We start from the raw sequence: 57,671 nt of genomic DNA, 5'->3' as shown, positions 1-57,671 counted from the left end.
CATACATTAGTAGTGGAAGAAGAACTACATAAGAATAGTTGGCATACAGATCTACACTATAAAATCATCGTAAATGGAGATCGGTATTCCGCACGGTTTATAAATAGCGATCGAACAATCAATCCAGCTTTTGGGCCGTTATCAAATGAACAATTGAATGAGCAAGTGCGGTTTACGTATTATTTACGAGAGCATGGAATTCCATTTATGCAGGTTAAGGAGAATAAGGCAGGGGATTCCTTTACATGTGTCACTTGGAATGAGGAACAGTACCGGTTTGTATTGTCTACTTGGATAGAAGGGGAACATGTTACTCATTGTACAGAAACGATGGCAGAAGTCTTTGGAAAGGAAGCAAGAAAGATACATGATATTTCTAGTACGTTTCAAAGCTCGACTTTTCAAAAGAAATCTCATTTAGATGGATATGGTGAGTTTATCAAGTTATTAGAAAATAAGGGGTGTACAAGTAAGGAATTGAGAGGTTATATAGATTTCGCTAAGTACCATATAGAATGCGCGCATAAGAGTAATTTAGAGTTTATTGTACAAACTGATTTAAATCCTTTAAATGTCTTATGGGATTCAAATCAGTCTGTAAAAGGAATTGTAGACTTTGAATCGATTGGATATATTGATCGTATTGAAGGGCTAGCTTTTTTAATAAAGTGGTATTCCCGGACAGAAGGAATAGAGTCACATGTAGTATGTTCGGAAGTTGCTAGAGCATTTTTAGAAGGGTATGGAGCTCATAATATTGTAACATCAAATGATTACAAAAGACTTTCTTCGTTACTATGGCTATCCGGTAGTTTGAATTGGAATTTTGTGAAGAAAGCGCTAAGTGTATTAAGTGATGAGAGGGAATTAGAAGAACATTTGGAAGTTTATAGAGTAAGAGGAGAAAGGCTATCTTCATTGTTAATTTGTACATAACATGCATTCTCCTAATTTGCGATTCACATAAGAAGCGATATGAGGTGTTCTAAAAATGAAAATACAAATTGTATTGTTTGATGGTTTTGGAGAGCTTGTCTCCTTTGCACCTTTTGAAGTACTGAAAAGAGCGATAGAAGATTACAGTTGAATTCGTTTCAAGTGAACCAAAACAAGAAGTTACTACTTCGTTTGGAGTGACGGTGAAACTACATGATTTTTTACGCATGGATAATCGTCCAGATTTGTTAATTGTACCTAGTGGTGGCTGGAATCATAAAGCTGAACATGGGGTACGAAAGCAAGCAGAGCTTGGTACTTTAACCAAAATGATTAGAGAGATGAACAATGAAGGAACGATTGTTGCTGGAGTTTGTACAGGAGGTATGCTACTAGCTGCATCCGGTATATTGAACGGTCAAAAGGCAACAATGCATCATTTGGCGCAGGGTGAAATGAGTGAATATGGAGCAGAACTTCTTCCTTATAGAATTGTAGATCAAGGGAATGTTATTACTGCAAGAGGAGTTACTTCAGGACTTGATTTAGCTCTTTGGATTACGGAAAAGTTCGCAAGTCCTAAAATTGCAGCTGCTGTTGAATATAGAATGGAATACGAGCGGCGAGGAGTTGTTTGGGGGTAATTTTGACCTTAATCATATTTTTTACTGTAGAGCGTATTAGATATTTGAAAAGCGAAAGAGCCAACTCATACGAGTAGGTTCTTTTTTTGTATTTGTTTTCTATGTTTAATGATTGTGTTGAATATAACCTAATTTTACTCCCTTCGTGATAGCTTCCAAAATCCCATTAGCCTGCAAAATAAGGGAACTTCAACATAATGGACATAAGCCGTGCTTATACATGTAAAGTAAGAGGGCATGAAAATGAATAAAGACTGCTAATTTTCGTGTGCTTTGATTATGTAGAAATAGGGGGAAATGACATGAAAGACAATACGCCTAAGAAAATTTTATTTATTCAATCAGGCATTCCCTTTTATTACCCAATGATCGAAGAAGCAATTTTGAATAGTTTACAAAAGGTAAACAGTAATACAATTATGGTAAACCCAGAACGAGCGATAGAAACCGCATTAAAAATAAAACCGGATTTTATTTTGGTACTCGGTGGTTTAAACGAGGGAATTATTAGTGTCATGCCAGTACTAAAGAGTGCGGGTTTTACTACTGGACTTTGGCTGACAGATGATCCGTATTATACGGATGTAACACAACATCTTGTGCCGTATTATGATTACATATTTACGCAAGATTTAAATTGTATCAAGTTTTATAGAGGGTTAGGATGTAAGAATGTGTTTCATCTTCCGTTAGCAGCAAATCAAGATGTGTTTAAACCTTCTCAGAAAGAAGATACATATAAGTATGATCTTAGTTTTATAGGTACAGCATTTGAAAATAGACTTACCTTTGTTGATTCTATTTCAGAGTATTTAGCAGAAAAAAACATAAAAATTGTAGGATTTGGTTGGGAGAATTTAAAGAATTATGAAAGGTTAAAGGATAAAATACAACTATTGCCACTTGCGAAGTATGAGGATGCATTGCAATTTTACGTATCGACTAAAATCAATATAAATTTACATCGCTCACCAAGTGATCAGGAATTGAATTGTAATGCTGCAAATATCCAAGCATATTCAGTAAATAATAGGACTTTTGAAATTAATGCTGTAGGTTCTTTTCAATTAACTGATATACGCCCAGATGTAGGAAAGCATTACATACCGGGTGTTGAAATAGAAACTTTTAATAGTGCATCGGAGTTTATAGAAAAAGCGGAGTATTATTTGGAACATGTACAAGAAAGAAAACAAATAGCAAAAAATGGACTGGATAGAACTTTGAAACATCACACATATGATAAACGTATAGTACAATTATTAAACTATATTCATTTCATAGGTGTGCAGATGTAGTCTAACCATTAACTGAAATGATAAGCGCTTAGTACTTTCTAACTTTCGTAGTATATAAAGACCATTTATGAAAAAGGGATTTGAGTAATTTTGTAGAATTTATTTATTCTGAAAAAACAATTTTGCATTGGAACTAATTTATATTTGATAATTAGAGGAGATTAAAAATGAATCACTTTTTTGTAAAATTTGGTGAATATGAAGCAAGTGTTTGTGAATGGGGAGATAAAAGTAATCCTCAAATCATTTGTTTTCATGGTTTAGGAAGTACAAAATTAAGTTTTATAGAAGTAGCGGAACTTTTAAAAGATAGCTATCATATTGTATCGTTTGATCTACCTGGACATGGGAAAACCAAAAATTTTGAGAAGGATGAAGATTACGGTGCATCTCATTTAACAAATTGGGTAGTAGCATTACTTGAGCACATAGGAAAAGAAACCTTTCATATAGTAGCACATTCATGGGGCGCAAGTGTTGCACTTCACTATGCAGCAGAATGTCCAGAAAAAGTGAATAAAATGGTATTGTTAGATGGTGGTTATCATCATGGCAAAATGAATGCGGATTATTTTGCGAATCTATATAAAGATGCGAAAGAAGGAGAGTGTCCACCGCGATCATTAGAAGAAGAAATTACCCATTACGAAAAAGATTTTGATGAATATATTTTTGATAGTAAAGAAGCATTCATCCAATCAGAAAAAATGGTTTACACTAGATGGTCGCCATTAATAGAACGTGCGGTTTATGATTTAATGAGGGAAGAAGATAATAAAGTGAAATGGCATGCTACTGGCGATACCGCTAGAGGTGTAATTAAGTTTCAATATACGGTGTATAAAACATTGAAACCGCATAAAATTAAAAGCGATATTTTATTGTTGTATTGCGATCTTCCCGATAATTATTTAGAAATAAGAGAATTGCAGATAGCAGAATTTAAGAAGCGTATTAATATTACGACTAAGCTTTACAAAGATACAGGGCATTTAATGCATTGGGATAGACCGGAAGAGATTGCCGAGGATGTTTTACATTGGTTCAAATAAAGAAGGTCCGTTGTTCGCATTTGAGCAACGGATTTTCTTTTGAAAAACTGAATTCAAGAGTGATAGAGGGATAAGCAAGAGCATTACAGTTCTATTACCAATTCATTTTTTGCTATAATAGATGCGTGGCAGGACATAGATAGAAAGATACTGCTAGTAATTTATACTTAAATGTAGGGAGATTGAACAGAGTTATGGGGACAGAAAAAGAAATTAGTTCCGCTAAATTAATATGGAAGATGACGCGCCCGCATACGTTAACGGCGACGTTTTCTCCTGTAATTTTAGGGACAGTGGCATCACTTTATGTTGCCAAAATTGATTGGCTTTTATTTATTGCGATGATGGTTGCATGTTTAGCATTGCAAATCGCAACGAATTTATTTAATGAGTACTATGATTTCAAACGTAGATTAGATACGGCTGATTCTGTTGGAATTGGTGGCGGAATTGTCCGTCATGGATTGAAACCAAAAAATGTTTTAACAGTCGCACTTTTATTGTACGTAGTAGCAGCACTTATTGGCATTTATATTTGTATGAATAGTAGCTGGTGGTTAGTCGTCATTGGTTTAATTGGGATGGCAGTTGGTTATTTATATACAGGTGGTCCATTACCAATTGCGTACACTCCGTTTGGAGAATTAGTTTCTGGATTATTGATGGGGACATGCTTTGTACTCATCGCTTTCTTTATTCAAACGAATACGATAACGACTGAAAGTGTATTAATTTCCATTCCAATTGGAATTTTAGTCGGTGCAATCAACATGTCAAATAACATCCGAGATATCGAAGAAGATATTAAAGGTGGAAGAAAGACATTAGTAATCCTCCTTGGGAGAGAAAAAGCAATAGTAACACTAGCGGTAGCCTTTTTCGTTGCTTATTTCTGGATTGCCGTAATTGTATTAATGGGTTATATAAGCCCTTGGGCATTAGTTATGTTCCTAGGTTTGAGAAAGCCAATTTCTGCCATTCAAAGTTTCCAAAAAGGGGCAAAGGATCCCGGATATATGCGCATCGCCATGAAATCAACAGCGATGACAAATACGATTTTCGGCTTCTTATTATCAGCAGGATTACTAATAAGTTACTTGTTTTAAATAAAAACCCTCAGTTTCTCAATTTTAATTTAGAGAGATTGGGGGTTTTATTTTGACTTTGCTTCATGTTAAAAACAGTTTCATTTGAAATGAAAATACCAATACATTGCAACTTCATCACTTGTCATATCCAAGCCTTTATAAACAAGAAAATCAAATCCACCAATTACAAATCCACATTTTTCATAAAATTTACATGCTGCGACATTATTATTTTGCGTTTCAAGCATGATACCCGGCATATTGTCTTTCTTTGCCCATTTCTTTGCTTGATCAACTAATCTTTTACCAACCCCGAGTGTACGATATTTTTTATCCACTGTTATATCTTCTATGTAAGCATAGTGATTCCAATTCTTTTTCAATACTATGAAACCAATGATTTGGTTATGTAACAGTGCTATGTAAATTACTTGATTAGGATTATTAATATATTCATTGTACGCGAGTTCTTCATTATCATTTTGATTTTGTAAATAACTTTTTTCATAACGCGGAACGTCTTCTACTGTATATTCTATGCGTTTATCTACCTTTGAAAGAGAAAGAATTAACCGAGCATTTACTATAAAACTATCATCAATCTCCGGGAAACTATCTAAATCATTTGTTTCTAACTCCCTAATTAAAAGGCTCATTGTGATACCTCAAAATAATAGTATTTTTTCTGGTTCTTTATGTGATTCAAATTAATTACAAACTCTTCCTGAAATTATTAAATTTTATCACGCTTTAATGGGCAGTAAGGCTCCCACCTCAAAATGCAGCGAAAGCAAAGAATTTAGGTGGGGGATGAACCAAACCTCCACTGATTAAAGTTTCACTTTATAAAGAAATCGAATCTTTCGTTTATGTATTATATCACAAGAACTCCCTTACTTTCTCCGGAATGTCCTTTTTAGAAACCTATGCCAAAGAGCCTTTGTAGTAAGAGTATCTTGTTGGTAATGATCAAAAAAATCTATATTGTAATATAAAAAAACACTATGATATGAAAGGATACCTTGCAACAATCCCAATAAATTTTTCTCAATAATTGAAAATAAAATCAATCCAGATTATTATATTGTTATTGTAAATTTATTTTATTGAAGGAGGATACATAAATGAAAAACTCAAAAGGCTCTATTGAGTCGGAGATAAGTAAAGCAATTACGCACTGGGAAAAGGACTACTTAGGACGCGGGTCTATATCCGTTAAGACAGATATATTACGAGATATGATTATCGTAAATTTACAAGGGATTTTAACGCCGGCTGAATATACTGTTTGCGAAACGAAAGACGGTATGCTAACGATAAAGAAAAATCGTTCGGAGCTAGTTGAATCTGGAATTGACGATTTGAAAGAGATTATACTAGAATTAACTGGAGAAGAAGTAAAAAGTTTTCATACGGATATAAGTTCTCGTACTGGTGAACGAGTAATGATTTTTAAATTGTTCCATAATCTTGAGGAGAAATTTTAAAAATTAAAATCACTGTAGGGGTAGTGGAAGATACACTAAAAATGCAGTGAGGTAATTAAGAAATCTACAAGTTGTGTACTTTATTTTATCTTATTAACAAGGTAATGATTAGAAAACAAGAAAACTTGAAATTATTTATGTATAATGAATTTTGATTCGCAAAACGGATAAATAAATTGACAAACTGCTTAATATGGTTTATCTTATAATTGTTTTAAAAATTAATAGATGCTTATTTCAACTGTTTGCTATAATTAAGGCTTTAGCATTTTTTTAATATGTAATATTGACTAAATGAAAAAGTTTCTTAATTGAAAGATAGCGCATAACATAAATTGATATATTGATTGCATAATCTAGGAGATCAGAAATATACTTTTCTTTTTAACAGGAGTAATACATACATTATCCTCTATAAAATGGGAGCTCTTCAAAAAACTTTATTGAAGTTAGTTGAAGGGAAACCGACAATCTCCATAATTCAATGATGATATAAAATCATTGAATTATGGAAGTTGTCGGTTTTTTTTATGGGAAAAAACGATGTACTAAAAAGAGTGAATGAAAATTGAAATTAAAAAAATTATCGTAATGAAAAGGAATTCTTACAGTTTATTTTCGTTTAGAAGGGAGTATTTACATGTTAATTTCGCTAAGTTCATCAACACTGTTAACATTATTTTTTATGGCGCTTAGCGCTTCTTGGCTAAGTGGATTATTGTTTTTACATGCAAGGATGCCTTTACGTTTTGTTCATATCCATATTGGTATCGCTGCATTGCCTTCATTGGTTTCTTTACTCGCACTTGTTAATCACAATGGAGATAGCGTTGTAGGGCCTTGGCATTTAGATACTTTAGCTTGGTTCATGGCTTTCTTTGTTCTTACAATTGGTTTAATCATTCAACGTTTTTCTATACGTTACTTACTGGGGGATCGCTCATATCGAAAATACTTTGCACTTTTTACATTTACTACAGGTGTATCTTCAGTCGCATGGTTAAGTAATGATCTTCGTTTCATGATTATTTGTTGGGGAGCAACTCTTATAGGGTTGGTTTTACTCATAGGTCTAAATAAAGGGTGGAAAGTAGTTAGTGAAGCAACAAAAATCTCTGGCTATTTATTTACAATAAGTTGGATCGCCTTGCTAGCAGCTATCATTTGGCTGTTTCAAGTAACTGGACAGTGGCAGTTAACATCAGTTGTAACGAATGAAAATGTAGCTCAATTCGGAACATTGGAAAAAACAGGAATTAACTTATTGATTATAGTAGCTGTGATGATTCCGGCAGCACAATGGCCTTTTCAAAGATGGTTAATTGAATCAGCTGTTGCGCCAACTCCTGTTTCTGCTATTATGCATGCGGGTTTAGTAAATGCTGGCGGTATCATGTTAACTAGATTTTCGCCACTTTTTCATGATGATATTGCACAAATCATTTTACTCATTTTCTCTAGTATTTCTGTCTTAATAGGTACAGGAATTAGTTTAGTCCAAGTTGATTATAAACGTCAGCTAGTAGGATCCACTATTGCACAAATGGGATTTATGCTGATTCAATGCGCATTAGGGGCCTATTTAGCAGCTGTTATTCATTTAATTTTACACGGTTTATTTAAAGCCACACTGTTTTTACAAGCTGGTTCTTCCGTACAACGTTTTGAGGGAGTGAAGCAATCTAATGAAAAGATGTCCAATTTATGGATGATAGTCGGACGTGTTTTCGGATTATTTATAGCACTTACTTTCTGGTTTATGACTTCTGGAGAAGGGTATCAATTCGTTAGTGCGTTCATCTTAGGTTGGTCATTATACGTTTCATGGAAACAGCTTGTTGTTTTTGGAGAGGGAAGAATGGGAAGAATTGCTGGCTTAATTGTTTTGAGTGGATTTTCTCTCATTTACTTTACCGTTCATAACTCTCTTTATAAATGGTTGCATACTGACATGTATCAAAATGTTCAACCTTCAGCTTCAGCCGTTATTTTTGTTATAAGTCTCTTATTATTTGGTAGTGTTATTAGTACTCTCGTTACTCGTAATCAATCTTCTACAATATTTGCTGTAATGTACCTTTGGTTCGTTCGAGTAGGTGAGGCGAGACGAAAGTCAGTAGAAAGTCATCCGAGCTATCTGAAACATTATGTATCAAAAGGAGGTAATCAGTGATGAGCGTATCGTCAATCGTAACGAAAGAAACTTTAAAAAAGAAAGAGACAAACATTGAAGTACAAGAAAATAATATGAATGATTTAGTTAAATCTGCTAGCCGAGTGATTGCACCACTTTGGCCGATTGCTACATTTGCAGCTCATCACCCTTGGATGGGGCTTGAAAAACAATCATTTGAACAAGTTGCAGATTGGTTAAAAGAAATTCGTAATGTGGATATATATCCGAGTGCTTCTATGATTCATTCGGCAAAGGCAAAAGGGGAGATTGAGGAATCATTTTTACAAAGTGGCTTGTCTCGTTGGCTTGATTCACAATCTTTTCATATTCCGCGAGAGAAAGCGGAGCGTTTTTGCCAAGAAGCTTTAAAGTTAGAAAGATTACCTTCTAGTTTGTTATCATCGCCAGAAGTAAATAAACTGGCAGAAGAAATGAGCTATATAAATACAAGAAGTATGAAAGACTCTTCTATGCAACCTGTAAGTACACTTATAGAGAATCAAAAGGGTGAAAATCTATCTGATATTCTTAATTATCACATCATTAAATGGTGTAAATTATATTTGGATGACTCCGGGGCAAGCTGGACGATGCCAAACCGAGAGAAAGGCTTGTATCGTGCATGGCACCACCTTATTACATTTGATCCAGCGCTCAGTAAAAATGAGCGTAAAGTTTTAAAAGATTGGCCACAAGATGCCCAGGGAGCTTTAACAAAAGCATTATCTGAACTAGGAATTTCTGAATCTAACAAGCAAGCTTACCTTGAAGGTCACTTGCTTGCTTTGCCTGGATGGGCAGGAATGATACGATGGCGTTCCCAACAATCAATTCAGGAACAGGAACTTATGATTGAATATTTAGCAGTCCGAATTTCTATGGAGCTAGCCATTGTAAAACCTTATTTACCTATAAAAAATCAAAAGATTGAGAAAAAAGTTGAGGTTGTCCCACTTATAGCTTCTTGGATCTATTGGGGGGATATTTCAATAGAGGAATGGTTACAAATGTCTGCCACTGAACAAAGTGAATTATTAGCATTTTCCTATCGTTTTGATGAAAATATTCGCAGGAAACTTTGGCTGGAAGCTTGGGAACAGACGCATGCTGAGCAATTAAGGGAGAAGATCGCTTCTAAACAACGTGCAACGAATGATAAAAAACATGTATTAGCTCAATTAGCGTTCTGTATTGATGTACGTTCAGAACCTTTTCGTCGCCACCTAGAAAAATTAGGTCCGTTCGAAACGTTTGGAATAGCCGGTTTCTTCGGGTTACCAATTGCGACTAGTGAATTAGGTAGTAATGACAGTCATCCTTCTTTGCCAGTTATATTAAAACCGAAACATCAAATAAAAGAACTCACGGATGAAAAGGAATTTAAAAATTATAAACAACGCAAGAAGATAGACAGCTCAGTAAGTTATACGTTTAAGACGATGAAACAAAATGTATTGACAAGTATGTTACTACCTGAGGTAAGTGGCCCTTTACTTGGTTTACAAATGGTGACAAGAAGTTTTGTGCCAAGAAGAGTAGGCAGTTTCATTCGTAACCTTCGTAAAACGATGTTACAAAAGCCGGATACAACATTCTCACTTAATCATGTTCATGATACAAAATGTGAGATACCGATCGGTTTTACGAAGGAAGAAAAAGTGAACTATGTGCGTCAAGCTTTAAAAATGGTGGGATTGACAGAAAAATTCGCGCCTTTAGTTGTAATGTGCGGACATAGTAGTCAAAGTACGAATAACCCTTATGCTGCAGCGCTTGAGTGTGGTGCTTGTGGCGGAGCAGCAGGAGGATTCAATGCAAGAGTTTTTGCTACTTTATGTAATCTTCCAGAAGTAAGAGAGGCGTTGTCTGCTGAAGGCATTAAAATTCCTGAGGACACCATTTTTGCAGCAGCTGAACATAAAACGACCGTGGATGAATTGGAATGGATTTACGTCCCAGAACTTTCGGAAGCTGCGCAAGAAGCATTTGATTGTATTGAGTCGATTATGCCAAATGTGAGCCAAGAGGCAAATAGAGAGCGTTTAACGCAATTACCTAATTTTAAAATGAAAATAAAAAATGCGAGTAAAGAGGCACACCGATTTGCAGAAGATTGGAGTGAAATACGTCCGGAATGGGGATTAGCTCGTAATGCATCTTTTATTATCGGGCAGCGTGAATTGACTCAAGATTGTGACTTAGAAGGTAGAGCTTTCCTTCATAATTATGATTGGAAACAGGATGAAAGTGGCGATATATTAGCTAACATCATAGCGGGACCAGGAACAGTAGCGCAGTGGATCAATCTACAATATTACGCTTCAACTGTAGCCCCTCATTATTATGGTAGTGGAAACAAAACAACACAAACCGTCACGGCAGGTCTCGGTGTTATGCAAGGAAATGCAAGTGATTTGTTGCCAGGTTTACCTTGGCAATCCGTTATGCAGTCAGATCGTGAGACGTATCATTCACCACTTCGTTTACTAATTGTAATTCAAGCGCCTACTAAATATATAGAACGTTTGCTAAATAATGATTTCACATTTCGAGAAAAAGTTCAAAATGGTTGGGTTAGACTTGCAAGTGTTGATCCAGAGGGACGCTGGAAAAACTGGTAACAATCATGTAATGAATCATTGTTACTAGTTTAAAAGTTTCATAAATATAATCATGAAGAAGGAGTGCTATATATGAATTCGAAGAATAAAAAGGTTTTATTGTTAACAGACATGGAACAAGGAATAGAGCCTATCATACAACAAGTAACTAACATTCAAAGAGAAAATATGTTGACTATACACAGCTGCGATTCTGTAATTGTACATCCTTTTGGAGATATAATGAGGTCTATTATTATTGCTATTTATGAAGAAAATGTGGAAGAAATTTTTGTTGTCGGAATAGAGGATAAAGAAACTAATGTAGTTAATCTACAAATTCAACGTGATTCCATAAAAAATAACAAGGAACTAGACTATCTCTTTGAAAATTGTATGCCTGAATTTTCAAGTGGCAGCCTTGAGGAATGGCTAAGTGGAAAAGAAAATGTTAGTGAAAATATTGAGAAGAGTATAGATATGATTTGTCATCATCCACTTGTACCGTCTGATGTTAAAGTTCATGGTTTCAAGATTGATAGAACAGGGGGAAAAGAAACGGTTGTTAAAGTTTCTACTAATAAAGTAGTGAAACGAATGCATTCTTACGTGTAAGTTATCGATAGATAAGCAACTTTTATTTAGTGGATATTGTAATATGTTAAATATTTGGACTTGTGTCTTTTACAAAGAGCAAAAGAAATCTTCTATAAATGAGGATCTTTTGCTTTTTTTGTTTGAATTTTTAATGTGTTTTATAGAAGGTACCTAATATGTACATAATAAAAATATATAACTTTTTGCATGAAATTTTAAATGCGGATTAGCAGGCGAAAATAAAGTTAATCGTAAAATAGAAAGGTATGTTGTGATTTATTTTAAGATTATTACTAAAAAGAATGGAGATTCTTTAATTATGAGAATAAAACAGTTAAAACCTAAAGTGATATGGAAAAAAAGAATGTTGCTAACTATTTGTATTGTTTTCGGATTGCTTATTGCGGGGGTTGTTTTTTGGAATGTTTCACCTATTCCGAAAGCGTTTCTCATAAAAAAAGCATTTGAAGGTGGAATGTTTGTTCAATCTAATAATTATAAAAACGCTCTAAAAGAGACACGGATTGTTAAAGATATCAATTATAATTCTAAATTTCCTGATGGTACATTAGACATTATTTATCCCAAAAATCTTACGGGAAAAACATCTGTTATTTTTTGGGTACATGGGGGTGGATTTGTAGGTGGAGATAAATCAGACATTACTGGTTATGCAGTAGAATTAGCTGCTCGTGGTTATACAGTGATAAATATAAATTATGCTCTTGCTCCTAAAAGAAAGTATCCTACACCAGTACTACAACTTGGTGAGGCTTACGAATATATAAAAGAAAATGCAAAGAAATATAATGTAAAACTAGATGACCTGTATTTTGCAGGAGATTCTGCTGGAGCGCAAATATCTGGACAATTCGTTACTATTCAAACATCTCCAGATTATGCGAAGTTAACCGGAATTGACGCTGTTGTTGCTCCTTCTACAATTAAAGGTATACTTCTATTTTGCGGTCCGTATAATATGCCTGCATTAGCTAAAATGGAAACATCCAAAGAAGTACAAGACTTTATGCGTACTACTGGTTGGGCTTACTTTGGGAAAAAGAAGTTTGAAACATTACCTGAAATAGAAATCGCCTCTATTTATAAACACGTTACAAAAGATTACCCACCAACGTTCATCACAGATGGAAATACTGCATCATTTGAAGATCAAGCTAAAGCATTAGCTTCTACTTTACAAAATAAAGGAGTACCTGTAGATACACTTTTCTTTGATAAAAATATCTCTGGCGAGTTAGCGCATGAATTTCAATTTAAAATGAACACGCCAGCAGGTCAAGAAGCTTTTAACCAAGTTCTTAAATTTCTAAATGAAAATAAATAATATATCTACTATTAACTTTTTATAAGCTTAGTTTAATACCAAATATGAGCGGACAAAAATATTGTACTAATAATCTAATGGTAGCAAGATAATTTTGATAAGAAGTATATAGTAAGAATGATTTGGAGATACAGATGGGGATATAACTATTTTATTTAGGATGGTGCACTTAAAATGGATTTACAGAAAGGGAAATTATATTGGAACACAACTTTTTCTAATACACCTTCTTACCCCCGTTTGGAAGAAGATATAAAATGTGACGTACTCATAATAGGAGCAGGAAGTTCGGGTGCTCAATCCGCATACTATTTGAGTGAATCAGATTTAAATATTGTTATCGTTGATAAAAGAAAGGTAGGACATGGAAGTAACCTTACAAATACAGCACTTATTCAATATTTAGGTGATAAGATGTTTTTTGAACTTGTAAATACATTTGGAGAAGAGTATGCAGTTAAGCATATGAAATTATGTGAACAAGCTATTAATGATATTGAATATGCTGATCAAAACTTGCCTTATTGCTCTGACTTTAAACGACGGGACAGTTTATATTATGCAAGTTATGAAGAGGATATAAAGAAATTAGAAAAGGAACTGTATTATTTACATAAGCATGATTTTAAAGCGGCTTGGTTATCAGAAAAACAAATTGGACAGAGATATCCATTTAAAAAACGTGCAGCTATTTATACGTATAATGATGGTGAAATAAACCCTTATAAATTTACACATAGTTTATTAGAACAAGCCTCTAATAAAGGAGTTCACATTTATGAAGATACAGAGATTGTTGGCAAAAAGTTAGAGAAAGAATGTGCTATCTTTTATACAAAGGGAGGCAATTCTATTACTGCCGATAAAGTAATTGTGGCTGCAGGATATGAAGGATTGGAATTTAAAAAGGAAAAGAACGCTACACTGATTAGCTCATATGCAATTGTTACTAATCCTGTAGAAGATTTATCTTCTTGGTATAAACGTACTCTCATTTGGGAAACTGCGAGACCATATATTTATATGAGAACTACTGCAGATAACAGGATTATTATAGGTGGGTTAGATGAAGATACAAACATTGCTCAAGAAAGAGATTCAAAATTAATCCATAAAAAAGAGAAATTAGTGAATGAATTTAATAAGCTCTTTCCAAATATAACAGTTGAACCTGAATTTTATTTAAGTGCTTTTTATGGTGGTACTCATGATGGTTTACCTATAATTGGAATGTATGAAGAATTTCCAAATTGTCACTTTATCTATGCGTATGGAGATAATGGATTAGTATATAGTATGGTACTTTCTAAAATTGTTCGAGATGTAATTATTAGCGGTTCAAGTCCAGATTTGAATTTATATTTACAAACTAGACCAAAACTAAATGAATAAGCTGCATGTATACAAAATTATAGTAGTAAGGAGCTTATTTAGGTTTCCGTTATAAAAACCGCTATTTTAAATGTATTAGTTTAATGTGATTATTTATTATGTTTATGAATGCTTAAATAAAGCATTCATAAACAATATTATTTGTTAAACCCATTCATCTTACTAAGTTCTGTTATTTGTATAAGCCACTCTTTTTTTAGGTAGGGTAGAGTTGCTTGGATATGATGATATTCCCATTCTTCCTCAATGGCGGGATAAAGATTAAATAAGTATTTTTCTTCATCATTTGTTATACTTGCTTTAGGATTGCCAGTAAGTTTAAAATAAATGTCGCACCATCCACTATAGTTTGTTAACATGAATAAAAAATTAGGACATTTAAATTCGATGAGGTATATTTCTTTCTCTAATTGAATATCTGATAGTAATTCCCTTGCAGTCTCAAAAGTAGGCTTCTTTTGGTAACCATTGCATGAATGCCATGCCCAAATGGGGAAATCTATAATGAAGTCAATGCCTTTCTGTTTCATGTGTCTTACAATGTATTTATATGCTGTGCAATCTTCTTTACTAACAAAAATAGGATCGGCTATAAGCTTACCTTCATTCAAAAGTGTATTTATAGCATTTTGGTTTTGAAAAGTCCATAGGATTGTTGAATCCATAGATGTATTTAAGTTTGATTGTTTATCAAATTGTTTTTTCATCTTTCGCTCCATTTTCTTTTTTATTTTGCAGAATTAAGAATAAATATGACTAATCGGACAATAAAAAATACCTATGCTAGATACAATTGCAAATGCTTATTTAAAGTAACAGCAAGGAAATAACCTTTGTATATAGAGTGTACAATACATGCAAAACAGGATTAAAGAAGATTTTAAATATAATATGAAATAGTACAAAATAAGAACTTGATATATTTTATATATATAAACTATTAATTGAAGTTTGTAATTACACATTATAGTTAGTATACTAACTATATAATTAGTGTACTAACTATATTGGAGGTTATATGAATAATTTAGGCTATTTATTACACAAGGTAAGTATAATGACGAAAACAGAATTATCAAATCAATTAAGAGAATATAAAATAACAGCTCAGCAATGGTCTGTGTTAAAGGATATATCTCTTTATCCAAATGGAACCACCCCGGCTATGATTGCTGAAAGGCTCTTAGCAGACCGTCCAACAGTAACCGGAATTATACAAAGATTATTGCAAAAAGAATGGATTCTTATAAAACATAATCCTAAAGATAAACGGTCACATTTAATATTTTTAACAGATGAAACTAAGGGATTAATACAGGAGATAGAAAATGTAAGCGATGAAGTTATAAAAAATGCTACAGCTAGTATTCCTAAAAAGGAAGTAGAAAATACAGTTCGAGTTTTGCAAAGTATGATTCAAAATTTACAAAAAAATAAAGGGTGATTAAAATGATTTTAGTAACAGGTGCTACAGGGAATGTAGGAAAAGAGGTTGTAAAATGCCTAATAAAAAGAAATGCTACTTTCAAAGTCACAACGCGCAGTAGAGAAACTGAAGGAGTGTATTTTGATTTTGAAAACCCTTCATCTGTAAAGGCAGCTTTAAAAGGTGTTACTAAAGTCTTTCTAATAAGACCGCCACATCTAGCTGATGCAAAAAAGTATTTCCAGCCTGTTGTAGATGCCGCAAAAGAAATAGGTATAAAACACATTGTATTTTTATCTTTATTAGGTGTAGAAAAAAATCCGATAGTACCTCATGCTAAAATTGAAGCTATCATAAAGGCTTCTGGGATCCCTTACACATTCCTAAGACCGAGTTTTTTTATGCAAAATCTATTATCACAACATGGTGATGAATTAAGAAATGAAAAAATAATTGAAGTACCTGCTGGTAAAGGGGAAACAAGTTTTATAGATGTACGGGATATTGGAGAAGTTGCAGCTAAAATATTAACCGAAGAGGGACATGAATTTAAAGCTTATTCTTTAACGGGAAATGAAGCATTAACATATTATGAAGTTGCTGCTATTATTTCAAAAATAATAAATAAAGATATTACTTATACAAATCCAAGTATATTTAAATTTAGAAAAAGAATGATTCAAAAGGGACTTAACAGTGACTTTATTTGGGTTATGATTGGAATATATACAACTGCAAAATTAGGGTTAGCTAAAAAAGTCACATCAGATTTATCGAATTTACTAGATAGAAGTCCAATAACTATGGAAACGTTTGTTTACGATTACAAAGAATTATTAATATAATAATGCAAAAGTAAAAAAGATGAGTATTCACATAAAGAATCTATTATGTTTTAAGAATTAGAAAGGATAGCCATGCAAAATAAAATTATTGTTATGTTTCAAAAAGATTTTCGTTTATATGATAACCCAGCGCTATTTGAGGCTGTTCAGTCTGGTGAGGTTCTTCCTGTATATATACAAGATGAAACTTTTTCAATAGGAAGTGCGGCAAAGTGGTGGTTACACCATGCTATAATAGACGTCCAAAAACAACTTAAGGCATTGGGCGCTACTTTTATAATACGTAAAGGAAAGACACAAGAAGAAATACTTTCTCTTATAGAACAATTAGATATAACGGCTGTATATTGGAATATTTGTTATGAACCGGACAGATTACAATCTAATCAAAAAATGAAAATGATTTTAGAAGATAAAGGTATTATTTGTAAGGAATTTAATTCACATTTATTATTAGAACCGTGGATTATTAAAAAGAAAGATAACACTGAATATAAGGTGTTTACGCCTTTTTACAATGCATTTCAAAAGCAGGCAATACCTAAACCTACTAGCAAAGTGCAGAGTATAAAGTGGGGAAGCTCTTTACCAGCAAGCTTATCTGTTTCAGAATTACACTTGCTGCCAACCATACCGTGGACATATCATATGGAATCAATATGGAATCCGACAGAGGAAGGGGCATATAAAACATTTAAGAAATTTTTCTCTAGCAAATTAACCTTTTATAGTGAAGGAAGAGATTTTCCAAATCAAAATGTCCATTCGATGTTGGCACCGTATCTTTCATTTGGTCAAATATCAGTAAAGCTAATGTTTCATTACTTAATAAATAAAAGTAACGAAAAACAATGTAGTCTTTTTGAACAACAAGTGAATAGCTTTATACGTCAATTCATTTGGCGAGAGTTTTCTTATTATTTGCTATATCATTATCCATTTACAGTATATAAACCTCTTAATAAGAACTTTGAACATTTTCCGTGGAATAATGAAGAGGAGTTATTAAGAGTATGGCAGAAGGGCAAAACTGGTTATCCGTTTATTGATGCAGGAATGCGGGAACTATGGCAAACAGGTTTTATGCATAACCGAGCAAGAATGGCTGTAGCCTCTTTTCTTGTAAAGCATTTGTTAATTCCGTGGCAAGAAGGAGCAAAATGGTTTATGGATACACTATTAGATGCTGATATTGCAAATAATACAATGGGGTGGCAATGGGTTGCTGGAAGTGGGGCAGATGCATCACCGTACTTTCGTATTTTTAACCCGATCACACAAGGTGAAAAGTTTGATAAAGATGGGGAGTATATAAGAAAATGGATACCAGAATTAAGAGATATGCCTAATAAATATATACATAAACCGTGGGAAGCACCTGAGCATATTTTACAAAAGGCCAATATACAGCTTGGCAATACATACCCTTTGCCAGTTGTTGATCATAAGGCAGCACGAGAGAGAGCACTTTGTGCATATAAAAGTATGAAAGAATTCGTATGAAATAGGTTAAACAATATGTATTTGGAATTTAAATATTAGAATTTTATCCATTACAAGGACATACTAATCATATAAAGTTTCTAAAACCTTCTATTAAAAAGGAGAATGTTTATGAAAAAATCTAGTATTATAGTATTTTTACTAACATATGGTTTGTTTTACGTTTCTACTGTTTTATTTCCTATTGATCGTACTTGGTATGATGCGTTAGAAAAGCCGTCTTGGACACCTCCTGGTATGACAATCGGAATGATATGGGCTGTATTATTTGGACTTATTGCATTATCAGTTGCAATTATTTACAACAACTATGGATTCAAGCCAAAAACATTTTGGTTTTTATTCCTTTTAAATTATATATTCAATCAAGCGTTCAGCTATTTTCAATTTAGCCAAAAGAATTTGTTTTTAGCAACAGTAGATTGTTTACTAGTCGCTATTACTACGTTACTTCTCATTATGTTTTCTTCCAATTTATCTAAAGTATCGGCATGGTTGCTAATCCCGTATTTTTTATGGACTACATTTGCTACATATTTATCTTGGACCATTTATAGTATGAATTAAAGACGTAAATGAAAACTTGAGCATGATAAAAACGCTCGAGTTTTTATGCTTATTAATGATAATCTAAAGTATAGAATATATACATCTTAGGGAGGCCATATGTGTGAAGAAATGGATAAAAATTACGCTGTACTCTTTACTTGGTATTTTACTTATAGGAAGTATTAGTTTTTTTGTTTGGTCTCAGTTTAGTTACAAACCGACGAAAGAGGCTTTGTCGTTAGTGGATGATAAAAAAGATGAAGATTATATAGCTTTTGGAGAGAAAGATGCTAAAATAGGGGTTATTTTTTATCAAGGAGCTAAAGTAGAAGCCGAGGCTTATAGTTATTTAGGAGAAGCTCTTGCAAAAGATGGACATTTTGTAGTAATGCCTAAATTACCATTAAACTTAGCGATACTTGGAATCAATGAGGTAGATAGTGTAATTGAAAAGTATCCGGAAGTTCAAAAATGGTATGTTGCGGGGCATTCAATGGGCGGAGCTATGATTTCTAAGTATGCCTTTCAACATGAAGAAAAGGTAGAAGGGATTATTTTCTTAGGTTCGTATCCTGCAGATGACTTCTCTACTAAGTCGATTCCAATGTTATCAATTTACGGGGAAGTAGATGCTTTAGCAACTGTAGAAAAAATAGAAAACAATAAAAAGTTCATGTCAAAGAATACAACTATGCACATGATAAAAGGTGGAAACCATGCTCATTTTGGCATGTATGGTGAACAAAAAGGTGATAATGCGAGTTTAATTACGCCAAAAGCACAACGAGATGAAACAGTGAAAGTAATGGAAGAATGGTTGTTGAAACAATGATAATAGGTTTAATAAATCGATGGTGATTATAAAAAAAGATTCTTACTATGTAAGAGTCTTTTTTTAGTAATTGCTAGCATTTTTGATGTATATCCAGATCTTCAATGGATCAATTCGTATGAAATAACCTTATTTGGGTATAAATATTAAAAAATTGAAGGAGTTTAATATGAAAAAAATGATAGCGGTTTTGTTTACTTGTAGCTTTCTTTTACTAGGTGTACAAGGGATGGTAGAAGCAGCGGATTCTTCAAAAGAGATTTCCTATATAGAAAACAATGCAAGTAAAATCTTTGAAAATCCAAAAGTTTTTTATAGTAAGGTTAAAAATCATACGTATCGTTCTTTCTATGTTCCTTTTCATGAGGCTGAACATCATATACAGAAAACAGTTCTATATAAAGATTTACAATCGACTATGGAATCCGAAATAGGACCGTTTGTAAGTAGAATGGCTGGCAAAGAAAAATCACTTAACATTAATCCTAATAGACAAATTTACTTAATAGCATCATGGACAGAAACGGAAAAAAATTTCCGGGTAAAATATCTTATCGCTGATGCTGAAACAAAGACTACTCTTTGGACTGGAGAAGATAAAGGAATGAAAAAAATAAGCCGATAAAAAATCAGCTTATTTTTTTATTTGTTTACTATCTTCAATTGCTCTCTTATTTTCTCTGGAATATCCTTTTCTGCAATAATATCGTAAGAATAAACATATTTTCCTTTTACATGAATCTTTAAGTAAGTTTTTCTAATAAAATCATTAGGGGTGTTCGTTCCCACTTTATATTCTTTCTCATTGCTTAATTCATCAACACTTTTTAGTGAGTAAATAGCCCGGCCTTTATAATGATAATCTGGAACGCCATAACCTTGCGCAATGGCGTATACATTTTTTTCTTCAGCAATCGGATTAAATCTGTCTAAATCCCCGCGTAATATGAAAGGTAGTAAGTATATAGGAAGGCCTATTCCTAGTATGCAAATTATAAATCTCTTCATGGTCATTTCTCCTCTTGTTAAATTACTTATTTTTAAGTATAGGAAAAAATTCTTATGAATTTAGAAGTGAATTTCTTAAGTTTTTCTTAAATAGGTGTTTAAAGGAGAGATAACAGTGTATGGTTATTCTTTCGTGCAAATCGTATTATTTTTTATTTATATCTTCGCGGCTTTTATGAAAAATACAACATTTCTAGATAAGATTAGACCTTCTTATATAGTAGAAAATGTTTTTTGTGAATTAATTATGAATATATTTTATTTTAAAAAACATCCCTTGATAAATAAACAGAATTATTGTAAAGTGATGATAATTAAAATGTATATTGCTTGAAAGCGATAAAAGGAACTTGTGAATCCATCTTTGAGAGAAATGAAGAACACTTCAGTGTGAAGTTAGTAATCGTTTCCAGCTACAAGCAGTTAATAAATTAAGTAGAGGGCGTATATTTTTAAGTTTTTAACTAGGGTGGCAACACGGGTTAACTTTCATCCCTTGTATAGGAACGGGAGTTTTTTGTATTTGATTTAGTTAAAACCCTAATTTGAAAAAGGTTAGTTCCTTCATTAATAAAATATAAAAGATTAAGGGGATATTGTTTATGGATAATCAATATAAATTAATAGAAGAATTTAATAATGCGGAATTTGATAAAAGATTAAAATGGTTTTCTCCACCTAAAGATTGGGAGGTTAATAGCAATAAATCGAAGTTAATAATCAAACCGGATAAAGAGACAGATTTCTGGCAAAAAACACACTATGAATTTCAAGTTGATAATGGACATTTTTTATACTATGAACTAAATGGAGACTTTAGATTGATTACGAAAGTAAAATCTAAACCAGCAAATAGATATGATCAAGCAGGTTTAATGGTTCGATTTTCAAAAGATACTTGGTTAAAGACATCGGTTGAGTATATACCTGATGACAATAGTAAATTAGGTGTTGTTGTAACAAAGAATGGCTATTCTGATTGGTCTAGTCAGGATTTTTTGGGAGATTTGAATTCTCTTTATTATCGCATAACAAGAAGGAAAAATAATTACTATGTTGATTATTCCTTAGACGGGACAGTATGGAAACAAATAAGAATGGCTCATCTTTTTGAGGAAAAAGATTGTATGAAAGTTGGCATTTATGCTTGCAGTCCACAAGGAGATGGATATGAAGCAGAGTTTGAATTTATTAAGATTGAAAATATAAATGATAATACAAAAGTTTATTAAAAGTGTAAAGGCTCTTATCCATCATTATTCTACTGCTGAACCTTCTTATGCTGACATTATTTTTATGGCTCTTTATATAAAAATACCAAGTAACCACTCATTCTAAGGATGAGTGGTTACTTGCAGTTTGTTTAAATAGAGAAATTGGGCTTTTCCGTTATAGGTAACATTTTTCAATGCGTAAATAAGAAGGTTTTAGTGTAAAAACTTCAGAGCAATTGCACCAGAATCACTATTGAATCAGTTTAGATCTATAAGAATTAAAAAAGATTCGACATCCTGGAGTAAAAAGTAAAAAATGGAATTGTGAAAGATGAATTTCAAATAATGCTAATGTTTTATAAAAACATTGTATATGAAGGGATGTACCGCTTTGACGAGAAAACAATACAAATTGTGCAGTGAACGGCTCCATTATTAAAAGAACACAGTATAGTAAAGGAATTGATTCATTATGAATCGTTTAGTCCTGTTGCAATTTTAGGAGAGTGACTAATACCGGATAGGGTTATAGTCATAATAATGTAAGTAAATAGTTTTTTTTGCGATACTTTAATAGTGAAGTATCGTTTTTCTTTGTAGAACTAAAGCCCAACTATAGAGCTTAGATTTGCAATAATAAATGTTTTTTCATTAGATAATTACTTTACCAATAATCGAGATGTTTGCGGATACATTTATTTTTGGGATACATAATTATATTTAGAGAATACCCAGTTACAGTATTTGAATTTTTAATAAGAAGGGATGCGAAGGAATGAACTCACAGAGACAAGGCTATGTAGGCTGGTGGCAAGGCGGGCACGGTGGTGGTTGGCCGGGCGGACACGGTGGTTGGCAAGGTGGACACGGCGGTTGGCAAGGTGGACACGGTGGTTGGCCGGGTGGACACGGCGGTTGGCAAGGTGGGCATAGTGGCTGGCAAGGCGGACATAGTGGCTGGCAAGGCGGACATAGTGGCTGGCAAGGCGGACATGGTGGTTGGCAAGGTGGACACGGTGGTTGGCAAGGTGGACACGGTGGCTGGCAAGGCGGACATGGATATTAAAAAGATACTATAAAATCTTTTTTTATGAAAAGTTTGTATATTTAGTATCGTTGTATATTTTCATTTTTATTAGGTTATATGTTTTTAAAAGCACTCTTTGAAAAGGAGTGTTTTTTTATTTTTCTTTTGATTTAATTAACGAAAAAAGTATCTTGTACTCTGTTTGTAACCTTTTCCAAATAGAATTTTTCTATAAAATAAGGGGCTTTCCTTTCAAACAAATCGTTATTTGTAGCACTGCTATCAAAGGAAAGTGCTCGTGACATCTCGTTAATATTGAAAAACAGTAATAACCTATTGTATTAAATTTTTTGAAAATTTAGGTTTAACATCTTTAAAATAGGTGTATTACATATTACATAACAACTAAATAAAAAAATAAAAAATCTAAAGGAGGAAGCTAATTTATATGAAGAAAAACTAGATCAAGGGAGAATTTTACTCCTAGTAACAGATGAAACACTAACGGCGAGTGATAGGCAGACGCAAAACTATCATTCTCTCTAATAGATTGCAACATCTGATAAGCTAACTTCCTATTTTAAGAAAAAATTGAAATAGACTACATTTTAGGCTCTAGCATTGAAGAAAATAAAGTAGAGAAGGATGAGAAAAATGAAACATACAATATTTAAATATGCTGTGATTGGGGTTACGACCGGAATCATGGTCTCCTTATTAAAAAAAGAAAATCGGAAAGTGATACAAACAACAGGAAAAAGCGTAAAAGACAAACTACAAGAAGGGAACATAAAGGAAACATTTGAGAAGGTAACTGAGACAAGTAAACAATTCTCTGTAACTGCAGCTAATGTTGCGAAACAAACATTACCACAACTGCTTACAGCCACACCGGTTGTCATTTCTACTATTAAAGATTTAACAGAAAACGAAAATAACAAAAAGAAAAAAGATGAAAAGGATTACGAAATAAATGAAAATAGTAAGGACTTAGACGGGGAGAAAACGAAAAATGAAAAGAAATATAGGAAAGAAGGGAAAGAAGAGAGTGCCTAAATTTAACTCTAAAAATAGAAAGTGAGGAAAAAGGTATGAAATCTCTGTATGCAATTGATGTAGGAATTGGCTTTACTAAGCGGGCATATCGACAGGATGTAGATTCTGAGGTGACGATTAAGAGTGAGGCTTCTACACTAGCCCCTGTATCCAATCATGCTGAAAGTGAAGATTTAACAAAGGTAAGTTTTATAGACTTAGACTTTGCATACTACATGGGAGATGAAGCACATCAATCTGACGCTTCATTCCTTCCTCCATTTGGCGAAGAAATAGAAAATTATTATGAAAGCGAACGATTTAAACAACAAATATTTGGTTGCATTGCAAAGGATTATAAAGAAAATGTCGTGTTGCCTTTAGTTGTTACTGGGCTTCCCGTTACTTGTTTTGGTAGTCAGCATGAGCAATTACAACGTGCACTAAAAAAAGAAACTTCTGTGCAAATTGATGGTAAATTTATTACTATTACGGTGGAAAATGCTTTGATTCTTCAGCAACCGGTCGCTTTACATGCTTATTTCTTAAAAGAGGGAATCATTCAGGAACGAGATCGTGTCTTAATTATTGATGGTGGATTTCGTACATTAGAAATGACAGATATGAAACAGAATGTCATTTTAAATCATTATGAGACGGAACTAGGATGTAGCAAGCCTTTGAAAAATATTAAGAATATCGTGCAGAATCATGCGGGTGAAAGTAATCACTTGCATATTAACGATATGCCAAACATATTAGAAAAAGGATATGGAGGTCGAGAAGAAGGTCCTCAGACAAGTCAGGTTCATACTTTGATTCAAAAAGAGTTGGATGCACACTTCCAAGACGTTATGCGTGTATTACAAGAACAATTTAAGTTAGACCAGTATGACACTATTATTTGGACAGGAGGAATAGTAGATCTCCACAAAAAACGAATTGAAGAAATACAAGGTGAAATTTCTTCTTTCCGTATGGTAGACGCTTCGAAAGAGGCTGCACTTCATGGATACTATATGATTGGAAGTCAAGTATTTGAGGACATCACCAATCAATCTGCATATGAATCTAAATTATAATAACGACCGAAATGGATTTCGTTGAATAGATGTGCCAAATTATGTAGCTTCTTTTCCACATATAAAAAATGCTTTATAAGAAAAGATAAAAAGTGCTTATATAGAGGAAATGTTTAAAATTGAGAATAAAAGTAGCTAATATATAGGGGATCTTCCTTTTAATAGAATAAGACCTCCTATGCCATTTATCTCGCTTTAATGGGCAGTTGATCCCCCACCTCAAAATTCAGCGTGGGGGATCAACTGCCCATAAAAGTCCGATTGGTGAAGGCTGATAATCAGTGGAGGATGAAGAAAACCCCCACTGATTAAAGTTTCACTTTATTTTGTAATTTAGTTGATCTAAAAACTTTTCCTCCAAGACATGAATACCTACATACAAATTTCATATTACAAATATGATTCGATCAAACATAAAACGATTCAGAAAGGAAGAATAAGATGGAATGCATAAAAATGCCGAAATGGAGTTGGTATCATGTGAAAACTAGTGAGCTTGAAAAACTTTCTTCTATAATCCCTCGTGATGTAACATCTTATTTCTCTCAATTTGTAAAGAAAATAAGTTCTCCTTGTGAAAATGGATTATATGTTTATACGTTATCACCAAGTCAAACTTGTGTATATGGTTCGTTTTTATTTGATCAAGATAAAAAGGATGCCAAAATTCAAAAATTTCTTCATTATTTCGTAGCTCATGGAATACTGATAACGGTCCAGGAAAAAGAGGAAGAGGATTTTCAAAAATTAATACATAATTCCTCTTTTAGTGTAAAAAAGTGTAATAGCTCCGCTGAAGGATTATGTGCTATCTTATCAATGTTTATATCTCACTACTTGCGAAAGGTTGACTATTTCGAAAACAATTTTAGAAATGTATTATGGGATTTTTATCATCATAATAACATAGCAGTTTTAGAAAGAATTTATCATATTCGTCATGAATTATTTATGAACACACATGTGTTTCGCTTAATACAAGAAGTATTACAAGGCCTGAAAGAAGCTTGGTTAGAAAACTTAACAAACACCCTTTGTTATAAACAAACACACGTAAAATTAGAGCGTGGATTACAACTTGTTAAAGAGTACCAAGAAGAATTGGACACGATGATTCATTTACAAGAAGTTGTTTCTTCTCATCGTGGGAATGAAATTATGAAAGCTCTTACTGTATTAACTGCTGTAAGTACACCTTTGACAGCCTTAGGAGCATTGTGGGGGATGAATTTTAAATACATGCCTGAACTAGAATGGAAATATAGCTATTTAATCGCTCTCTTATTTATCATTTTCACAACAGGGTGTATGTATTTATATATGCGATTCAAAGGATGGACAGGTGATTTATTACGAGTAAAGAAAAAGAAATCTTTTTTTAAATCTAATTAATCCTGTTTTTAAAAAATATGATAGATATATGGTTAGTACTATGTATGAATTGCGGTAGTATCATATCCCCATCAAGTTAAAGTTTTGATGTCCCCGCAATGATAAAAATGGTGAATATTTATATGAAAGATTAGAGCTCTCCTTATTCTAAAGTAACGTTAATAAAGGGTGATACACATGGGCTAAATGTAACGCATGCTAAAGAATTTAATGAAGCACTCCTATTATTTTTAAAGGACTGATTACAACTACGTAATAGTTAACTGAAAAATTATAAATAAGTAAAAATAAAACTTTATAAAAGATGCTCTTGGATAAATCCAGGAGCATCTTTTATATGCGGAGTAGTGCACCACTGTAATCAATTTAAAGAATCGAAATCTTCCATAACGAAGTTTTTATTCATTTTTAAATGGTGATATTGAGTTAGGTTTATAAATCTCCATTAGTTTCGGATTGAATATGCTTCTTAACAGCTAACATGTATTGATTAGAGTTTTTAGTCTCTTAGAAGTATTGTTATATTACTATCAAGATAATATTTTGAATAATTCTCAAAACAAAGAAATGTACATGTTCTTGTTTGTGTAGTGAAGTTTCTTAAGTTGAGAGGGGGCCTTTATATCCTAATCCAAAAGTATAGACTACGGCTTACAAATAATCATCTTCCTCTTAAAATTGTCGTTTTACATCTTCAAATTTTTTAAGAAAAAGTGTTTTGTTGGGAAATAATAAAATCTTATTAATTTTTATAATTAGTAGAATTTTTTATAGAAATAATCCTCTTAATATATTAAAATAACATTGTATTATGTCAGATTTTAATTAGGGGAGAGAAATTTTATGTTGAAAAAAATCATTCCAGTTGCTTTAGCATTAAGTACAGTTACTTTTACTAGTGTATTCGCTGTGCCTTCAGCCCAAGCAAGTACAGAACCAAACCGCTACATAGATGTACAAATGCTCGGTATTAACGATTTTCATGGGCAACTAGACACAGTAAAAAAAATTAACAATAAAGATGCAGGGGGAATCGAGTACTTAGGGGCTTATTTACGTGATCGTGAAAAACAAAATCCGAATACATTAAAAGTACATGCTGGCGATGTTGTTGGGGCAAGTACTCCTGTTTCAGCATTATTACAAGACGAACCTACCATTGAATTTCTAAATGATTTGAAATTCGATGTTGGAACGATAGGAAATCATGAATTTGATGAAGGTGTTGAAGAAATGAACCGCCTTATTTATGGTGGATACCATGAGAAAACAGGGAATTTTAAAGGAGCAAAATTCCCATACGTTGCCGCAAATTTCTATAATAAATCCACTGGTCGTTTATTTTTACCACCATTCACTATAAAAAAGGTACAAGGAGTTCCTGTTGGATTTATCGGAGTCGTAACAACGGATGTGCCTAACCTTGTTATGCCTACTATGCTAAAGAATGTAGAAATTACAGATGAAGTTGAAGCTATTAACAAATCCGTAAAGCAATTAAAAAAACTAGGCGTTAAATCTATCGTTGTTCTTGCGCATAACGGAGGTACAACAGATGGGAACGGCGTAACAAATGGTGATATCGTCCGATTAGCAAATGAGACTGATCCAGAAGTCGATGTTATTTTTGGTGGGCATAGCCACACGTATGTAAATGGAACTGTTAATAATAAACTTGTCGTACAAGCAAATTCTTACGGTATGGCTTTTGCTGATGTTGATGTAAAGATTGATCGTAAAACACAAGATATTGTTGAGAAAAAAGCAGAAATTGTTACAACTTACCATGAAGGCATAGAGCCTGATAAAAAAATAAAGAAGAAGATGGAGAAATATCAAGCAAAAATCGCACCTCTTGTTAATGAAGTTGTAGGTAAGTCTATTGCTCCGCTAGATCGCAAACTAAATACGGCTGGTGAATCTACTCTTGGAAATTTAGTTGCTGATGCCCAGCGTGCAACAATGCAATCTCAAATTGCACTTATGAATCCTGGTGGTATTCGTAATGACTTAGATGCTGGTGATATTACATGGGGAGAGATATATGGTATTCAACCATTCGGAAATCAATTAATAAAAGTAAATTTAACGGGTCAAGATATTCGTGATATTTTAAATCAACAATGGCAAAAAGAAATAACAAGAATGCTTCAAATTTCAGGGATCCAATACACTTGGGATGCAAACAAACCTAATGGAGAAAAAGTAACAAGTGTGCGCCTAACAAATGGAGAAGAAATTATTCCTTCTAAAACTTACAGCGTCGTTGCGAACGCATTTCTAGCTTCAGGTGGAGATGGATTTGTATCCTTTAAAAACGGGAAAGATGCTGAAACAGGACCAACTGATTTTGAAGCATTAGTAGATTATATGAAAAAATCAAAAGAACCAATTCAGTCTGTTATTGATGGAAGAATTCAAAAAATAAATTAGTTTTTTATTAATCTCAAAAACAAATAGATTACCTGTACGCTATACTTTTTCGTGTGCAGGTAATCTATTTTTTGTGGGTTTGAAATAAATCTTACCGTGGTCAATGGATATACCGTCTAGATGCAGAGTGTAGAAAAAAAGTGAAGTAAACAAAAGTTGATATCCTGAACGTACAGGGAGTCTTTGTTTGAAAAAACGGGACATAGCAAACATAAAACAGGCTTAACAATGGATGAAAGAAAATGCGCATTGGGCAGGGGACATCATTCGTTATTCAAAGGGAAATATAACTGGTTATGTGTATGAGCCTTGGCATATTCACGCTATATAGGAGAGGTTGCTGAAAAAATATATAAGGAAAAACTAACTTTAGAGGAATATATGGGATAAGCAAGCCACAGTGAATTGAGAATCTGTATTTTTGTTTAGAGAATAGTATTTTATAAAATAGTAGAGTACTTTACTTTAATAGATTCAAAAACTACCTATCTAAAAATTTGATAGGTAGTTTTTTTACTTTTGGGCACAAAGTGAAATCATTTTATTATGTTCACACATATAGACAATGTAATTACCCTAAACACCAATCATTGCCCCTCATTATTAGCGATAGGATAGCTGCTTAAGGACAAAAAAGAATTGGCTAACTTTTGTGCAAAATGTAATGGGGGCTCTATCGACTGGATATGAATATACATAATTAAGGGATTCATGTACAGCCAGTGATTATGTAAAGCACTTACAATAATTCCTTGTTGTACAATTGATTTCATAAATGCAGGAATCTCTTCTTGTAGAATAGCAATTTCGCCTAAATTTAATGCATTACCATTTTGATCCAACGATTCAAAACTTACTCCGACGGGTACTACATAGGTACTTTGTTTTCCTTGTACAAGTACTCTAAAATCGCGGTGAAAAGACACCGAACAACCACCTTGAATTATTTTACTTTTCCCTTTAAGTATTGTAGCAAATTGTTCGCAAATGAAATTAAAGTTGTGCATAAATTCAATTCCTTTCTCGTACAAAATTATGTAATTAGAGATTCGATTAGAGAAAATTGTTGGCTTTTTTTAAAATTCGAAAAAAGGCTATAAATTTAATGTATCCGATGTATTCAATTTATGATTCATAATAGTCTGTTCGAGATATTGTTATAAAAAAGCACTGCTAAATAGTACTATTTTTCAAAATAAGTCTTTCTTATATAGGTATCTTGCTACTATGAAAATATCTATTTACATACAAGCCTTTTTGAATACCAAAGAATGGCCCCTAAAATACCGTGCTTATTCACGAAGAATGAAGTTGTTTCTCCTTTTATCTATTTACATTTTTAAGTACTGAAAAAGTTCTCATGAATAGAGGGAAGATTTTTTTAATTTTTCTTGAATGTAATAACGGTTATTTTAACCAAAATTTTCATAGAAATACCTTTAAAAAGAACGTAGGTTCGTATATAATAAGAACAAACGTTCTTTGTTGGGGGTGATAACCTTGTATGATTATTCTCTTTTACCGAATCGTATTATTCTTTGTGTAGATCTTCGTAGCTTTTATGCAAGCGTGTCATGTATTAAAAAAGGACTTGATCCACGATATACAAAATTGGCTGTTGTAGGAGATGTAAACAGGAGTGGGTCCATTGTATTAGCGGCAACACCGCCACTTAAAGCGTTAGGAGTTAAGAAAATGGCAAGGTTGTACGAAATACCGAAGAGGCCAGATATTATTATTGTGAATCCAATTATGCATACGTATATGAAATGTTCGACTTACATAACCAGTTTAGCCTTACAGTATGTTGCGCCGGAAGATTTTCATCAATATAGTATCGATGAGTTTTTCATGGATATGACCGCGAGTATTCATTTGTTTGCGAGTAATCCGCGTGAGTTTGCATTAAAGTTTAAAAGAGAAATATATGAACGTACACGGATTGAAAGTACGATTGGTATTGGTCCAAATTTATTATTGAGTAAGGTAGCGATGGATGTTGAGGCGAAAAAGAATAGGGATGGAATAGTGCAGTGGACGTATGACGATATACCCGAGAAGTTATGGAGCATTAGACCGCTCAGTAAATTTTGGGGTATATCGTATAAAACAGAAATGAAATTGAATCGAAAAGGTATACATACGATTGGAAATTTAGCGCAGTATCCTTTGAAATATTTAAAGCAATCATTCGGTGTAATAGGGGAAGAATTACATCTACATAGTAACGGAATTGATTTTAGCAGAATAGCAGAAAAATACGTTCCAGCAACAACATCTATAGCGAAAAGCCAAATATTATTTCGTGATTATTCGATAGAAGAGTTCATCTTTATTTTATTAGAGCATGTAGAAGAAGTTTGCTACAGATTGAGAAGAGAAAAGAAATATGCGCAAACGATTCATTTTTCAGTTGGATACAGTAAGGAATATGGAGGGGGAATAAAAAAGGCACATACATTAAATAGAGCAACAAATTTAACGATGGATATTTATAATGTTTGTACCTATTTTTTATACGAGCGGCATACAGGAGAACCGATTCGATCGATAAGTATTTCACTAACAAATTTAATACATGAAGGAGAAGAGCAAATTTCGCTTTTCGATAACATTATACAAAGAGAAAAAGAAATGAGATTAACGAAGGTTATGGACGAAATTCGAACACGATTTGGTAAGAACAGTATTTTACGTGGAATTTCCTACACAAGCGTCGCAACAGCAAGATATAGAAACACATTATTAGGAGGGCACAAATCGTGAGGAATGCTAATATGCCAAAAGGAAGAGATTACTTGTACCGATGCTTTTCATAATCAAAGAATGTTTAAGTTTAGTGATGTAATGGAAGTGGATTAGAGTATCTTTCTATGCAGTAGGTTATTTTGAGCAGTCTACTGCATAGAAAAATCAAAAGCTCAGCCACATACCAATCTTCAAGGCTTCAAAATAACTTTTATACAATCATCTTCACGATTATTAAAAATTTGATAACCATAGCTCGCTTCTTCAAGGGGAATTTTGTGCGTAATAATCTCTTTTGGATCAAATTCTTTATTTGTTATTTTTTCAAATAGTTCCGGCATAAAATGAATGACAGGTGCTTGTCCCATTTTTAAATTAATATTTCTAACCCAAAATGCCCCGAGTGGAAAGGCATTATAATTTCCACCATAAACACCAGTCATTTGAACTGTTCCATATTTTCTTACGGCTTTCGTAGCGATTTGAATAGGGCCGAGAGTTCCGCCTTGTAATTTTAATTTTTGTTCCAGAAATTCTAGAGGTGATTTTTTCCCATCCATCCCCACGCAATCAATGACTACATCGGCACCGCCATGTGTAATTTCCTTTAAATGTTCTCCCATATCAGGAAATTTTGTAAACTCAAATACCTCAACATTGTTAATCTTTTTTGCATAATTTATCCGATAATCTAAGTAATCGACTGCAATTACGCGTTTAGCACCTTGCATCCAAGCGAATTTTTGTGTCATTAATCCAACAGGGCCACAACCAAGAACGATAACAGTATCACCTCGCTTAACGCCTGCGTTTATTACACTCCAATAGGCTGTTGGTAAAACATCGGATAAAAACAGTAGAGATTCATCTTCCAGTTCGCATGATTCTGGTATGACAAATGGAGTGAAATTTCCAAAAGGAACTTTTAAATATTCTGCTTGTCCGCCTGGATGGTTACCAAATTTCTCTGTATAACCAAAGTATCCACCAGAATCATAATGAGGATTGGAGTTATCACATTGGCTTTCCATCTCATGTTGGCAATAGAAACAATGTCCACAAGCAACGTTAAAGGGGATTACAACACGGTCGCCTTTTTTCACTTTCGTAACATCCGGACCAACTTCTTCAACAATGCCCATTGGTTCATGACCAATAATGTACCCTTGCGGTAAAGGCATGTTCCCTTGATATAAATGTAAATCAGAACCGCAAATAGCGGTTGAAGTAATTTTTACAATAATATCATCTTTTTTTTCTAACTTTGCATCATCCACTTGTTTAACTTGTACTTGGTTTGGACCTTGATAGGTTACAGCTTTCATCTCGTATCTCCTTAGGAATCATTTTTCAAAATTTATCCCGCATTAACGGGCAGTAAGATCCCCACCTCAAAATTCAGCGGAAGCAAAGAAGTTAGGTGGGGGGGCGGGCTGCACGTAAAAGCCCGATTGGTGAGGGCTGATTAAAGTTTCACTTTATATGTATCTCTTGGCAAATCAGAAATCTTTAGTAAAGAGGAATCTATACATAGTGTTGTTATGACAGTATGTTATAGCAACTCTTCTTTCTTATGTCTTCTGCACTATTTTAAGAAGAAATTCAATATTTATTCATAAACTAATTCCCATAAAAAGGATAATTATTATTTCATAATCTGTAGCATATTAAAAACATCGGAGGTGAAATAATATGGCAAACAATAATAGTGGAAATCGTAATGAATTGTTAGTTCGAGGTGCTGAACAGGCTCTTGATCAAATGAAATATGAAATTGCACAAGAGTTTGGTGTACAACTTGGTGCAGATACAACAGCTCGTTCAAATGGATCTGTTGGTGGTGAAATTACAAAACGTTTAGTAGCAATGGCTGAACAACAACTTGGTGGTAGAGCTAACCGCTAAGTAAATTGACATACAATATAGTAGATATGTAAATCAATTTCTTTTGTATATGTGTAAAAATAAAAACCCTTATAGTAAATGGATTCTCACTCAAAGATTATTGGTAATCTTCTTTCATAATCTTTGAGTATTTTATTTGTAAACTACTTTCCTAAACAATAAACACGCAGTGTTGGAAAGGTGTTTTCCATGCATAGTAGAAAATCTTTTGCAGGAAAAAGCATACTTAAAAATTTGATTTCAATATTGAAATCAATATTTATTATGATATTTTCGAAAGGGAGGAATTTAAAAATGGGTATATTAAGTGGAAATCCTCAAAACGAACCATTACATTACGGAGAAGTATTTGATATTTGGAGTTATCTTCTAGCTGCACAAGGTGCCATTGCAAGTCACCAAGTATTTATGAATCACACAGGTGATGAAGATTTGAAAAAGTTTCTAGAAGGCTTAATTGAAAATGACATGAATTCGGAAATAGAAGAATTAAAGGCGCTTTTAAAAGTTAATGGGGTTGCTTTACCACCTGCGCCTCCAGAACGACCAGTTGCATCTATTGAAGACATTCCTCCAGGAGCGCGTATTAATGATGTTGAAATAGCAGCAGCTGTTTCTACAGGATTAGCAGCTGGACTTGTCACATGTAGTCAAGTGATGGGAAAATGTCTTCGAGAAGATGTAGGCATGCTATTTGGACAATTTCATATGAAAAAAGCGCAAGCAGGTGTAACTTTGCTGCGTTTAAGTAAGAAAAAAGGATGGGTAGTACCACCTCCGTTACATGTGAAAAACTCTGATCAAGCTTAATAAACAAAAATAAAAAAGTGGCATTTGCCACTTTTTTATTTTTTAGATGTATCCTCAAGCTTGGATTTATTTATTGTAGAAGAATCTATATATTCATTTGACATTTCCATAGCATAGTTATCATGCTGAATATGATTGTGATTTCTTAATGTATTCTCGTTACGCAGTACTAACCTCTTCATATAAATGTGGAAGAAAATTTCTGTTCCACCAATAATTAAAGCGGCTATAAATGAAGAAAGTCCAATATTACGAGTAGCATCTAAATTAGTAAACAAGGATGTTAGTAACCAAATTCCGAAGAAGCTTAAGCCGACATCTGCTATTGTAGCAATCATATTTCCGTATTTAGGTAAAATGAAGAGATCTCCGATTAAATAGGCAGCTCCTGTAAGGAAAAGAGAAATGAGTAATACTCTAGGAATTGAAATGCCTTTAAAGATACTAAGTATGATTAGTAATACTGCAGTTATCGCTGTGTATTTAATTAATAAAGCAACAATATGTTTCATCCTTTTCCTCCATTGTTTAAACGTATATGGAATAAAATATTTCATTAAAAACGGGTTATGCTTTTATATAGCGTAACCCGTTTTAATTACTCTTTAATGGGAAGAGGTACAAGCTGGGTAAGAAGCAGGCTTATACTACGGATAGTATTTGCGGAATATCGAGTTTTATTCACAAAGGGTAGGTCTATCCTTATAATAGAGATGTTGCTTAAGTACAGTGTTTTTTCACTAAACTTAATAATTTTTTCTATTTTGATTTTGAAGTATATTTTAATTATTTAATATTAAAACCAAAGTTTTTTTGCTTAATGTGCCTTTTTATCTACATATTTTCCGTAATCAGGTACAGCAATTTTATCAAATTCTTGAACGAGTGTGTTGAGGCTTGTTGATAGCAAATCACCTGACATCGGTATCCCATGCCCAGTAACAGCAACTAGAGGCTTTAGTTTCTCTAGCTTAATAACTGACTCTTTAGCGGCTTTCCAGTCTGTTGTTAAATAACGAGGTGGTCCGCTTATTTCCTGTTCCTGAGTAATTACTTTATATAAATATTCCTGTTTCACTGTAACAAAAGCGTCCCCAGCAATTAAAGTTCGGTCTTTTTCTCGGAATAATGAAATATGCCCTGGAGTATGTCCTGGTGTATGAACCCATCTAAACTCTGGCATATGAGGAACGGTTCCATCTGCAGGTAATACTTTTACGCTATTTTCTAAATTAATCGGTTCGTTAGGGAACAGAGGTGACATTTTCGCTACCATACCACCTTCAACTGTTGGATCTGGTTCAGGATAGCTTTGTTGTCCAGTCAGGAAAGGTATTTCCATTTGATGTGCATAGACTGGAACATCCCAATACTTGATGAGTTCAATTATTCCTCCAACATGATCAAAATGCCCATGAGTTAAAATAATTGCTTTTGGGCGGCTATTTGTACCAAATCGCTTCTCAGTAACAGATATAATTTCATTTGCACATTTAGGCATTCCAGCATCAACTAAAACAAAATTATCGGTATGCGGATTTCCAACAAAACATATGTTGACGATTTGAATCGTGTAGCAAAATAAATCAAGCAATACTTCGATGCCATGACCACTTTCAATTGAAGTTGCCGGAATAAACTTGTAATCACTTCCATAATTCATTTCATTGTCCAATTTTTCTCCTCCTTAAGTTATTCTAATATGACATTATAGTTCCCTAATTTTGAAAATCCATTTTGGGGGATGTCGTTTTCTCCCGCTTTAATGGGCAGTAAGACCCCCACTGATTAAAGTTTCACTTTACAGTATACTGACTTTGTTTCTTACTCGTTTATTACATTTACTATCACAAGTGCCCTTATTAAAATGAGGAGAGAAACGTACTTGATTATAGGAAGTTTTTAATTTAAGAGGAGGAACTATCATATGGCAAAGGTACTAATGTTTAATTTTCCAGGGGAAGGACATGTGAACCCAACTCTTGCACTTATTGAAGAATTAGTAAAAAGAGGGGAAGAGGTTGTTTATTATTGTGTAGAGGAGTATAAGGAGAAAATTGAAAAAACAGGAGCTTTGTTTCGTCCATATGAAAATTTTTTAGCAAAAGTAGACATGTTGAAAAGGATGAATGGAGAAATAGATCCCTCTGAACTATTATTACATATGGTAAAATCCATGGATAAAATAATAAAGATTGTTATAGAAGAGTTGAAAGAAGAAAAGTATGATTACGTAATATATGATAACAATTTTGCAGTAGGATGGATCATAGCTGAAGCATTACATTTACCTAAAATCTCTTCATGTACAACATTTGCAGTTACGAAAAAGTTATTTAACGCATTGATGAACAATCATAATGAAGTAGACAAAAAATCACCTCTTTATCAAGAAGTTACGCATATTTTAGAAGAGTGGCAAAAGGTATATGGCTTTTCTATGAATGAAAAGAAAAATGTAATGACTTGTGCTGGAAATATTACTATCGTATATACGTCTGAATTTTTCCAACCTGATGTGGAGGAATTGGATGATTCTTATACCTTTGTTGGACCCTCTATTACATCACGGAAAGATATGCAAGAAATTACTTTTAAACAGAAGGAAGAAGAGAAACTCATTTATATTTCTATGGGAACTGTATTTAATCAACAGATGGATTTTTATTACATATGTTTTGAAGCATTTAAAAATTTTCCTGCTACCATCATATTGTCCGTAGGAAAACATATTGACATCAACCAATTGAAAAATATCCCATCTAATTTCAAAGTTTATAATTATGTGCCTCAGTTAGAGGTATTGAAACAAGCTAATCTTTTTATTACACATGGGGGAATGAATAGTTCTAGTGAAAGCTTATATTTTGGTGTTCCTATGATCGTTATCCCAGTTATGGGAGATCAACCGATAGTGGCCCAAAGAATAGAAGATTTAAAAGCTGGCATACAATTAAATCTAAAAAAGCTTACTCCAGTGACATTATATAATGCAGTAATGGAAGTATTATCGAATGATGTATACTTAGAAAATAGTCATAAAATCAAATGTACTTTAAAAAATGCTGGTGGATATATTAAAGCCGCTGAAACAATAGAACTATTTAAGTTGAAGACGGGTATTAAATAAGGTGCCCCAGTTGCCAAACAGAGCAGCTGGGGCATCTTATTATTTCTTCCTAACTTAATTATACCACGTAAATCAAGTTCAAAATAGACTGTTTCTTCTCATTTACTCCTGCTACAATCAAGAACACATGCAAAGTAAGGAGAGATGTTATATGAGTTCTTTCGTTCTCGATTTTCAGGAAATAGAAAACACGCAGCTTTCACTCGTTGGTGGGAAAGGTTTGAATTTAGGGGAGTTATCAAGCGTTCAAGGGATACAAGTGCCAGAAGGATTTTGTGTGACAACAGTAGGATATGAAAAGGCTATCGAACAAAATGAAGATTTTCGCACTTTGTTGCAGCAGCTAACAAAGTTGAAAATGGAAGAGCGAGCTCAAATTGGTCAAATAAGTACGAAGATTAGAGAAGTTATTATGGCAGTAGAAATCCCTTCTGATGTAGTGGAAGCGGTAACTCATTATCTCTCACGTTTTGGAAATGAACATGCGTATGCCGTGCGCTCTAGTGCTACGGCTGAAGATTTACCATATGCTTCATTTGCAGGTCAACAAGATACGTATTTAAATATTATCGGAGAAGAAGCGATTTTACAGCATATAAGAAAGTGCTGGGCGTCTTTATTTACAGAGCGAGCAGTTACGTACCGCATGCAAAATGGTTTTGAACATAATCAAGTTTCTATATGTGTTGTCGTTCAAAAAATGGTTTTCCCTGAGGCTTCGGGCATTTTATTTACGGCTGATCCGGTTACTTCTAACCGAAAGGTGTTATCAATTGATGCCAGTTTTGGACTTGGTGAGGCATTAGTATCAGGATTGGTCTCTGCCGATAATTATAAAGTAAAAGAAGGCGAAATTGTCGATAAGATGATCGCAACTAAAAAAGTAGCTATGTATGCTTTAAAAGAGGGCGGAACAGAAACGAAACAGATTGATCCGGCTCAGCAAAAAATTCAAACATTGTCTGAACAACAAATATTACAACTAGCAAGTATTGGAAGACAGATTGAAGCTTATTTTGGTTGTCCGCAAGATATTGAATGGTGTTTAGCCCATAATACATTTTATATTGTCCAAAGTCGCCCCATTACGACTTTATATCCAATTCCTGAAGAAAATGATGGGGGAAATCATGTATATATATCAGTTGGCCATCAACAAATGATGACTGATGCGATGAAACCACTTGGGTTATCTTTTTTCCTGTTAACGACTAATGCTCCTATGCGTAAAGCGGGAGGAAGGCTGTTTGTGGATGCTACGCAACAATTAGCTTCACCTGCTAGCAGAGATTATTTAATAAACACTTTAGGAAAATCAGATCCACTCGTAAGAGATGCATTAACGACTATAATCGAGCGAGATAATTTTATTACATTGTTGCCGGATGATGAAAAAGAAAAGAGTGTTAGTAAAAGTAAACAACCTGCCAATTCGCAACCAGAAATCGAAAATGATCCGGCAATCGTTACGAATTTAATACAGAATAGTGAAGCATCCATCGAAGAGTTAAAACGAAACATGCAAACGAAATCAGGGGTGGGTGTACTTGATTTTATTTTGGAAGACATCCAGCAATTAAAGAAAGTATTATTTAATCCGCAAAGTATCGCTGTCATTATGGCTGGTATGAATGCTTCAACATGGATGAATGAAAAGATGGAGCAATGGCTAGGCGAAAAGAATGCAGCAGACACGCTTTCTCAATCGGTACAAAATAATATTACATCTGAAATGGGTTTAGCATTAATGGATGTCGCTGATGTGATTCGGCCGTATCAAGAAGTTATTACGTATTTACAACATGTAGAAGATGATAGCTTTTTAGATGAACTTGTTCAGTTTAAAGGTGGAGAAGAAGCCCGAGATGCGATTCTAACTTTTCTAAATAAATACGGAATGAGATGTAGCGGAGAAATAGATATTACGAAAACGCGCTGGAGTGAAAAGCCAACTACAATTATCCCGATGATTTTAAATAATATAAGAGATTTTGAATATGGCGCGAGTAAGCGGAAATTTGAAGAAGGACTGCAAGAAGCATTGAAAAAAGAAGAAGAGTTAATAGAGCGATTACAGCACTTGCCGGATAGTAAACAAAAAGTAGAAGAGACGAAGCAAATGATTCGTAATATCCGTAATTTTATCGGTTATCGTGAATATCCAAAATACGGCATGATTAATCGTTATTTCATATATAAGCAGGCATTATTGAAAGAAGCTGAGCAACTTGTGCAGAGCGGTGTCATTCGTGAGGTCGATGATATATACTATTTAACTTTTGAAGAACTTCACGAAGTAGTCCGCACGAATAAACTAGATTATGAGCTGATACAAAAACAAAAAAATGATTACAAATTATATGAAAAACTAACGCCTCCTCGTATCATGACGTCTGATGGAGAAATCATTACGGGTAAATATAAACGAGAAAAACTCCCAGCTGATGCGATTGTAGGTTTGCCTGTTTCTTCAGGAGTGATTGAAGGAAGAGCTCGTGTTATTTTAAACATGGAAGAAGCGAATTTAGAAGAGGGAGATATATTAGTTACAGCTTTTACTGATCCTGGCTGGACACCATTGTTTGTGTCTATAAAAGGGTTAGTCACTGAAGTTGGTGGTCTTATGACGCACGGGGCAGTTATCGCACGTGAATATGGATTACCGGCAGTTGTCGGTGTGGAGAATGCTACGAAATTAATAAAAGACGGACAACGAATTCGGGTACATGGCACAGAAGGGTATATTGAAGTGTTGTAATGAAATAAAAGATCATCCGCTAATATAGTGGATGATCTTTTATTATATAGCTGACTCATTTCTTCAAACCAGCTGCATAAAAAGGTCCATGAACTGCGATTGTAGATAAAATACGAGCAATTTCCTCTGGTGTTTCTTTTTGTCCATTATTTAACCATTGCTGAATCACACCAATATGAGCAGATGCCATATAAGAAGCTAAGTATTGGCTTGGGACAAGTAAATTCTCTTTGTTAATGAGAGCGCCATTCGTATCTTCAAATATTGTTTTCCACATAAAGTCCTTCAGTTTTGTTTGGAAAGATAAATCTCCTTTGGGACTTAATACAGCTTTCATAAAATCACTATTTTCATTTAGAAATGCAAGAATAGAAGTGATAAGTAGAAACGGCATTGTTGGGGAAGGGTTTGACCCAAGATCAGCAATCACTTCAGGTAATCTCTGTTTGGCAATGCTGGAAATTTTATACATAATTTCTTCTTGGCATTTCGTCATTAAATCAAATTTATCTTGATAATGCGCATAGAAAGTACCGCGATTAATGTTTGCTCTCGTTGTAATATCTTTCACTGTAATGGCGTCAAAACCTTTTTCTTCAATTAATTCCACCAATGCATTTCGAATGGCAGTTTTCGTACGAACAACACGTAAATCTAAATTACTATCACGCAAAGCATGTCCCTCCTTCATTTTAGCCAACATATTTCAAAGATGTGTCTTATAACCGACACATTTACGATTTTTGATTATTGTATAAGGTTCAACTCGAACATATAATTCAAAATATAAATAAACAACACGTTGTTGGTTATTATAAATCAAATGATAGGAGGAGAAAAGAAAATGTTTAAAAATAAACTTTTATGGTTATCACCAGTTATTGCACTACTTGTTGTTTTTATTTTCTCATTAACGTTATTTCCAACCGTTCAACCTCAGCCGAAAAACTTGCCAATCGCAATTGTAAATGAGGATCAAGGAGTAGAAATTCCGAATCAACCGAAGATGAATATGGGGCAAACGATTGTTGATAATATGAAAAAAACATCAAAATCAGAGGAAGAACCCGCAGTGAAGTGGGTAGAAGTGAAAAATAAAGAAGTAGTTCAAAAAGGCTTAAATAATCAAGAGTATTACGCAGCATTAGTTATTCCAAAAGACTTTAGTACAAAACAAGCATCATTACGAACACCGCAGCCATCTTCGCCAGAGGTAGAAATATTCATCAATCAAGGAATGAATACAGCAGCATCATCTATGGCAGGTCAAATGTTAAATACTGTAGTTGATAATATGAACAACAATGTTCGTACACAAATATTAGAAGGATTGAAAGCAAACGGGGCTACTTTAACAACAGACCAAGCTGCGAAAATAGTAACACCTATTGTAAAGAAAGTGACAAATGTAAATGAAACCGGAAAAAATAGTGCGAACGGGAACTCGCCAATTTCATTATTCCAGCCGTTATGGATCGCAAGTTTAGCGAGCGCAGCGCTTATCTTTATCGCGATAAGTAAAATGCCGATTCGTACAAGAAACGAAAACTTCGTATTAAAACTAAAGCAAATCGTAACAGGCGCAATTGCCGCAATTGTTATTGGGTTCGGTCTTACATGGATTGCAGATGGAATGGTAGGACTAAATATTTCAAATTTCACTGATACGGCACTGTTTTTATCTATTACATCCTTTAGTTTCTTCTTAATGATATCGGCGGTACTTTCATTAGTTGGACTAAAAGGAATTGGTGTATTCGCACTCTTACTATTCTTTGGGGCACCGTTATTATCATTAGCACCGGAAATGTTGTCGCCATTTTATCAAGACTGGGTGTACGCATGGTTGCCAATGCGATTTATGATTGAAGGACTGAGAGAAATATTCTTCTTCGGAAAAGAGTTAAGCTGGAGTACACCTCTTACTGTACTCGTTTGGATTGGTGCGGTAAGTATGGCTATTATTCTATTGACTGCTTTCAAACGTAGTGCAATAAAGGAACATAAAACAGAATTAAACGCTTAGAAAAAAGAACGTTTCACTTGTAGTGAAGCGTTCTTTTTGTATACATGCTCCTGCTATTACAAATTGCATAAAATGTTATACGGAATAATGGAGGGGATACAATGTATAATTCGAATTATTATGATTCGTATAGGCAAAATGATAAGCTGATTCGCGATATTGAGAAAGCAATTAATGGAGAGTTTAGTGCAATAAGTTGCTATGCGAAATTAGCCAACATGGCTCCAAATGCGGCGGAACGAAATCAAATTCTTGAAATTCGTAACGATGAAATCAAGCATTTCCATCATTTTGTACAAATCTATACAAATTTAACTGGTCAGCAGCCGAAACCACAAATTACTGAAGATTGTCCAAATACGTACTTACAAGGATTAGAATTCGCTATACAAGATGAACAGAAGACAGTAGATTTTTACTTAGAAATTTCAGATGAAACATCGGATGCACATTTGAAAGAGTTAATGCGCAGAATAGCTGCCGATGAACAAAATCATGCGGTATGGTTTTTATATTATTTTGTGAAGACGAAGTGAATGCTTAATGAAACACTTATATATGAGTAGAGGAAAACCGTTTCGCTAGTAGTGGAGCGGTTTTTGTGATGAAATATAAGTTACATAGATATCGGCAAAATATAGTAATCAGATTTGATATATAATATACGAACCGAAAATGAAAATAAAAATAAATAAGCAAGGAGCAAACAAATGAAACGAGGGCTTTTTGTATATATTCCAAATGAATATGATAATCTACTTTGGAAAGTGTTAAAGCCGATTAATATTTCTTCATTCGATTGGTGGGTGGGGAATGAAGAGTCCTACTTAATAGCGCGTGGTGGATTGGAGGAGGCATTATTTCCAGAGCAACCAAGTGTAGTAGAAGGGTTAGAGTTAAAAAGGTTAGTTAAAGAAAACATATATTATCTTATTTTTGCAGATTTAAAAGCATATCCCAAAGGAGAAATAGTGCTAGATATTGAAACATATGAAGAGTTTATGGAAAGTAAGTGTGGGATAGTCGTATTAGTGGCGGACGGTCAATACATACAAATTTATGCGAAAGACCAAAAAGCGATTGAACTGATGTATGAAAACGCACGGAATCAGGGGTTTTATGTAGAATATGTTACAGAAGAAAATGACGGTAGAACACGTTTGTCAGTATAGTAGGAATTTGAAAGGGGAAACGTAATATGGAGAGAACTACAGTTAAAGAATATACAATTCGAATTGCTACGGAAGAGGAAAGTGATAGCATTATCACGCTATTAAAAGAAGTGGCACAGTGGCTACAACATAAAGAAGTGGATCAGTGGCAGTATCTGTTAGGAGAAGAAGCTACGGCTGAAATACTAGAAAGTATAAAAGAGAAATATACATATGTGGTTACGAAAGGAGATGAAATTGTCGGTACGGTTACAGTATCTCCTAAACAAAATGAATGGGATGAATATATTTTTGGGAAAGAGGAAGTTTCTAATTCATTATATATTCATAGATTTGCGGTGAAACGGAAGTATAAGGGGAACGGAATAGGAGAATGGATGTTACAGTGGATAGAAGAGAATATACAACATGATAAAGAGTTTTTAAAACTAGATTGTGTAGGGCATAATCGCATATTAAATGATTTTTATAAGAGAAATGGTTTTGAATATGTTGGCAGTACAGATGGACTTAGTAAGTTTCAAAAGAAAAGGGGATAGTGAATGAATCAAATTGATACTGGTTTAGTAGAAAGGTATTTCAAGAAGTATTGCAAATAGATGAAGAAACATGGAATAGAGCAAGAGGATGGGCACTTTGGAAAGCGTTAATTACATATGATGCGAATAAGACTAGTAATAAGATAGTAGTAGACGAATCATATCGTGTGATTCAAGTGATTGCGAATGATTATAAGAGGTAGTAGAAAAAGCCTATTTCAAAATAGGCTTTTTCATATGGTGAAATATTAGAAATTGAAAGAAGGAATCTAACATAATTATACAGAATATTTAGATAATAGGAGGTGTCGAATTTTGAGTGAAATTGAATTAAAAAGGAATGTAACTAAGACAGGGAGTGAGAAGAGGATCATTCTTCGCTTTATACTCGCTAGTCTCGTTGGGGTGTTTATGTTTTTCGTACCAGTTACAATAAACGGTGCTTCTTCCATAATGATTGATCATATCGTGTCGTGGATTAGAGCTTCGGTTCCAAGTGTCGTACCTTATTACGCACTACTCGTTATGATAATGGGTGCGATTTATCCGTTTTATACGAAAAAATGGAATGCATCTCTCGTAGACATTTGTTTTTCTATTTTAAAAGTAGTTGGCGTCGTTTTTGGTGTATTATATTGCGTGAAAGTAGGGCCAGCATGGTTCTTTGCGCCAGATGTAGGGCCGTTTTTATATGAGAAATTAGTCATATCGGTAAGCTTACTCGTTCCAATTGGTTCGGCGTTTTTAGCGTTATTAGTCGGATATGGATTGCTTGAATTTATCGGTACGTTTTGCCGTCCCATTATGAGACCGTTATGGAAAACGCCAGGCCGGTCAGCAATCGATGCGGTTGCTTCCTTTGTGGGGAGTTATTCGTTGGCCTTATTAATTACAAATCGCGTGTATAAAGAAGGAAAGTATACGACAAAAGAAGCAGCGATCATCGCTACAGGTTTTTCTACAGTATCCGCAACATTTATGATTATCATCGCAAAAACATTAGACATTATGCATTTATGGAATGTTTATTTTTGGACGACTCTCGTTGTAACATTCATCGTAACTGCTATCACCGTAAGACTCCCACCCCTTAGTAGAAAACCAGATACATATGTAACGGAAGAAGGGTTCCCAGAGCCCGTTTATAAAGAGAAAATGCTAGAACGCGCTTGGGAAGATGCGTTAGAAGTATCGAAATCTGCGCCGAGCGTTATGAAAAATATTGCAGTGAACTTAAAAGATGGTTTTATTATGACGATGGGAATTTTACCATCGATTATGTCTGTAGGGTTAATTGGTATCGTCTTAGCGAAATTTACGCCAATATTTGATTGGATCAGCTATATTTTCTATCCTTTTACATGGCTATTACAATTACCAGAAGCAGACTTAGCTGCTAAAGCGGCTTCCGTTGGTATTGCGGAAATGTTCTTACCATCATTATTAGTAGTAAGTGCACCACTTGTGACAAAGTTTGTCATTGCGGTTGTTTCGGTATCATCTATATTGTTCTTCTCAGCTTCCATCCCTTGCATTTTATCGACAGATATTCCGTTAAAAGTATCAGAACTTATCATTCTCTATGTACAAAGAACGATATTAACGTTGCTTATCATTACACCGATTGCTTATTTGTTGCTTTAAAAAGGGGAAAGGTATAAAAAAGAATCCTTCTATAAAAGGAAGGATTCTTTTGTTTAGTGTTTTTATCAATTAAATACCTTAAAATGTACACTTTTTTGATGTTTTATTTGTTTTTCGAATATGACGTAATACTTCTTAAGAAAATTCCTAATCCTGCAAAAAAGAATCCCAAGCATAATAAGCTGCCTGGCGTTCCCCAAGTAATTTGATCTAGCATTTTTATATCCTCCCATTTACCCCATATTAATTAACTGTAAAATTTTCACTTTATTATCATATAGTATTTTTTTGGTTTAATCCAGAATTATCCATACTATTAAGCTGAAAAATTGATTCATAAATGAAAAAAAGAATCTTTTTGTGGAAAGAATAGCGTTTTTGGTATGCAAATTTTTAAAGAACGTATATAGACCTTTAGAAAAAGAAAAACCTTACATGAAATGAAACCAATATAAATGTAGCTTGCTATAATGGGATATACACGGTATTTGTTAGAGGTTTTTGCCGATTATTATGTAAGAAGGTATTAAAACTTTAATTTTAATATCCATATAATAAAATGTATATTTCTATGATATAGTAAGAAAAAGGGGGCTTACAAATGGAAATCATTCACGAAAGAGTAAAGCTACGGTTAATGGATAGTGATGATGTCGAAACTTTGTTTTCGATTGTAGAAGGAAATCGGGAAATTTGGGCGTATTTAATCTCTAAAATGGATAGTGTGCAAGATATGCAGCAATATGTGCAAAAAGCGATACAAGGTTATGGAAAAGGTACGCAAATTCCTTTCGTTGTAGTGGATTTACAGATAAATGCGATTGTAGGAAGTACACGTCTATATAATATTTCAGTAGAAGATAAAACAGTCGAGTTAGGACAAACGTGGTATCATCCAAGTGTCCAGCGTACGAGTATAAATACAGAGTGTAAGTATATGCTTCTCCAGTATGCTTTTGAAAAACTGCATATGCTCAGGGTACAAATTAAGACGGATGCAAGAAATGAAAAAGCACAACGAGCAATTGAAAGGTTAGGAGCAGTAAAAGAGGGCGTGCTTAGAAATGAAAGAAAATTACCGAATGGACATGTGAGAGATGCGGTTGTGTATAGTATTATCACAAGCGAATGGCCAGTTGTGAAAGCACGTCTATTAGAAAAATTAGAATTGTATAAAGAAAAGCTATAATTCGTGTTTTGAAAGGTATATTATTTGTAATACATAAAAAATATACCTTTTTTCTTACAAAATGCTACTTTATTTTAATTCCTTTTGTTTCATCGTTCCCTTCTGAGAAAAAATTCGTTACAATGTAGTTGTATGGTAATAAACTTATGAATTTAAAACATGTAATGAAAACCGCAAATGAAAATGAATTGATAATCCTCAATTTTAAATGAAAACCCTTTTATACATAAATAACAAGTAAAGTTCCTTCTTTTAAATAAACTCAAACAAAACGATTTGATATAAATGTTTTTTTATAGAAGTATGGATGATGTACGGAGGCAATTACAAATGAAAGAAAATAAGAAGAGTAAGAAAAGACGAATCTTTCAAGTATTTTTACTAATGATTTGTTCTGCTATTTTATATGTAAGTTATGCAGCTTACGATATTTGGAGTTATCGTTTTAAAACAGATGATAGCGTGAAAACGGATGCTGGTATCGTACTAGGAGCAGCTTCTTGGAACGGAAAACCATCTCCTGTATTTAAAGAAAGAATTAATCATGCGATTTCTTTATATAAGAACGGAAATATTAAAAAGATTATTTTTACAGGTGGTACAAAGTTCGAGGCAGAGCTTGAGGAAGCGCGTACGGCAAGAGTATATGCAATGAAACAAGGTGTAAAAGAGGAAGATATTTTAATTGAAACAAAATCCCTTTTCACTGAAGAAAATTTAAAGAATGCGAAGGAAGTTGGAACAGAGAACGGAATACGCACATACACGATTGTAAGTGATCCACTTCATATGAAACGCGCAATGAGAATCGCAAAACATATTAATATTGAAGCGTATGCTTCACCAACGCCGACATCAGCATATAAAACGTTAGATACAGAAATACCATTCTTCTTTAAAGAATTATTCTCGTATATTGGATATGTAACCTCGTTACCATTAAAGGCATTGAAGGGAGATTAATAAGAAAAGAACCTATCTTTAAATAGGAACTTTTCTTATTAGTCAAAAACATTGTATTTTTATCGGAATAGTGAAACAATAGAGAGGTAGCTTCATATAATCATAATGACAAAATGAACGGTTGATGAATCGAGCATAAAGGAGATTATAGTATGGCACTCTCATTTGTTGAAACAGAAAAACAATTTTTTATTATTGAACAACTAAATAAATTGATTCCGAAGTTCATGGAAAGGGAGCATCAACTAAGTGAATTAGGATCATTTCCGCATGAAAATATAAATGATTTGAAAAATATCGGATATACGAAATTAACGTTACCGAAGGAATTTGGTGGTAGTGCGATTTCTTTATATGACTTCGTTTTATTTCAAGAAAAAATCGCGGAAGGCTGCGGAGCAACTGCATTATCGATTGGCTGGCATCTTGGTATTGTGAAAGAGCTAGCGGAAAATCGCTCTTGGAATGATGAGATGTTCAAATGGTTTTGCGAAGAAGTGCGTAATGGGGCGCTCTTTAATAGGGCAGCAACAGAACCAAAGACAGGGAGTCCGACGCGTGGCGGCAAACCAGAAACAATAGCGGTTCAACAAGGCGAGAAGTGGGTTATAAACGGAAGGAAAACCTTTACAACGATGGCGCCAATACTTGATTATTTTATTATTTCAGCGAGTATGGAAGGCCGAGATGAAGTTGGTGAGTTTGTCATTCCAAGAAATACACTCGGTGTATCCATTGAAGAAACGTGGGATAGCGTCGCGATGCGAGGGACTGCTAGTCATGACCTTGTCTTACAAAATGTAGAGATAGAAAGTCGCTTTTTTACAGATGTAAAGGACGGAAAAGTAAAACAAAAGGGTATTGGCTGGTTGCTACATATACCAGCATGTTATTTAGGAATTGCACAATCAGCAAGAAATTATGCAGTTCAGTTTGCGGGATCATACAAACCAAATAGTTTAAACCATTCTATTAGTTTATTACCGAATGTTAGAAGATTAGTTGGAGAATTAGAACTCGAGCTTATGCAAGCTCGCGTCTTTTTATATCAAATTGCGAAAAAATACGATGAGGCAGAAGATAAACTGTCACTACAAGTAGAGCTGGCAGCAGTGAAATACGCCGTAACAAATGCGGCGATATCCATAGTGGATAAATCAATGCGCATCGTAGGAGCAAAAAGTTTATCAGAAAAAAATCCGCTTCATCGTTATTATTTAAACGTTAGAGCAGGACTACACAATCCGCCGATGGATGATGCAACACTATCTATGTTGGCGGATGCGGCGTTTCGGTCGTAGGTTTAAAAACATACTAGCAAGAGAAAGAAGATCCTATTGTTGGATCTTCTTTTTTTATAAAAATTAATAGAAAGGGAATTCTATTAAATTAGTAATCATATTACTTAAAAATTAAGCGTAAGAATATAGTAAATGAAGGGAGATATAAAATGAATAAAGTGAAACTGAAAGTATTTCATATAAAGTATGTAATGATATGTATTTTATTCACGATTATATGTATTCTCACTTCATTCTTCATTTCTAGTAATTCAAACGTATTTAAATCTTATTATGTTAATCAATTATTAGGAACGAATTCTACGAAAGGCCTTATGTATATGATAGGCAGCGAAAATCGTTATTTTGCAGAAGAATTTCATAAAGAAAAAGGACGAGCGTCTTTGGAATCTTTTTTACTTTCACTTTCTACAAATATTAATGTAAATGACCTTCGAAGCTTATTAACTCGAGAACTTCCAAATATGAATCAATTTTATTCGGAAATATTAATTGCCGGGGAAGGAACAGATTATACGAACATTCCTGAAGAATCCAGCATTCCTTTAGAGAATATTCAAGATAAAGGTACTGCTGTTAAACATCCAAAAAGTGAGAAAGAAAACAATTCAAATACACAAAATAACGGCGAAAATAAAGTTTTTATTTATCATACACATAGTTGGGAGTCGTTTATTCCTCTCATTCCAGGTGCTACTAAACCTGATGATGCCTCTAGTACAAATAATGAAGTGAATATTACGTTTGTCGGAAACTATTTAAAACAAAAGTTAGAAGAAAAAGGAATAGGCGTTTCACATGATACGACAAATATGAGGGACTTTCTGCGAAATAAAAATTTAAACTGGGCCCAATCTTACAAAGGATCTCGTCAAATATTACAAGAAAAATTAGCACAAGATAAAAATATTATGTTTCCTATTGATCTTCATAGGGACGATGCACGAAAAAATATTACGAAGAAAACGATTAATGGAAAGGATTATGCACGACTCTATTTTATTTTAGGTCGAGAAAATCCTAACTATGAAAAAAATAAAAAAATAGTAACGGCAATCAATTCATATTTAGACGAGAAGTATTACGGTTTAAGCCGAGGCATTTTTATTAAAGATCGTAAAAGCGGGAACGGAGTATATAATCAAGACCTTTCTCCAAATGCATTACTTATTGAAATGGGAGGGGTAGATAATACACCAGAAGAACTGTATGCTTCCGTAGACGCATTAGTAGAAGCCTTTAGCCACTATTATAATGAAGTGGTTAAGAAAAATAACTAAATATAGCGGAGAAATTTAGTGTTTTTGTAAAATGAAAAGGAGTGACACCTAGTTAGGCGTTCTAGGGGGTTACTCCTTTTTTGTAGAATATGAAAAATATAAGATTACCAATACATGTTATCAATTGAAAAAATCTTTCTTTTCATTCTTCTTTTTCTAGTTTTATAGGAGAATGCTATGCTTCTTATTTCACCTACTGTATAATAAGGAAAAAGCACGAAAAGAGGTCATCTCATGCTAGAGGTTATTGCAACATGTTTAGAAGATGTAAAACGAATTGAACGAGCTGGCGGGAAGCGAATTGAATTAATTTCATCTTATACAGAAGGCGGTTTAACGCCGAGTTATGCATTTATTAAAAAAGCGGTAGAAGCAGTACATATACCGATTCACGTTATGATTCGCCCGCATGCGAAGTCTTTTACATATACGGAAGAAGAAATTGAAATGATGAAAGAAGATATTGTAGTTGCTCAGAAATTAGGAGTAGCTGGTGTTGTATTAGGTGTATTAAATGAAAAGAATGAAGTGGATGAAGAGAAACTAGCGAATTTATTATCTGTGGTAGATGGGATAAATGTTACATATCACCGTGCAATAGACGACATAGAAAATCCAGTGGAAGCGATGAGAACTTTAAAGAAGTTTCATAAAGTGACTCACGTTTTAACTTCAGGTGGACAAGGAAATATAGTGGAGAATATTCCGCTGCTAACAGAAATGCAAAAGATAAGCGATGGTCAAATTCAACTTGTAGTTGGAGCTGGCGTGACGAAAGAAAATATAAAGCTATTGCTAGATGAAACTGGCATTTCGCAAGCTCATGTCGGTACAGCGGTAAGAGAAGGGAAATCATGTTTTGCTGACATTGATCTTAATTTAGTACAAGAATTAGTTCAAATCATACAATAAACAATAAAGAAAGAGGAGAAACGATGAAGGAAAATACGAAGAAAGAATTATTCTCATGGGCTAAGACGATAGGGTTTGCCCTTGTATTAATCGCAATTATTCGCGGTGTTTTATTTACACCTTCATTAGTACAAGGCGAATCGATGATGCCTACACTAGAAAATAACGAACGAGTTCTTGTGAATAAGATTGGTTATAGTATAAGTGGATTAGAACGCTTTGATATTATCGTCTTCCACGGAAAAGAAGGATACGATTTAGTAAAACGAGTAATTGGTTTACCAGGCGATACAGTTGAGTATAAAAATGATGTTTTATATGTAAACGGAAAAGCGATGGAAGAACCATATTTAAAAGAGTTTAAAGAAAAAGCAGCAGGCCGTGTATTAACTCCAGACTTTACGTTAGAACAAATCACAGGAAAAACGAAAGTGCCAGAAGGCCAAGTGTTTGTTTTAGGAGATAATCGTGAAGTTTCTAAAGACGGTCGTATGTTTGGATTTATTTCAGAAGATGAAATTGTCGGAAAAGGACAAGCTGTTTTCTGGCCGTTGAAACAAGTGAGAGCGTTATAAAGAAAAAGTATGGGAGAAATATTCTTCCATACTTTTTTTATGCCTATTTATTTAAATGTTTGGTTTTGCCATAACTTGAGCTTTTGAAAGAGAACCATCATTATTTCTAAATTTCATTTTGTATTCACTTTACATAAAGGTTAAGTAGCTGAAAAATATATTGTTAAAATTGAAAGAATATTTTATAATTTTAAATTATATGTTTGTTTCAGAAAATGGAATTTAAGTTCCGGAATTCGGAACAAGAAGGAGATAGAATGATTATAAATAAAACGGCAGTTAAGACAATGGATATTTTAGAGTTGTTTTATGAGCATGAAGAGCTAAGTTTAACAGAGATGGTTCAGCTTACAAGTATGCCGAAAACATCTGTTTATCGTTTAATTGGCTCGTTAGAAGAAATGGAGTTTTTACAAAAAAACGAAAAGGGGAAATATCGTTTAGGATTCGTGTTTTTACGGTTCGGTCAACTTGTTTCACAAAGACTATCCGTAAGAAATATTGCGATTCCATATATGAAAGAGCTTAGAGATAGTTTAGGGCAGGCAGTTAATTTAATTATTCAAGATGGTAATGATGCGATTTATGTGGAAAAGATGGAAGGTGCTCAACCTGTACGTGTGTATACGGCGGTTGGAAGAAGAGCGCCACTTTATGCGGGTGCATGTCCGAGAATTTTATTATCGTATTTCTCTGAGGAAGAAAAACGAAAATACATAGAGGAAACGGATTTAAAGCAATTTGCAGATGGAACAATTGTAGATAAGAAACAATTGCTAGAAGTGTTACAAATGGCAAAAAAGGAAGGACATACAATTAGCTACTCTGAGTTAGAAAATCATACAGCGGCTATAGCAGCGCCCATTTTCGCAAGCGATGGAACGGTTGTAGCAGGCATTAGTATTTCGGGATTAGCAATTGAGTATAGCGAAAGTAACATTCCTTATTTTATCGCGAAGGTAAAAGAGACAGCGAATCGCATTTCGAAAGAACTCGGCTTTTTGGCATAGAAAGAGGGAGTAGGATGAAATTTTCTGCGTTAGGGGATCAAGCGATTATTGTTACATTTGGTGAAAGAATTGGAATGGATACTTACGAAAAAGTGCAGCGATTATTTCAAGCGCTGCAGCAACATCCGTTTGTAGGGATGGTTGAATGTGTTCCGTCGTTTACTTCATTAGCTGTTTACTATGATTTGTATGAAGTATGGAAGGAAAATGATAGAAAGATAAGACCGTATGATTACGTATGCCAATACATAACTGGAATGTTACATACGTATAAGGAAGAGCTGAAACGAGATGTGAAACATATTTCTATACCTGTTTGTTACGGGGGAGAATATGGACCTGATTTAGAAGAGGTCGCACATTATCACGGTTTACAAGTAGAAGATGTCATTCGAATACATAGTGAAACAACGTATTTTGTGTATATGTTAGGTTTTACACCAGGGTTCCCGTATTTAGGAGGACTATCAAAAGAACTAGAAACGCCTAGAAAAGAAACACCGCGGTTACAAATCTCTCCTGGTTCGGTAGGAATCGGCGGAAATCAAACAGGTATTTATCCGCTTGAAACACCGGGTGGATGGAATATTATTGGACGAACACCAATCTCTTTATTTAATCCGGAAGAAAACTCCCCAACCTTTATTCAAAGCGGTATGTATTTACGATTTATCCCAATAACGAAGGAAGAGTACGTATCACTTGAGGGGGCTAAAGAATGGATGTAGAAGTTTTGCATGCAGGAATGTTTACAACAGTCCAAGATTTAGGGCGATTTCATTACCAACAATACGGTGTACCTGTTGGCGGGGCGATGGATCAAAGTGCACTTCGGATGATCAATATGTTAGTTGGTAATGAAGAAAATGAAGCGGCGCTTGAAATGACGATTATGGGACCGAAATTGTTAATAAAGAAAACGACGTTACTTGCGATTGGCGGTGCGGATATGGAACCGTTATTGAATGGGGAGCGTATACCATTATGGCGTCCCATTTTAGCGGAAGAAGGTAGTATGCTTTGCTTTGGAAAAGTGAAAAGTGGTTGCAGAGCATATGTGACTTTTGCAGGTGGTATACAAATTGATCGCATCATGGGAAGCAAAAGTACTTACATACGTGCAGCGATTGGTGGTATTGAAGGGAGAATGCTGAAAAAAGGAGATTATTTTCAAATTGGTGAACGATCAAAAATGGCAAATTGTTTCATTCAAGACTTACAAAAGGATGAGCACATAAAAACAAAATGGGCAATTAGTAGCAGCGTACGACCAAAATATAAGAAGTATCCTAAACTTCGCGTTATAACTGATTTTGAATATGATCAATTTACAGAAGAAAGCAAAAAGGCATTTTTTACGAAAGAGTATAAAGTATCTAATTACGCTGATCGTATGGGTTATAGGGTTGAAGGAGAAATTTTAAATAGAGCCGTTGAAAAAGAGATTTTATCGAGTCCTGTTACATTTGGAACCATTCAAGTTCCTAATGGTGGACAGCCGATTATATTAATGGCAGATAGGCAAACGACAGGTGGCTATCCGAGAATGGGAAATATCATTTCAGTAGATTTACCTCTTCTAGCCCAGCTAAAACCTGGGGACTATGTTTCTTTTGAGAAAATTACGCTTGAAGAAGCGGAACAATTGTACATAGAACAAGAAGTAAATATGAATCTATTAAAGAAATTCATTGTTTTACGAAGCTGAAATTAGGAGGGGAACAGTGTGACTACAATTGATTTAAACTGTGATTTAGGAGAAAGTTTTGGCGCTTATAAAATGGGAAATGATGATGAAATTCTTCCATTCGTATCCTCTATAAATGTTGCTTGCGGTTTTCATGCAGGTGATCCGTCTGTTATGCGGCAAACGGTTGAAAAAGCTCTGCAGCATAACGTAGCGATAGGGGCACACCCAGGTTTTCCAGACTTAATTGGATTTGGTAGAAGGAACATGAATGTTTCAGCAAGTGAAGTATACGATTATGTTTTATATCAAATTGGCGCATTAGACGCATTTGTGAAAGCAGCAGGTGGGAAGATGCAGCATGTGAAACCGCACGGTGCTTTATATAATATGGCAGCGACTAATCCGGAAATTGCGGATGCAATCGCAAAGGCAATGTATCATATGAATCCAAATCTATTACTTTACGGATTAGCAAATAGCGAGGCGTTTATACAGGCTGCGGAAAAATATAATATAACTCTCGTACAAGAAGCTTTTGCAGATCGTACGTATAAGCAAGATGGAACATTAACGAGTCGTACGGAAGAAAATGCGCTTATAAAAAATGAAGACGAAGCGATAAAGCAAGTGCTTCAAATGGTGAAAGAAGGGTATGTAAATTCGGTGAATGGCGAGAAAGTAGAAGTTCAAGCGAAAACGATTTGTTTACATGGTGATAGTGAAAAAGCAGTGCAATTTGCGGAGAGAATATACAGAACATTCGAACTTAATGGTATTTCTATTTGTGCACCGAAGTAAAAATATGAGGGGAAGTGCTGAAATGATTAAATTAATCGGGATACTACTCGTTGCAGTTGGTTTTTTATTTAGATTAAATACACTTTTAGTAGTTATGGTTGCAGGTATTGTTACTGGTATGGTTTCAGGATTAAGCTTTTATGATGTCATCAGTATGTTCGGTAAATTTTTCATAGAAAATAGATATATGTCTATGCCAATTATATTAACTTTACCGGTAATCGGAATTTTAGAGCGTTACGGTTTAAAAGAAAGAGCAGAAGCACTTATAACGAAATCAAAAGGCGCAACAACTGGAAGAGTATTAATGTCATATTTCACGATAAGAGAATCATCAGCAGCACTTGGACTGAATATTGGTGGTCATGCACAAACAGTAAGACCACTCGTTGCGCCTATGGCCGAAGGGGCGGCGCAAGGTAAATACGGTAAGCTTCCTGAAAAGTTAAGAGAAAAAATTAAAGCAAATGCAGCAGCGGCGGAAAATACAGCTTGGTTTTTCGGAGAAGATATTTTTATCGCAACTGGTGCTATTTTATTAATGAAGGGATTCTTCGATTCAGTAGGTATGCATGTCGGTGTATGGGATATGGCGCTTTGGGGTATTCCAACTGCAATATCTGCACTTATTGTGAGCTGGATCAGATTTAGAAGATTTGATAAATATATAGCGAAAACGATGGAAGCAAAAGAAAAAGAAGAGAAGGTGGCAATATAAAATGAACATTATCACAATGGATACAATCTATTACGTATTAGGTATAATCGTTGCCTTTATCGCTGTTCGTATCGCATTCGATCGTGAACATCCAAATCGATTTGGTTCTAGCCTATTTTGGGCGTTATTTGCAGTTACATTTTTATTTGGAAATGTAATCCCTTCGTTTTACGTTGGCTGTATTGTACTCGCTATGGTTGTGTTAGCTTCACTAAATAAAGTAACAAAATCAGAGGAGAAAGAAGTTCCAGTACAAAAACGTGTAAAACATGCGGAGAAATTAAAAAATAAAATCTTTATGCCTGCACTATTAATTCCTATTTTTACAATTATCGGTACGTTAACGTTAGGGAAAATGAAATGGGGAAATGTCTCCCTTGTTGATCCAGATAAAGTAACGCTAGTAGCATTAGCACTAGGAGCATTACTTGCATTCGTTGCGGCGATGCGTATTACAAAATCGAAGATAACAACTCCTGTACAAGAAGGAAGTAGACTATTACAAGCTGTCGGCTGGGCTGTCATTTTACCACAAATGTTAGCGGCACTTGGCGGTATTTTCGCAAAATCTGGCGTTGGACAAGTCGTTTCTGATTTAGTCGGCCAAGTGTTACCGACAGAGTATCCGTTCGTTGCTGTTATGGCGTACTGTTTAGGGATGATGCTTTTCACAGTCGTAATGGGAAATGCTTTCGCAGCGTTTGCCGTTATTACTGGTGGAATTGGTTTACCTTTAATTGTACAAATGCACGGCGGAAACCCAGCGATTATGGCAGCGCTCGGTATGTTTGCTGGATATTGCGGAACGTTACTTACACCAATGGCAGCAAACTTTAATATCGTTCCTGCGATGCTATTAGAGCTAAAAGATAAAAATGCCGTTATTAAAGCGCAAGTACCAATCGCTCTTTCCATCTTTATCATAAATATGTTTATTATGTACGGTCTCGTATATCGTTTCTAATTAGGAGGGGAAAACTATGAAAACAGTATTATTAACAGGGTTCGATCCGTTTGGCGGAGAAAACATCAATCCAGCTTGGGAAGTTGCAAAAAATTTGCATGAAAAAACAATCGGAGAATACAAGATTATTAGTAAACAAGTCCCAACTGTATTTCATAAATCAATCAGCGTATTAAAAGAGTATATAGAAGAATTAGCACCGGAATTTATTATATGTATTGGACAAGCAGGGGGTAGACCAGATATTACGATAGAGCGTGTCGCAATTAATATTGATGATGCAAGAATTGCTGACAATGAAGGGAACCAGCCGGTAGATGTACCAGTCGTAGAAGAAGGACCAGCTGCTTACTGGTCTACACTTCCGATGAAAGCAATTGTAAAAAGACTTCAAGAAGAAGGCATACCAGCTTCCGTTTCACAAACAGCAGGTACATTCGTTTGTAATCACTTATTCTATGGTCTCATGCATGAACTAGAGAAGCGTGATAAGAAAATAAAAGGCGGATTTGTTCATATTCCATTTTTACCAGAGCAAGCGAGCAAGTATCCAGGGCAACCGAGTATGTCACTTTCTA

Annotated in this window: 54 protein-coding genes and 5 pseudogenes (2 of these 59 cut by a window edge); 50 read left to right on the top strand and 9 right to left on the bottom strand. The window is 34.2% G+C overall.

What is annotated here, in order from left to right; translation table 11 throughout:
* From ACTFRN_RS14015 to menA, 5 genes and pseudogenes are all read left to right on the top strand, one after another.
* Nucleotides 1–936, top strand: the 3' portion of a protein-coding gene (locus tag ACTFRN_RS14015; RefSeq protein ID WP_049111096.1) for a phosphotransferase enzyme family protein. Its footprint begins 48 nt before the window's first position; the window shows 936 of its 984 coding nt (coding positions 49–984); its start codon lies off the left edge, out of view; the stop codon is at nucleotides 934–936.
* A 55-nt stretch (nucleotides 937–991) separates the two neighbouring features.
* Nucleotides 992–1,580 (top strand): annotated as a pseudogene (locus tag ACTFRN_RS14010) (DJ-1/PfpI family protein).
* 302 nt (nucleotides 1,581–1,882) lie between these two features.
* On the top strand, nucleotides 1,883–2,878 hold the full coding sequence (locus ACTFRN_RS14005) for a CgeB family protein (protein ID WP_088106680.1): 996 nt from the start codon (nucleotides 1,883–1,885) through the stop codon (nucleotides 2,876–2,878).
* Between the two features lie 167 nt (nucleotides 2,879–3,045).
* The gene (locus ACTFRN_RS14000; RefSeq protein WP_001015277.1) at nucleotides 3,046–3,930 is read left to right on the top strand and encodes an alpha/beta fold hydrolase; all 885 of its coding nucleotides are present in this window, start codon (nucleotides 3,046–3,048) and stop codon (nucleotides 3,928–3,930) included.
* A 194-nt stretch (nucleotides 3,931–4,124) separates the two neighbouring features.
* Entirely contained in the window at nucleotides 4,125–5,036 is a 912-nt protein-coding gene (gene menA, locus ACTFRN_RS13995) for a 1,4-dihydroxy-2-naphthoate polyprenyltransferase (protein WP_088106679.1), read from the top strand.
* Between the two features lie 80 nt (nucleotides 5,037–5,116).
* Here menA and satA read toward each other — a convergent pair whose 3' ends face one another.
* The gene (gene satA, locus ACTFRN_RS13990) at nucleotides 5,117–5,674 is read right to left on the bottom strand and encodes a streptothricin N-acetyltransferase SatA (protein WP_088106678.1); all 558 of its coding nucleotides are present in this window, start codon (nucleotides 5,672–5,674) and stop codon (nucleotides 5,117–5,119) included.
* A 468-nt stretch (nucleotides 5,675–6,142) separates the two neighbouring features.
* On the opposite strand from satA, the gene ACTFRN_RS13985 reads away from it, so the two are divergent.
* The 6 genes from ACTFRN_RS13985 (at nucleotide 6,143) to ACTFRN_RS13960 (ending at nucleotide 14,615) form a co-directional block, all read left to right on the top strand.
* Nucleotides 6,143–6,505 carry a DUF2294 domain-containing protein gene (locus tag ACTFRN_RS13985; protein WP_000798157.1) on the top strand — a complete coding sequence of 121 codons (363 nt, stop codon included), beginning with the start codon at nucleotides 6,143–6,145 and terminating at the stop codon, nucleotides 6,503–6,505.
* 640 nt (nucleotides 6,506–7,145) lie between these two features.
* Nucleotides 7,146–8,678, top strand: a complete 1,533-nt coding sequence (locus ACTFRN_RS13980) for an NADH dehydrogenase subunit 5 (RefSeq protein WP_088106677.1) — start codon at nucleotides 7,146–7,148, stop codon at nucleotides 8,676–8,678.
* Nucleotides 8,678–11,302, top strand: a complete 2,625-nt coding sequence (locus ACTFRN_RS13975; protein ID WP_088106676.1) for a DUF2309 domain-containing protein — start codon at nucleotides 8,678–8,680, stop codon at nucleotides 11,300–11,302. The genes ACTFRN_RS13980 and ACTFRN_RS13975 overlap by 1 nt, the downstream gene beginning before the upstream one ends.
* A gap of 72 nt (nucleotides 11,303–11,374) precedes the next feature.
* Nucleotides 11,375–11,896: a hypothetical protein gene (locus tag ACTFRN_RS13970; RefSeq protein ID WP_001086262.1), complete on the top strand. Its 522-nt coding sequence runs from the start codon at nucleotides 11,375–11,377 to the stop codon at nucleotides 11,894–11,896.
* A 301-nt stretch (nucleotides 11,897–12,197) separates the two neighbouring features.
* Nucleotides 12,198–13,223, top strand: a complete 1,026-nt coding sequence (locus ACTFRN_RS13965) for an alpha/beta hydrolase (RefSeq protein ID WP_001220682.1) — start codon at nucleotides 12,198–12,200, stop codon at nucleotides 13,221–13,223.
* A gap of 174 nt (nucleotides 13,224–13,397) precedes the next feature.
* Complete coding sequence (locus ACTFRN_RS13960; protein WP_074568209.1) at nucleotides 13,398–14,615, top strand: NAD(P)/FAD-dependent oxidoreductase; 1,218 nt, start codon at nucleotides 13,398–13,400, stop codon at nucleotides 14,613–14,615.
* Between the two features lie 137 nt (nucleotides 14,616–14,752).
* On the opposite strand, the gene ACTFRN_RS13955 is transcribed toward ACTFRN_RS13960, so the two are convergent.
* The gene (locus ACTFRN_RS13955; protein ID WP_074568210.1) at nucleotides 14,753–15,322 is read right to left on the bottom strand and encodes a DUF3841 domain-containing protein; all 570 of its coding nucleotides are present in this window, start codon (nucleotides 15,320–15,322) and stop codon (nucleotides 14,753–14,755) included.
* A gap of 311 nt (nucleotides 15,323–15,633) precedes the next feature.
* Here ACTFRN_RS13955 and ACTFRN_RS13950 point away from each other — a divergent pair, with 311 nt between their 5' ends.
* From ACTFRN_RS13950 to ACTFRN_RS13925, 6 genes are all read left to right on the top strand, one after another.
* A complete protein-coding gene (locus tag ACTFRN_RS13950) occupies nucleotides 15,634–16,059 on the top strand; it encodes a MarR family winged helix-turn-helix transcriptional regulator (RefSeq protein WP_001061043.1) in 426 nt (141 codons plus the stop codon).
* 5 nt (nucleotides 16,060–16,064) lie between these two features.
* Nucleotides 16,065–16,886 (top strand): SDR family oxidoreductase, encoded by an 822-nt coding sequence (locus tag ACTFRN_RS13945; protein WP_088106675.1) that lies wholly within the window; start codon nucleotides 16,065–16,067, stop codon nucleotides 16,884–16,886.
* 72 nt (nucleotides 16,887–16,958) lie between these two features.
* Entirely contained in the window at nucleotides 16,959–18,389 is a 1,431-nt protein-coding gene (locus tag ACTFRN_RS13940; protein ID WP_088106674.1) for a cryptochrome/photolyase family protein, read from the top strand.
* 111 nt (nucleotides 18,390–18,500) lie between these two features.
* Nucleotides 18,501–18,956: a TspO/MBR family protein gene (locus ACTFRN_RS13935; protein ID WP_140383368.1), complete on the top strand. Its 456-nt coding sequence runs from the start codon at nucleotides 18,501–18,503 to the stop codon at nucleotides 18,954–18,956.
* A gap of 103 nt (nucleotides 18,957–19,059) precedes the next feature.
* The gene (locus ACTFRN_RS13930) at nucleotides 19,060–19,770 is read left to right on the top strand and encodes an alpha/beta hydrolase (RefSeq protein ID WP_000758833.1); all 711 of its coding nucleotides are present in this window, start codon (nucleotides 19,060–19,062) and stop codon (nucleotides 19,768–19,770) included.
* 169 nt (nucleotides 19,771–19,939) lie between these two features.
* A complete protein-coding gene (locus ACTFRN_RS13925) occupies nucleotides 19,940–20,395 on the top strand; it encodes a hypothetical protein (protein WP_000738168.1) in 456 nt (151 codons plus the stop codon).
* Nucleotides 20,396–20,412: 17 nt separating this feature from the next.
* Here ACTFRN_RS13925 and ACTFRN_RS13920 read toward each other — a convergent pair whose 3' ends face one another.
* Complete coding sequence (locus ACTFRN_RS13920) at nucleotides 20,413–20,778, bottom strand: YxeA family protein (protein ID WP_014893613.1); 366 nt, start codon at nucleotides 20,776–20,778, stop codon at nucleotides 20,413–20,415.
* Between the two features lie 602 nt (nucleotides 20,779–21,380).
* Here ACTFRN_RS13920 and ACTFRN_RS13915 point away from each other — a divergent pair.
* Together ACTFRN_RS13915 and ACTFRN_RS13910 are read left to right on the top strand one after the other, a co-directional pair.
* Nucleotides 21,381–22,010: a DUF1349 domain-containing protein gene (locus ACTFRN_RS13915; RefSeq protein ID WP_000370220.1), complete on the top strand. Its 630-nt coding sequence runs from the start codon at nucleotides 21,381–21,383 to the stop codon at nucleotides 22,008–22,010.
* 757 nt (nucleotides 22,011–22,767) lie between these two features.
* A complete protein-coding gene (locus ACTFRN_RS13910) occupies nucleotides 22,768–23,058 on the top strand; it encodes a hypothetical protein (RefSeq protein ID WP_440038186.1) in 291 nt (96 codons plus the stop codon).
* 131 nt (nucleotides 23,059–23,189) lie between these two features.
* Here the strand turns inward: ACTFRN_RS13910 and ACTFRN_RS13905 are convergent, their stop codons facing one another.
* Nucleotides 23,190–23,345 carry an acyl dehydratase gene (locus tag ACTFRN_RS13905; RefSeq protein ID WP_229196254.1) on the bottom strand — a complete coding sequence of 52 codons (156 nt, stop codon included), beginning with the start codon at nucleotides 23,343–23,345 and terminating at the stop codon, nucleotides 23,190–23,192.
* Between the two features lie 103 nt (nucleotides 23,346–23,448).
* Between ACTFRN_RS13905 and ACTFRN_RS13900 the strand changes: the two are divergent.
* The 7 genes and pseudogenes from ACTFRN_RS13900 to ACTFRN_RS13870 all read left to right on the top strand — a co-directional run.
* Nucleotides 23,449–23,565 (top strand): annotated as a pseudogene (locus ACTFRN_RS13900) (general stress protein); the annotation flags it as partial.
* A 108-nt stretch (nucleotides 23,566–23,673) separates the two neighbouring features.
* Nucleotides 23,674–24,075, top strand: a complete 402-nt coding sequence (locus ACTFRN_RS13895) for a peptidase U61 (protein ID WP_088106670.1) — start codon at nucleotides 23,674–23,676, stop codon at nucleotides 24,073–24,075.
* A gap of 35 nt (nucleotides 24,076–24,110) precedes the next feature.
* The gene (locus tag ACTFRN_RS13890) at nucleotides 24,111–25,136 is read left to right on the top strand and encodes a ParM/StbA family protein (RefSeq protein ID WP_000839471.1); all 1,026 of its coding nucleotides are present in this window, start codon (nucleotides 24,111–24,113) and stop codon (nucleotides 25,134–25,136) included.
* A 441-nt stretch (nucleotides 25,137–25,577) separates the two neighbouring features.
* A complete protein-coding gene (locus ACTFRN_RS13885; RefSeq protein WP_049111394.1) occupies nucleotides 25,578–26,528 on the top strand; it encodes a magnesium transporter CorA family protein in 951 nt (316 codons plus the stop codon).
* A gap of 140 nt (nucleotides 26,529–26,668) precedes the next feature.
* Nucleotides 26,669–26,770: pseudogene (locus tag ACTFRN_RS13880) on the top strand (alpha/beta hydrolase); the annotation flags it as partial.
* Nucleotides 26,771–27,371: 601 nt separating this feature from the next.
* Nucleotides 27,372–28,961, top strand: coding sequence for a bifunctional metallophosphatase/5'-nucleotidase (locus ACTFRN_RS13875; protein ID WP_088106669.1), 1,590 nt, complete (start codon nucleotides 27,372–27,374; stop codon nucleotides 28,959–28,961).
* A 226-nt stretch (nucleotides 28,962–29,187) separates the two neighbouring features.
* Nucleotides 29,188–29,351: pseudogene (locus tag ACTFRN_RS13870) on the top strand (D-alanyl-D-alanine carboxypeptidase family protein); the annotation flags it as partial.
* 197 nt (nucleotides 29,352–29,548) lie between these two features.
* On the opposite strand, the gene ACTFRN_RS13865 reads toward ACTFRN_RS13870, so the two are convergent.
* Complete coding sequence (locus tag ACTFRN_RS13865) at nucleotides 29,549–29,968, bottom strand: DUF1259 domain-containing protein (RefSeq protein ID WP_014893615.1); 420 nt, start codon at nucleotides 29,966–29,968, stop codon at nucleotides 29,549–29,551.
* A gap of 493 nt (nucleotides 29,969–30,461) precedes the next feature.
* On the opposite strand from ACTFRN_RS13865, the gene ACTFRN_RS13860 reads away from it, so the two are divergent.
* Nucleotides 30,462–31,727, top strand: coding sequence for a Y-family DNA polymerase (locus ACTFRN_RS13860; protein WP_088106668.1), 1,266 nt, complete (start codon nucleotides 30,462–30,464; stop codon nucleotides 31,725–31,727).
* A 173-nt stretch (nucleotides 31,728–31,900) separates the two neighbouring features.
* Here the strand turns inward: ACTFRN_RS13860 and ACTFRN_RS13855 are convergent, their stop codons facing one another.
* On the bottom strand, nucleotides 31,901–33,034 hold the full coding sequence (locus ACTFRN_RS13855; protein ID WP_000649081.1) for a zinc-dependent alcohol dehydrogenase: 1,134 nt from the start codon (nucleotides 33,032–33,034) through the stop codon (nucleotides 31,901–31,903).
* Between the two features lie 367 nt (nucleotides 33,035–33,401).
* Here ACTFRN_RS13855 and sasP point away from each other — a divergent pair, with 367 nt between their 5' ends.
* A complete protein-coding gene (gene sasP, locus ACTFRN_RS13850; protein WP_000002833.1) occupies nucleotides 33,402–33,614 on the top strand; it encodes a small acid-soluble spore protein, SasP family in 213 nt (70 codons plus the stop codon).
* Nucleotides 33,615–33,908: 294 nt separating this feature from the next.
* The gene (locus ACTFRN_RS13845) at nucleotides 33,909–34,424 is read left to right on the top strand and encodes a DUF3231 family protein (protein WP_000512121.1); all 516 of its coding nucleotides are present in this window, start codon (nucleotides 33,909–33,911) and stop codon (nucleotides 34,422–34,424) included.
* A 35-nt stretch (nucleotides 34,425–34,459) separates the two neighbouring features.
* On the opposite strand, the gene ACTFRN_RS13840 is transcribed toward ACTFRN_RS13845, so the two are convergent.
* Together ACTFRN_RS13840 and ACTFRN_RS13835 are read right to left on the bottom strand one after the other, a co-directional pair.
* Nucleotides 34,460–34,936, bottom strand: coding sequence for a YndM family protein (locus tag ACTFRN_RS13840; protein WP_088106667.1), 477 nt, complete (start codon nucleotides 34,934–34,936; stop codon nucleotides 34,460–34,462).
* 305 nt (nucleotides 34,937–35,241) lie between these two features.
* On the bottom strand, nucleotides 35,242–36,099 hold the full coding sequence (locus ACTFRN_RS13835) for an MBL fold metallo-hydrolase (protein WP_088106666.1): 858 nt from the start codon (nucleotides 36,097–36,099) through the stop codon (nucleotides 35,242–35,244).
* A gap of 252 nt (nucleotides 36,100–36,351) precedes the next feature.
* Between ACTFRN_RS13835 and ACTFRN_RS13830 the strand changes: the two genes are divergently transcribed.
* Nucleotides 36,352–37,554, top strand: coding sequence for a macrolide family glycosyltransferase (locus ACTFRN_RS13830; protein ID WP_001151407.1), 1,203 nt, complete (start codon nucleotides 36,352–36,354; stop codon nucleotides 37,552–37,554).
* 151 nt (nucleotides 37,555–37,705) lie between these two features.
* Complete coding sequence (ppsA, locus tag ACTFRN_RS13825) at nucleotides 37,706–40,312, top strand: phosphoenolpyruvate synthase (RefSeq protein WP_074567705.1); 2,607 nt, start codon at nucleotides 37,706–37,708, stop codon at nucleotides 40,310–40,312.
* A 55-nt stretch (nucleotides 40,313–40,367) separates the two neighbouring features.
* Here ppsA and ACTFRN_RS13820 read toward each other — a convergent pair whose 3' ends face one another.
* Nucleotides 40,368–40,985: a TetR/AcrR family transcriptional regulator gene (locus ACTFRN_RS13820; protein ID WP_074567704.1), complete on the bottom strand. Its 618-nt coding sequence runs from the start codon at nucleotides 40,983–40,985 to the stop codon at nucleotides 40,368–40,370.
* Between the two features lie 171 nt (nucleotides 40,986–41,156).
* On the opposite strand from ACTFRN_RS13820, the gene ACTFRN_RS13815 reads away from it, so the two are divergent.
* From ACTFRN_RS13815 to pcp, 19 genes and pseudogenes are all read left to right on the top strand, one after another.
* Nucleotides 41,157–42,338 (top strand): YhgE/Pip domain-containing protein, encoded by a 1,182-nt coding sequence (locus ACTFRN_RS13815; RefSeq protein WP_000475889.1) that lies wholly within the window; start codon nucleotides 41,157–41,159, stop codon nucleotides 42,336–42,338.
* A gap of 101 nt (nucleotides 42,339–42,439) precedes the next feature.
* The gene (locus ACTFRN_RS13810; protein ID WP_049112257.1) at nucleotides 42,440–42,874 is read left to right on the top strand and encodes a ferritin-like domain-containing protein; all 435 of its coding nucleotides are present in this window, start codon (nucleotides 42,440–42,442) and stop codon (nucleotides 42,872–42,874) included.
* Nucleotides 42,875–43,048: 174 nt separating this feature from the next.
* Nucleotides 43,049–43,510, top strand: coding sequence for a DUF2691 family protein (locus ACTFRN_RS13805; RefSeq protein ID WP_000820274.1), 462 nt, complete (start codon nucleotides 43,049–43,051; stop codon nucleotides 43,508–43,510).
* A gap of 26 nt (nucleotides 43,511–43,536) precedes the next feature.
* Complete coding sequence (locus ACTFRN_RS13800) at nucleotides 43,537–44,049, top strand: GNAT family N-acetyltransferase (RefSeq protein ID WP_000442625.1); 513 nt, start codon at nucleotides 43,537–43,539, stop codon at nucleotides 44,047–44,049.
* Between the two features lie 26 nt (nucleotides 44,050–44,075).
* Nucleotides 44,076–44,252 (top strand): annotated as a pseudogene (locus ACTFRN_RS13795) (aminoglycoside phosphotransferase); the annotation flags it as partial.
* A gap of 112 nt (nucleotides 44,253–44,364) precedes the next feature.
* Nucleotides 44,365–45,693, top strand: a complete 1,329-nt coding sequence (locus ACTFRN_RS13790; protein WP_074567703.1) for a YjiH family protein — start codon at nucleotides 44,365–44,367, stop codon at nucleotides 45,691–45,693.
* A gap of 601 nt (nucleotides 45,694–46,294) precedes the next feature.
* Nucleotides 46,295–46,882, top strand: a complete 588-nt coding sequence (locus tag ACTFRN_RS13785) for a GNAT family N-acetyltransferase (protein WP_074567702.1) — start codon at nucleotides 46,295–46,297, stop codon at nucleotides 46,880–46,882.
* Between the two features lie 330 nt (nucleotides 46,883–47,212).
* A complete protein-coding gene (locus tag ACTFRN_RS13780) occupies nucleotides 47,213–47,845 on the top strand; it encodes a YdcF family protein (protein ID WP_000662225.1) in 633 nt (210 codons plus the stop codon).
* A gap of 152 nt (nucleotides 47,846–47,997) precedes the next feature.
* Nucleotides 47,998–49,146, top strand: a complete 1,149-nt coding sequence (locus ACTFRN_RS13775) for an acyl-CoA dehydrogenase family protein (RefSeq protein WP_074567701.1) — start codon at nucleotides 47,998–48,000, stop codon at nucleotides 49,144–49,146.
* 149 nt (nucleotides 49,147–49,295) lie between these two features.
* Nucleotides 49,296–50,426: a stage II sporulation protein P gene (gene spoIIP / locus ACTFRN_RS13770; protein WP_049112264.1), complete on the top strand. Its 1,131-nt coding sequence runs from the start codon at nucleotides 49,296–49,298 to the stop codon at nucleotides 50,424–50,426.
* A gap of 234 nt (nucleotides 50,427–50,660) precedes the next feature.
* On the top strand, nucleotides 50,661–51,338 hold the full coding sequence (locus ACTFRN_RS13765; protein ID WP_000895078.1) for a copper homeostasis protein CutC: 678 nt from the start codon (nucleotides 50,661–50,663) through the stop codon (nucleotides 51,336–51,338).
* Nucleotides 51,339–51,361: 23 nt separating this feature from the next.
* Nucleotides 51,362–51,913, top strand: coding sequence for a signal peptidase I (gene lepB, locus ACTFRN_RS13760; RefSeq protein WP_000662488.1), 552 nt, complete (start codon nucleotides 51,362–51,364; stop codon nucleotides 51,911–51,913).
* Between the two features lie 257 nt (nucleotides 51,914–52,170).
* Nucleotides 52,171–52,923, top strand: coding sequence for an IclR family transcriptional regulator (locus tag ACTFRN_RS13755; protein WP_088106665.1), 753 nt, complete (start codon nucleotides 52,171–52,173; stop codon nucleotides 52,921–52,923).
* A 14-nt stretch (nucleotides 52,924–52,937) separates the two neighbouring features.
* Entirely contained in the window at nucleotides 52,938–53,651 is a 714-nt protein-coding gene (gene pxpB, locus ACTFRN_RS13750) for a 5-oxoprolinase subunit PxpB (RefSeq protein ID WP_000672299.1), read from the top strand.
* Nucleotides 53,642–54,631 (top strand): biotin-dependent carboxyltransferase family protein, encoded by a 990-nt coding sequence (locus ACTFRN_RS13745; protein ID WP_000382205.1) that lies wholly within the window; start codon nucleotides 53,642–53,644, stop codon nucleotides 54,629–54,631. Before pxpB ends, ACTFRN_RS13745 begins: the two co-directional genes overlap by 10 nt.
* Before the next feature lie 18 nt (nucleotides 54,632–54,649).
* Entirely contained in the window at nucleotides 54,650–55,411 is a 762-nt protein-coding gene (gene pxpA, locus ACTFRN_RS13740; RefSeq protein ID WP_000207329.1) for a 5-oxoprolinase subunit PxpA, read from the top strand.
* A gap of 22 nt (nucleotides 55,412–55,433) precedes the next feature.
* Nucleotides 55,434–56,129: a DUF969 domain-containing protein gene (locus ACTFRN_RS13735; RefSeq protein WP_000593385.1), complete on the top strand. Its 696-nt coding sequence runs from the start codon at nucleotides 55,434–55,436 to the stop codon at nucleotides 56,127–56,129.
* Between the two features lies 1 nt (nucleotide 56,130).
* Nucleotides 56,131–57,093 (top strand): DUF979 domain-containing protein, encoded by a 963-nt coding sequence (locus ACTFRN_RS13730; protein ID WP_001021665.1) that lies wholly within the window; start codon nucleotides 56,131–56,133, stop codon nucleotides 57,091–57,093.
* Nucleotides 57,094–57,109: 16 nt separating this feature from the next.
* A protein-coding gene (gene pcp / locus ACTFRN_RS13725) for a pyroglutamyl-peptidase I (protein WP_049112272.1) crosses the window boundary here: on the top strand, nucleotides 57,110–57,671 show its 5' portion. 86 nt of this gene lie beyond the right edge of the window; 562 of the gene's 648 nt are visible here — the first part of the coding sequence; its start codon is at nucleotides 57,110–57,112; its stop codon lies off the right edge, out of view.

The sequence above is a fragment of the Bacillus cereus group sp. MYBK245-2 genome, assembly GCF_051916145.1.
Lineage (GTDB): Bacteria > Bacillota > Bacilli > Bacillales > Bacillaceae_G > Bacillus_A > Bacillus_A pacificus.
Note: the sequence above shows the minus strand (reverse complement) of the source record. Positions and strands in the feature narration are given on the sequence as shown.

Coding starts and splice junctions, on each gene's coding strand:
- ppsA (WP_074567705.1), top strand. CDS start 37,706: ATGAGTTCTTTCGTTCTCGATTTTCAGGAAATAGAAAACACGCAGCTT.
- ACTFRN_RS13965 (WP_001220682.1), top strand. CDS start 12,198: ATGAGAATAAAACAGTTAAAACCTAAAGTGATATGGAAAAAAAGAATG.
- ACTFRN_RS13925 (WP_000738168.1), top strand. CDS start 19,940: ATGAAAAAAATGATAGCGGTTTTGTTTACTTGTAGCTTTCTTTTACTA.
- ACTFRN_RS13980 (WP_088106677.1), top strand. CDS start 7,146: ATGTTAATTTCGCTAAGTTCATCAACACTGTTAACATTATTTTTTATG.
- ACTFRN_RS13895 (WP_088106670.1), top strand. CDS start 23,674: ATGAAACATACAATATTTAAATATGCTGTGATTGGGGTTACGACCGGA.
- ACTFRN_RS13815 (WP_000475889.1), top strand. CDS start 41,157: ATGTTTAAAAATAAACTTTTATGGTTATCACCAGTTATTGCACTACTT.
- ACTFRN_RS14000 (WP_001015277.1), top strand. CDS start 3,046: ATGAATCACTTTTTTGTAAAATTTGGTGAATATGAAGCAAGTGTTTGT.
- ACTFRN_RS13890 (WP_000839471.1), top strand. CDS start 24,111: ATGAAATCTCTGTATGCAATTGATGTAGGAATTGGCTTTACTAAGCGG.
- ACTFRN_RS13730 (WP_001021665.1), top strand. CDS start 56,131: ATGAACATTATCACAATGGATACAATCTATTACGTATTAGGTATAATC.
- satA (WP_088106678.1), bottom strand. CDS start 5,674: ATGAGCCTTTTAATTAGGGAGTTAGAAACAAATGATTTAGATAGTTTC.
- ACTFRN_RS13950 (WP_001061043.1), top strand. CDS start 15,634: ATGAATAATTTAGGCTATTTATTACACAAGGTAAGTATAATGACGAAA.
- ACTFRN_RS13780 (WP_000662225.1), top strand. CDS start 47,213: ATGAAAGAAAATAAGAAGAGTAAGAAAAGACGAATCTTTCAAGTATTT.
- pxpB (WP_000672299.1), top strand. CDS start 52,938: ATGAAATTTTCTGCGTTAGGGGATCAAGCGATTATTGTTACATTTGGT.
- ACTFRN_RS13845 (WP_000512121.1), top strand. CDS start 33,909: ATGGGTATATTAAGTGGAAATCCTCAAAACGAACCATTACATTACGGA.
- ACTFRN_RS13935 (WP_140383368.1), top strand. CDS start 18,501: ATGAAAAAATCTAGTATTATAGTATTTTTACTAACATATGGTTTGTTT.
- ACTFRN_RS13885 (WP_049111394.1), top strand. CDS start 25,578: ATGGAATGCATAAAAATGCCGAAATGGAGTTGGTATCATGTGAAAACT.
- ACTFRN_RS13775 (WP_074567701.1), top strand. CDS start 47,998: ATGGCACTCTCATTTGTTGAAACAGAAAAACAATTTTTTATTATTGAA.
- menA (WP_088106679.1), top strand. CDS start 4,125: ATGGGGACAGAAAAAGAAATTAGTTCCGCTAAATTAATATGGAAGATG.
- ACTFRN_RS13800 (WP_000442625.1), top strand. CDS start 43,537: ATGGAGAGAACTACAGTTAAAGAATATACAATTCGAATTGCTACGGAA.
- ACTFRN_RS13960 (WP_074568209.1), top strand. CDS start 13,398: ATGGATTTACAGAAAGGGAAATTATATTGGAACACAACTTTTTCTAAT.
- ACTFRN_RS13755 (WP_088106665.1), top strand. CDS start 52,171: ATGATTATAAATAAAACGGCAGTTAAGACAATGGATATTTTAGAGTTG.
- ACTFRN_RS13985 (WP_000798157.1), top strand. CDS start 6,143: ATGAAAAACTCAAAAGGCTCTATTGAGTCGGAGATAAGTAAAGCAATT.
- ACTFRN_RS13970 (WP_001086262.1), top strand. CDS start 11,375: ATGAATTCGAAGAATAAAAAGGTTTTATTGTTAACAGACATGGAACAA.
- ACTFRN_RS13945 (WP_088106675.1), top strand. CDS start 16,065: ATGATTTTAGTAACAGGTGCTACAGGGAATGTAGGAAAAGAGGTTGTA.
- ACTFRN_RS13865 (WP_014893615.1), bottom strand. CDS start 29,968: ATGCACAACTTTAATTTCATTTGCGAACAATTTGCTACAATACTTAAA.
- ACTFRN_RS14005 (WP_088106680.1), top strand. CDS start 1,883: ATGAAAGACAATACGCCTAAGAAAATTTTATTTATTCAATCAGGCATT.
- ACTFRN_RS13765 (WP_000895078.1), top strand. CDS start 50,661: ATGCTAGAGGTTATTGCAACATGTTTAGAAGATGTAAAACGAATTGAA.
- ACTFRN_RS13745 (WP_000382205.1), top strand. CDS start 53,642: ATGGATGTAGAAGTTTTGCATGCAGGAATGTTTACAACAGTCCAAGAT.
- ACTFRN_RS13955 (WP_074568210.1), bottom strand. CDS start 15,322: ATGAAAAAACAATTTGATAAACAATCAAACTTAAATACATCTATGGAT.
- ACTFRN_RS13805 (WP_000820274.1), top strand. CDS start 43,049: ATGAAACGAGGGCTTTTTGTATATATTCCAAATGAATATGATAATCTA.
- ACTFRN_RS13785 (WP_074567702.1), top strand. CDS start 46,295: ATGGAAATCATTCACGAAAGAGTAAAGCTACGGTTAATGGATAGTGAT.
- ACTFRN_RS13915 (WP_000370220.1), top strand. CDS start 21,381: ATGGATAATCAATATAAATTAATAGAAGAATTTAATAATGCGGAATTT.
- ACTFRN_RS13830 (WP_001151407.1), top strand. CDS start 36,352: ATGGCAAAGGTACTAATGTTTAATTTTCCAGGGGAAGGACATGTGAAC.
- ACTFRN_RS13735 (WP_000593385.1), top strand. CDS start 55,434: ATGATTAAATTAATCGGGATACTACTCGTTGCAGTTGGTTTTTTATTT.
- ACTFRN_RS13920 (WP_014893613.1), bottom strand. CDS start 20,778: ATGAAGAGATTTATAATTTGCATACTAGGAATAGGCCTTCCTATATAC.
- ACTFRN_RS13810 (WP_049112257.1), top strand. CDS start 42,440: ATGTATAATTCGAATTATTATGATTCGTATAGGCAAAATGATAAGCTG.
- lepB (WP_000662488.1), top strand. CDS start 51,362: ATGAAGGAAAATACGAAGAAAGAATTATTCTCATGGGCTAAGACGATA.
- ACTFRN_RS13875 (WP_088106669.1), top strand. CDS start 27,372: ATGTTGAAAAAAATCATTCCAGTTGCTTTAGCATTAAGTACAGTTACT.
- ACTFRN_RS13855 (WP_000649081.1), bottom strand. CDS start 33,034: ATGAAAGCTGTAACCTATCAAGGTCCAAACCAAGTACAAGTTAAACAA.
- ACTFRN_RS13975 (WP_088106676.1), top strand. CDS start 8,678: ATGAGCGTATCGTCAATCGTAACGAAAGAAACTTTAAAAAAGAAAGAG.
- ACTFRN_RS13910 (WP_440038186.1), top strand. CDS start 22,768: ATGAACTCACAGAGACAAGGCTATGTAGGCTGGTGGCAAGGCGGGCAC.
- ACTFRN_RS13940 (WP_088106674.1), top strand. CDS start 16,959: ATGCAAAATAAAATTATTGTTATGTTTCAAAAAGATTTTCGTTTATAT.
- ACTFRN_RS13840 (WP_088106667.1), bottom strand. CDS start 34,936: ATGAAACATATTGTTGCTTTATTAATTAAATACACAGCGATAACTGCA.
- spoIIP (WP_049112264.1), top strand. CDS start 49,296: ATGAATAAAGTGAAACTGAAAGTATTTCATATAAAGTATGTAATGATA.
- sasP (WP_000002833.1), top strand. CDS start 33,402: ATGGCAAACAATAATAGTGGAAATCGTAATGAATTGTTAGTTCGAGGT.